At 62.4% G+C, this 57,671-nt stretch carries 47 protein-coding genes and 2 tRNA genes (1 of these 49 running past the window's edge); 25 read left to right on the forward strand and 24 right to left on the reverse strand.

What is annotated here, in order from left to right:
* Positions 1 to 345 precede the first annotated feature (345 nt).
* Together HMPREF3166_RS04605 and HMPREF3166_RS04610 are read left to right on the forward strand one after the other, a co-directional pair.
* The gene (locus tag HMPREF3166_RS04605) at positions 346 to 1,077 is read left to right on the forward strand and encodes a TetR/AcrR family transcriptional regulator (RefSeq protein WP_070487882.1); all 732 of its coding nucleotides are present in this window, start codon (positions 346 to 348) and stop codon (positions 1,075 to 1,077) included.
* Positions 1,074 to 2,663, forward strand: coding sequence for an MDR family MFS transporter (locus HMPREF3166_RS04610; RefSeq protein ID WP_035005784.1), 1,590 nt, complete (start codon positions 1,074 to 1,076; stop codon positions 2,661 to 2,663). The genes HMPREF3166_RS04605 and HMPREF3166_RS04610 overlap by 4 nt, the downstream gene beginning before the upstream one ends.
* A gap of 95 nt (positions 2,664 to 2,758) precedes the next feature.
* Here the strand turns inward: HMPREF3166_RS04610 and HMPREF3166_RS04615 are convergent, their stop codons facing one another.
* From HMPREF3166_RS04615 to HMPREF3166_RS04630, 4 genes are all read right to left on the reverse strand, one after another.
* Positions 2,759 to 3,496 (reverse strand): GNAT family N-acetyltransferase, encoded by a 738-nt coding sequence (locus HMPREF3166_RS04615; protein ID WP_070487884.1) that lies wholly within the window; start codon positions 3,494 to 3,496, stop codon positions 2,759 to 2,761.
* A 63-nt stretch (positions 3,497 to 3,559) separates the two neighbouring features.
* The gene (locus HMPREF3166_RS04620; protein WP_035005789.1) at positions 3,560 to 4,951 is read right to left on the reverse strand and encodes a PhoH family protein; all 1,392 of its coding nucleotides are present in this window, start codon (positions 4,949 to 4,951) and stop codon (positions 3,560 to 3,562) included.
* Positions 4,952 to 5,205: 254 nt separating this feature from the next.
* Entirely contained in the window at positions 5,206 to 5,856 is a 651-nt protein-coding gene (locus tag HMPREF3166_RS04625; RefSeq protein ID WP_070487885.1) for an LGFP repeat-containing protein, read from the reverse strand.
* A 132-nt stretch (positions 5,857 to 5,988) separates the two neighbouring features.
* Complete coding sequence (locus tag HMPREF3166_RS04630) at positions 5,989 to 6,696, reverse strand: LysR substrate-binding domain-containing protein (RefSeq protein ID WP_070487989.1); 708 nt, start codon at positions 6,694 to 6,696, stop codon at positions 5,989 to 5,991.
* 37 nt (positions 6,697 to 6,733) lie between these two features.
* On the opposite strand from HMPREF3166_RS04630, the gene HMPREF3166_RS04635 reads away from it, so the two are divergent.
* Both HMPREF3166_RS04635 and HMPREF3166_RS04640 read left to right on the forward strand, forming a co-directional pair.
* Positions 6,734 to 7,102 (forward strand): DUF5997 family protein, encoded by a 369-nt coding sequence (locus HMPREF3166_RS04635; protein WP_035005793.1) that lies wholly within the window; start codon positions 6,734 to 6,736, stop codon positions 7,100 to 7,102.
* 728 nt (positions 7,103 to 7,830) lie between these two features.
* Complete coding sequence (locus tag HMPREF3166_RS04640; protein WP_035004419.1) at positions 7,831 to 9,006, forward strand: acyl-CoA dehydrogenase family protein; 1,176 nt, start codon at positions 7,831 to 7,833, stop codon at positions 9,004 to 9,006.
* A 9-nt stretch (positions 9,007 to 9,015) separates the two neighbouring features.
* On the opposite strand, the gene HMPREF3166_RS04645 is transcribed toward HMPREF3166_RS04640, so the two are convergent.
* The 3 genes from HMPREF3166_RS04645 to glyA form a co-directional block, all read right to left on the reverse strand.
* Entirely contained in the window at positions 9,016 to 9,816 is an 801-nt protein-coding gene (locus HMPREF3166_RS04645) for an enoyl-CoA hydratase/isomerase family protein (protein ID WP_051901661.1), read from the reverse strand.
* A gap of 121 nt (positions 9,817 to 9,937) precedes the next feature.
* The gene (locus HMPREF3166_RS04650; RefSeq protein ID WP_035004420.1) at positions 9,938 to 10,576 is read right to left on the reverse strand and encodes an isochorismatase family protein; all 639 of its coding nucleotides are present in this window, start codon (positions 10,574 to 10,576) and stop codon (positions 9,938 to 9,940) included.
* Positions 10,577 to 10,612: 36 nt separating this feature from the next.
* Entirely contained in the window at positions 10,613 to 11,923 is a 1,311-nt protein-coding gene (gene glyA, locus HMPREF3166_RS04655; protein WP_070487887.1) for a serine hydroxymethyltransferase, read from the reverse strand.
* A 233-nt stretch (positions 11,924 to 12,156) separates the two neighbouring features.
* Between glyA and coaA the strand changes: the two genes are divergently transcribed.
* Positions 12,157 to 13,083: a type I pantothenate kinase gene (gene coaA / locus HMPREF3166_RS04660; RefSeq protein WP_035004421.1), complete on the forward strand. Its 927-nt coding sequence runs from the start codon at positions 12,157 to 12,159 to the stop codon at positions 13,081 to 13,083.
* 57 nt (positions 13,084 to 13,140) lie between these two features.
* On the opposite strand, the gene HMPREF3166_RS04665 is transcribed toward coaA, so the two are convergent.
* The 3 genes from HMPREF3166_RS04665 to mca form a co-directional block, all read right to left on the reverse strand.
* The gene (locus HMPREF3166_RS04665) at positions 13,141 to 13,911 is read right to left on the reverse strand and encodes an isoprenyl transferase (protein WP_035004422.1); all 771 of its coding nucleotides are present in this window, start codon (positions 13,909 to 13,911) and stop codon (positions 13,141 to 13,143) included.
* A 10-nt stretch (positions 13,912 to 13,921) separates the two neighbouring features.
* Positions 13,922 to 14,341 carry a hypothetical protein gene (locus HMPREF3166_RS04670; RefSeq protein ID WP_070487888.1) on the reverse strand — a complete coding sequence of 140 codons (420 nt, stop codon included), beginning with the start codon at positions 14,339 to 14,341 and terminating at the stop codon, positions 13,922 to 13,924.
* A 95-nt stretch (positions 14,342 to 14,436) separates the two neighbouring features.
* A complete protein-coding gene (gene mca, locus HMPREF3166_RS04675) occupies positions 14,437 to 15,318 on the reverse strand; it encodes a mycothiol conjugate amidase Mca (RefSeq protein ID WP_070487891.1) in 882 nt (293 codons plus the stop codon).
* A gap of 136 nt (positions 15,319 to 15,454) precedes the next feature.
* On the opposite strand from mca, the gene HMPREF3166_RS04680 reads away from it, so the two are divergent.
* Positions 15,455 to 15,889: a DUF4307 domain-containing protein gene (locus HMPREF3166_RS04680; protein WP_070487893.1), complete on the forward strand. Its 435-nt coding sequence runs from the start codon at positions 15,455 to 15,457 to the stop codon at positions 15,887 to 15,889.
* A gap of 147 nt (positions 15,890 to 16,036) precedes the next feature.
* Positions 16,037 to 16,558 carry a transcription elongation factor GreA gene (gene greA, locus HMPREF3166_RS04685; protein ID WP_035004425.1) on the forward strand — a complete coding sequence of 174 codons (522 nt, stop codon included), beginning with the start codon at positions 16,037 to 16,039 and terminating at the stop codon, positions 16,556 to 16,558.
* A gap of 967 nt (positions 16,559 to 17,525) precedes the next feature.
* Here the strand turns inward: greA and HMPREF3166_RS04690 are convergent.
* Positions 17,526 to 18,431: a Bax inhibitor-1/YccA family protein gene (locus HMPREF3166_RS04690; protein ID WP_035004427.1), complete on the reverse strand. Its 906-nt coding sequence runs from the start codon at positions 18,429 to 18,431 to the stop codon at positions 17,526 to 17,528.
* Between the two features lie 205 nt (positions 18,432 to 18,636).
* Here HMPREF3166_RS04690 and HMPREF3166_RS04695 point away from each other — a divergent pair, with 205 nt between their 5' ends.
* Entirely contained in the window at positions 18,637 to 20,238 is a 1,602-nt protein-coding gene (locus tag HMPREF3166_RS04695) for a succinic semialdehyde dehydrogenase (protein ID WP_070487895.1), read from the forward strand.
* A gap of 84 nt (positions 20,239 to 20,322) precedes the next feature.
* On the opposite strand, the gene HMPREF3166_RS04700 is transcribed toward HMPREF3166_RS04695, so the two are convergent.
* From HMPREF3166_RS04700 to HMPREF3166_RS04710, 3 genes are all read right to left on the reverse strand, one after another.
* Positions 20,323 to 21,441, reverse strand: a complete 1,119-nt coding sequence (locus HMPREF3166_RS04700; protein ID WP_070487897.1) for an NAD(P)-binding domain-containing protein — start codon at positions 21,439 to 21,441, stop codon at positions 20,323 to 20,325.
* A gap of 7 nt (positions 21,442 to 21,448) precedes the next feature.
* On the reverse strand, positions 21,449 to 22,147 hold the full coding sequence (locus tag HMPREF3166_RS04705; RefSeq protein WP_070487899.1) for an SDR family oxidoreductase: 699 nt from the start codon (positions 22,145 to 22,147) through the stop codon (positions 21,449 to 21,451).
* Between the two features lie 79 nt (positions 22,148 to 22,226).
* The gene (locus HMPREF3166_RS04710; RefSeq protein WP_070487991.1) at positions 22,227 to 23,873 is read right to left on the reverse strand and encodes a bifunctional ADP-dependent NAD(P)H-hydrate dehydratase/NAD(P)H-hydrate epimerase; all 1,647 of its coding nucleotides are present in this window, start codon (positions 23,871 to 23,873) and stop codon (positions 22,227 to 22,229) included.
* Between the two features lie 200 nt (positions 23,874 to 24,073).
* Between HMPREF3166_RS04710 and HMPREF3166_RS04715 the strand changes: the two genes are divergently transcribed.
* Both HMPREF3166_RS04715 and HMPREF3166_RS04725 read left to right on the forward strand, forming a co-directional pair.
* Positions 24,074 to 26,158 carry an acyltransferase family protein gene (locus HMPREF3166_RS04715; RefSeq protein WP_070487900.1) on the forward strand — a complete coding sequence of 695 codons (2,085 nt, stop codon included), beginning with the start codon at positions 24,074 to 24,076 and terminating at the stop codon, positions 26,156 to 26,158.
* Positions 26,159 to 26,297: 139 nt separating this feature from the next.
* The gene (locus HMPREF3166_RS04725) at positions 26,298 to 27,473 is read left to right on the forward strand and encodes a hypothetical protein (RefSeq protein WP_141741129.1); all 1,176 of its coding nucleotides are present in this window, start codon (positions 26,298 to 26,300) and stop codon (positions 27,471 to 27,473) included.
* A gap of 18 nt (positions 27,474 to 27,491) precedes the next feature.
* Here the strand turns inward: HMPREF3166_RS04725 and HMPREF3166_RS04730 are convergent, their stop codons facing one another.
* From HMPREF3166_RS04730 to HMPREF3166_RS04765, 8 genes are all read right to left on the reverse strand, one after another.
* Complete coding sequence (locus HMPREF3166_RS04730) at positions 27,492 to 28,655, reverse strand: acyl-CoA dehydrogenase family protein (RefSeq protein WP_070487993.1); 1,164 nt, start codon at positions 28,653 to 28,655, stop codon at positions 27,492 to 27,494.
* Positions 28,656 to 28,794: 139 nt separating this feature from the next.
* Positions 28,795 to 28,868: transfer RNA gene (locus tag HMPREF3166_RS04735), tRNA-Leu, on the reverse strand.
* On the reverse strand, positions 28,859 to 29,854 hold the full coding sequence (locus HMPREF3166_RS04740; protein ID WP_070487906.1) for a Ppx/GppA phosphatase family protein: 996 nt from the start codon (positions 29,852 to 29,854) through the stop codon (positions 28,859 to 28,861). Before HMPREF3166_RS04740 ends, HMPREF3166_RS04735 begins: the two co-directional genes overlap by 10 nt.
* A gap of 65 nt (positions 29,855 to 29,919) precedes the next feature.
* Positions 29,920 to 30,486 (reverse strand): DUF501 domain-containing protein, encoded by a 567-nt coding sequence (locus tag HMPREF3166_RS04745; protein WP_070487907.1) that lies wholly within the window; start codon positions 30,484 to 30,486, stop codon positions 29,920 to 29,922.
* Positions 30,487 to 30,562: 76 nt separating this feature from the next.
* On the reverse strand, positions 30,563 to 31,300 hold the full coding sequence (locus HMPREF3166_RS04750; protein ID WP_070487909.1) for an FtsB family cell division protein: 738 nt from the start codon (positions 31,298 to 31,300) through the stop codon (positions 30,563 to 30,565).
* A 119-nt stretch (positions 31,301 to 31,419) separates the two neighbouring features.
* Positions 31,420 to 32,697, reverse strand: coding sequence for a phosphopyruvate hydratase (gene eno / locus HMPREF3166_RS04755; RefSeq protein WP_034985815.1), 1,278 nt, complete (start codon positions 32,695 to 32,697; stop codon positions 31,420 to 31,422).
* A 214-nt stretch (positions 32,698 to 32,911) separates the two neighbouring features.
* Positions 32,912 to 33,781, reverse strand: a complete 870-nt coding sequence (locus HMPREF3166_RS04760; RefSeq protein WP_070487911.1) for a lytic transglycosylase domain-containing protein — start codon at positions 33,779 to 33,781, stop codon at positions 32,912 to 32,914.
* 38 nt (positions 33,782 to 33,819) lie between these two features.
* Complete coding sequence (locus HMPREF3166_RS04765; protein ID WP_070487913.1) at positions 33,820 to 34,536, reverse strand: metal-dependent transcriptional regulator; 717 nt, start codon at positions 34,534 to 34,536, stop codon at positions 33,820 to 33,822.
* Positions 34,537 to 34,659: 123 nt separating this feature from the next.
* Here HMPREF3166_RS04765 and HMPREF3166_RS04770 point away from each other — a divergent pair, with 123 nt between their 5' ends.
* Genes HMPREF3166_RS04770 through HMPREF3166_RS04780 form a run of 3 tightly spaced genes read left to right on the forward strand, consistent with a single transcriptional unit; the run spans position 34,660 to position 37,238 of the window.
* Positions 34,660 to 35,574 carry a metal ABC transporter solute-binding protein, Zn/Mn family gene (locus tag HMPREF3166_RS04770; RefSeq protein ID WP_070487914.1) on the forward strand — a complete coding sequence of 305 codons (915 nt, stop codon included), beginning with the start codon at positions 34,660 to 34,662 and terminating at the stop codon, positions 35,572 to 35,574.
* Entirely contained in the window at positions 35,575 to 36,384 is an 810-nt protein-coding gene (locus tag HMPREF3166_RS04775; RefSeq protein ID WP_005293372.1) for a metal ABC transporter ATP-binding protein, read from the forward strand. It abuts the gene before it with no gap.
* A complete protein-coding gene (locus tag HMPREF3166_RS04780; RefSeq protein ID WP_005293374.1) occupies positions 36,381 to 37,238 on the forward strand; it encodes a metal ABC transporter permease in 858 nt (285 codons plus the stop codon). Before HMPREF3166_RS04775 ends, HMPREF3166_RS04780 begins: the two co-directional genes overlap by 4 nt.
* Here the strand turns inward: HMPREF3166_RS04780 and HMPREF3166_RS04785 are convergent.
* Both HMPREF3166_RS04785 and mfd read right to left on the reverse strand, forming a co-directional pair.
* On the reverse strand, positions 37,235 to 38,560 hold the full coding sequence (locus HMPREF3166_RS04785; RefSeq protein WP_083293819.1) for a MazG nucleotide pyrophosphohydrolase domain-containing protein: 1,326 nt from the start codon (positions 38,558 to 38,560) through the stop codon (positions 37,235 to 37,237). The genes HMPREF3166_RS04780 and HMPREF3166_RS04785 overlap by 4 nt on opposite strands.
* A 25-nt stretch (positions 38,561 to 38,585) precedes the next feature.
* Entirely contained in the window at positions 38,586 to 42,341 is a 3,756-nt protein-coding gene (gene mfd / locus HMPREF3166_RS04790) for a transcription-repair coupling factor (RefSeq protein WP_070487918.1), read from the reverse strand.
* A 90-nt stretch (positions 42,342 to 42,431) separates the two neighbouring features.
* On the opposite strand from mfd, the gene HMPREF3166_RS04795 reads away from it, so the two are divergent.
* The 12 genes from HMPREF3166_RS04795 to HMPREF3166_RS04850 all read left to right on the forward strand — a co-directional run.
* Positions 42,432 to 42,503 (forward strand) — tRNA-Gln (locus HMPREF3166_RS04795).
* 29 nt (positions 42,504 to 42,532) lie between these two features.
* Positions 42,533 to 43,915: an MFS transporter gene (locus HMPREF3166_RS04800; protein WP_070487920.1), complete on the forward strand. Its 1,383-nt coding sequence runs from the start codon at positions 42,533 to 42,535 to the stop codon at positions 43,913 to 43,915.
* 88 nt (positions 43,916 to 44,003) lie between these two features.
* Positions 44,004 to 45,533, forward strand: a complete 1,530-nt coding sequence (glmU, locus tag HMPREF3166_RS04805) for a bifunctional UDP-N-acetylglucosamine diphosphorylase/glucosamine-1-phosphate N-acetyltransferase GlmU (RefSeq protein ID WP_049049157.1) — start codon at positions 44,004 to 44,006, stop codon at positions 45,531 to 45,533.
* A 110-nt stretch (positions 45,534 to 45,643) separates the two neighbouring features.
* Positions 45,644 to 46,615 carry a ribose-phosphate diphosphokinase gene (locus HMPREF3166_RS04810; RefSeq protein WP_005293382.1) on the forward strand — a complete coding sequence of 324 codons (972 nt, stop codon included), beginning with the start codon at positions 45,644 to 45,646 and terminating at the stop codon, positions 46,613 to 46,615.
* A gap of 279 nt (positions 46,616 to 46,894) precedes the next feature.
* Entirely contained in the window at positions 46,895 to 47,539 is a 645-nt protein-coding gene (locus HMPREF3166_RS04815) for a 50S ribosomal protein L25/general stress protein Ctc (RefSeq protein ID WP_035004532.1), read from the forward strand.
* 162 nt (positions 47,540 to 47,701) lie between these two features.
* Complete coding sequence (gene pth, locus HMPREF3166_RS04820; protein ID WP_049049159.1) at positions 47,702 to 48,283, forward strand: aminoacyl-tRNA hydrolase; 582 nt, start codon at positions 47,702 to 47,704, stop codon at positions 48,281 to 48,283.
* On the forward strand, positions 48,283 to 49,017 hold the full coding sequence (gene pth, locus HMPREF3166_RS04825) for an aminoacyl-tRNA hydrolase (RefSeq protein ID WP_070487921.1): 735 nt from the start codon (positions 48,283 to 48,285) through the stop codon (positions 49,015 to 49,017). The genes pth (HMPREF3166_RS04820) and pth (HMPREF3166_RS04825) overlap by 1 nt, the downstream gene beginning before the upstream one ends.
* Positions 49,018 to 49,131: 114 nt before the next feature.
* Positions 49,132 to 52,116: an acyltransferase family protein gene (locus HMPREF3166_RS04830; protein ID WP_070487923.1), complete on the forward strand. Its 2,985-nt coding sequence runs from the start codon at positions 49,132 to 49,134 to the stop codon at positions 52,114 to 52,116.
* Between the two features lie 27 nt (positions 52,117 to 52,143).
* Positions 52,144 to 53,790, forward strand: a complete 1,647-nt coding sequence (locus HMPREF3166_RS04835) for a peptide chain release factor 3 (RefSeq protein ID WP_034985922.1) — start codon at positions 52,144 to 52,146, stop codon at positions 53,788 to 53,790.
* Positions 53,791 to 53,873: 83 nt separating this feature from the next.
* Positions 53,874 to 56,300 carry an MMPL family transporter gene (locus tag HMPREF3166_RS04840; protein ID WP_070487925.1) on the forward strand — a complete coding sequence of 809 codons (2,427 nt, stop codon included), beginning with the start codon at positions 53,874 to 53,876 and terminating at the stop codon, positions 56,298 to 56,300.
* Positions 56,301 to 56,326: 26 nt separating this feature from the next.
* The gene (locus tag HMPREF3166_RS04845; protein ID WP_246816928.1) at positions 56,327 to 56,989 is read left to right on the forward strand and encodes a TetR/AcrR family transcriptional regulator; all 663 of its coding nucleotides are present in this window, start codon (positions 56,327 to 56,329) and stop codon (positions 56,987 to 56,989) included.
* Between the two features lie 126 nt (positions 56,990 to 57,115).
* Positions 57,116 to 57,671: the 5' portion of a TetR/AcrR family transcriptional regulator gene (locus HMPREF3166_RS04850; RefSeq protein WP_246816929.1), read on the forward strand. 53 nt of this gene lie beyond the right edge of the window; the window shows 556 of its 609 coding nt (coding positions 1–556); it begins with the start codon at positions 57,116 to 57,118; the stop codon falls past the right edge of the window.

The raw sequence follows: 57,671 nt of genomic DNA on the forward strand, positions 1-57,671 counted from the left end.
GCAAGCGTTACACCACACTAAGGGACGCAACCCGCTCCTAGTCGCAGCACTCCACTCGCAACACCAGTCTCAGCACCTCCACCTGCAAAGCCAGTCGCAGCGCCTCCACCCACAGCGAAGACAGTTAACCACCGCACACCAGGCGAACCCGTATGAAAAATCACACAAATATTGCACTGGATATACCTTTGCACTGGGTGTAACTTTGTTCGAGTGATGCATTCGAACCGCTCCGATCCCCCAGCTCCCCCAGAGTCCACGGAGCCCACGGAACCCACGGACCACACAACTCCCCCAGACCCCACGGAACCTCCAGCTCCCCCAGAGCCCACGGAGCCTACAACCATGGGACTGCGCGAGCGCAAACGCCTGGAGACCAGGTTAAGGATCGAGGACGAGGCCACTCGCCTCTTCCTCGATCGTTCCTTCGATGGAGTCACCCTGGAGGAAATCTGCGAAGCAGCGGACATCAGCCGCCGCACCTTCTTCAACTACTTCTCCTCAAAGGAACACGTTGCGGTCGGTAAACAACCCCCATTGCTCACCAAGGACGACTTCAACAAGCTCGAAAGCTTCTCCCCGGCACGGGGCAGCCTGCCTCAATACCTCTACGCCATGCTGACCAAGAAGCGCATCGAGGAGGCCAAGAAGTCGGACAATGCCAACCTCGATCCGGAACTGGCGGAGTCGATAAGGTGGCGTCGTTCCCAAATAATAAAGAGATTCCCCAGCCTGGCACTTGCGAAGCTCGCCAGCTACGAAAAGCTACGCAGCGACCTCGCCGAAGCGGTGTGCAAGAACCTCGAAGGCCACCCGGGCAACCGCAGCACCGACATGGAGGCGATGGAGGAAGCGCACCTCATCGTCACCGCGGCAACAACGGTGCAATGGGCCGCAGCAACCTCAGCCACACGGCGCGGCAGAACCCTGAACAGCACAAAGGACTTTGACGTTGCTTTAACCGGGCTACGGCAAGTCTTCAGTGCCATCGAACCGGCCACCCTCAAGCCGTCAACAGACTCAACCGCAGAAAACATCTCGCAGAAAGCACAAAAATCCAAGGAGAACCGCCCATGAAAGATACTCGCGAAGAAGCCGCAGCAGCCAAGGCGCGGCTCGACGCGGCGGAAAAGCAGCGCCAGGAAAACCACAACAACGTCCCCCTAGTCTTCGGCTGCCTGATGCTCGGCATGCTGATGTCTTCCCTGGGGCAGATGATCTTCTCCACCGCCCTGCCCACCCTCGTCGGCGAGCTCGGCGGCGCCAACAAGATGAGCTGGGTCATCACCAGCTTCCTGCTGACCATGACCATCGGCATGCCCGTCTACGGCAAACTGGGTGACCAGATGGGTCGTAAGCCGCTGTACCTGGTGGCGGTAACCCTGTTCCTGGTCGGCTCCGTCCTGGGCGCGCTGGCGCAGAGCATGGACATGATGATCGTCGCCCGCGGAGTGCAGGGCCTCGGCGCCGGCGGCCTGATGATCGGCGCGCAGGCCATCATCGCCGACGTGGTTCCCGCCCGCGATCGAGGCCGCTACATGGGCATCATGGGCGCCGTCTTCGGTCTGAGCTCCGTGCTGGGGCCGCTGCTGGGTGGCTTCTTCACAGACGGCCCCGGCTGGCGTTGGGCACTGTGGTTCAACGTGCCACTGGCTGTGATCACCATCCTGATGGTCTTCTTCAACCTCCAGCTGCCGAAGCGCGGCTCGGGCGCCCGCCTGGACGTCCCCGGCACGGTTCTGATGGCTGGGGCCACTAGCTCGCTGATTCTGCTACTCACCTGGGGTGGCCGCGATTATGCCTGGTCCAGCCCGGTCATCATCGGCTTGGGCATCGCAGCGGCCGTGTTGGCCACACTGTTCGTGCTGGTGGAACGCAAGGCGAAGGATCCGCTGATCCCGATGGAGCTGTTCACCGTTCGCAACTTCGTGGTCACTACTGCGGCGGGCACGATCACGGGTGTGGTTATGTTTGGCGTGCTGGCTTACATGCCGACGTACATCCAGATGGTGCACGGCATGACCCCCACCAAGGCCGGTCTGATGATGATCCCGATGATGGCCGGCATGATCGTCACCGCCACCGCCTCCGGCCAGTACGTTTCCCGGACAGGTCGCTACAAGTGGTTCCCCGTCGCGGGCCTGCTCGTTGCCGCCACTGCGGTTGGTCTTATGGGGCTTTTTGACGCCCACGATTCCCTCGTGCACCTCGGTCTTGTCTTGGCCCTGATGGGTGTTGGCCTGGGGCTTTCGATGCAGATCCTGGTGCTGATCGTGCAGAACTCTTTCCCGATTTCGATGGTGGGCACTGCGACGGCTTCGAATAACTTCTTCCGCCAGATTGGCGGTACGGCTGGCTCAGCTATCATCGGCTCGCTGTTCACCCACCGCGTGGCGGATCTCATGGGCCAGCGGGTGCCCGGCGCGCTGCAGGAGCTGGGTCCGCAGGGGGCTGAGTTCGCCAAGGACTTCCAGGGCGGCGGCAGTGCGCGACTAACCCCGGAGATCGTCGATACGCTGCCTGGCCCGTTGCATGACGCGATCACTACCTCGTATAACGACGCCCTCGTCCCAGTTCTCGGGGCTATGGCGCCGGTGGCCGTGTTGGCTGCGCTGATTCTGGTGTTGGTGCGCCAGGACAATTTGAAGGAAACTATCGAATAGTCACCGTTGGGGTTCCATACAACGCAGAAAGGCGACCGCGCTAATGCGGTCGCCTTTTGATATGCCTGAGCTCGCTCGGGAGCGAATGTGCAAAGTTACTCGGACTTCTCTGCCGATCCCTCGCCGTTGCCAGCGTTGTCGTCGTCGCTAGCGCTGCCTTCGGCGCCGCCCTCGTCGGAGCGCTCCAGGTTTTCCTGGTAGTACTTCCAGGCCGGGCCACCCTCAAGGATCTTCTCCATCACCATGTTGTGGCGCCACGTGCCCTTCTTCGGCCCGTAGTTCATGTGGGACATGCAGTGGAATACGCCCACTTCCTCGAATCCTCGGGAGACGTGCAGCCGCACGGAGCCCTCGTTCTCCGGGAAAATGCTGGAGTGCATCGCCCAGTGGCCCTGCTCGGCGGCGTCCTTAAGCAGCCTATCGAGCAGGCTGCCGGCCACACCCTTGCCTGCGGCATCCTTGTGGACGTAGATCGAGTCCTCCAGCACTCCGTCGAACACGTCACGGTGGCTGGCGGATGTGGCGGTGATCCACCCCAGGATCTTCTCCCCCTCCTCGCCCAGCCCTGCGGCTGCGGCGGCTGCGGGATCCGTGTCGATGGCAACGAAAGAGAGCTCGGGCAGGCGGTGGCGCATAAAGTCTTCCCACGCTTCGGGCGCGTTTTCCTCAAAGGTCGCCTCGCCCGTATCCATACCGGTCTGCAGGATCTTCTGGACTTGCGGATAGTCCTTCTCCTCCATCAGGCGGATGGAGATTGCCTGCTTGGCACTGTTCTGGGCGTTGTTGCCAGCACTGCTATCTGCAGCGCTCCCGGCCGTGTTCGCGGAAGTCATGGAAGAAATTGTGCCCTAAGACCCATCATTTACGCCACCTGGCTGCCGGCAGCTGTGAGCGAACTATCCTTTTTCCAGCAGGTTCGTCACCAGTTCAGCGATCGCGGAGCGCTCGGATCGGGTCAGCGTGACGTGTGCGAACAGCGGATTGTTCTTCAGCTTCTCAATTACTGCCTGAATGCCGTCGTGGCGGCCCACGCGCAGGTTATCGCGCTGCGCAACGTCGTGGGTCAGAACGACGCGGGAGTTTCGCCCCAGGCGCGAGAGCACGGTCAGCAGGACGTTGCGCTCGAGCGACTGGGCTTCGTCCACAATGACGAAGCTGTCGTTCAGACTGCGGCCGCGGATGTGCGTCAGCGGGAGTACCTCCAGCAGCCCGCGGGCGTCGATCTCCTCCAGCACATTGTCGCTGACCACCCCTTCCAGGGTGTCGTACACAGCCTGCGCCCAGGGGTTCATCTTCTCCGTCTCGCTACCGGGTAGATAGCCCAAGTCCTGGCCACCGACGGCATACAGAGGGCGGAAAACGACGATGCGCTTGTGTTCACCGCGTTCCAGCACTGCCTCCAACCCGGCGCACAGTGCCAGAGCGGACTTGCCGGTACCGGCGGAGCCGCCGAGGCTTACGATGCCAACCTCGTTATCCAGCAGCAGATCCAGCGCCACGCGCTGCTGAGCGCTGCGCCCGCGGATACCGAAGGCTTCCAGGTCGGTGGGAACCTGGCGCACCATGCCGTCGCCCATCGAGCGTGCCAGAACGGACTGGCTACCCGCGGTCAGCTGCAGACCGCAGTGGATCGGCAGCTCGTCAACCTCGTCACCGTCTACCGTCAGGGCGCCGGAGATGTCGGCCTCCCCCACGTCATACAGCTCGTCGATGATGCTGGAGGGCACCTCCGCGCGGGCCATGCCGTTGTATCCGGTGAGCACAACGTCCTGGGCGTGGTATTCGTCGGCGTCCAGACCAACGGCACCGGCCTTCACGCGCAGCGGCACGTCCTTCGTAACCAGTGTGACGTTGTGCCCCTCGGCCCGCAGGTTCAAAGCGCAAGCCAGGATGCGGTGGTCGTTTTGCTCTCCGCGCAGACCCGTAGGCAACACGGACTGGTCAACGTGGTTCAGCTCCACCTGGACGGTGCCGCCGTCTTCGTTGACGATGCTGGGCATGTCCAGCCGGCCGTGCTCCTGACGGAAGTCTTCGAGCATGCGCAGGGCCTGCCGGGCGAACCATCCGAGTTCCGGATGGTGGCGCTTGCCCTCTAGCTCACTGATGACGACAACGGGGAGGATGATGCGGTGTTCCGCAAACTTGATGAGTGCCCAGGGATCGGAAAGCAACACCGAGGTGTCAAGGACATAGGTGCGTAGGCCGAGCTCTGCGTCGGAATGCGCGTTGAGAGCCTGCTCTGCCTGAAAGTTCTGATGTGCCTGATCGGTGGGCGCGGCGGAAGTCATGGAGGTGGTGCTCCTTGTAAGGGATTATGAGTCGATCAACCCGGACGTTCCACGCCGCAAAAGCTACGCTTTACATCCGGGAAACGGATGAGGTGGGTAGTTGTTACTTGCTTCGGACACCCTCGACGCTATGCGCACCGCATGGAAATTACATTGTTGTCAGATGAACTCTGGGTAAACATAAAAAGCCCCAGGCTTCGGGGCAGTTCCTGCCCCTCACCTGGGGTTATCAAGCTCTACTTTAAGGTTAGAACTTAGCGCTTCTCGATGGTCTCGGTGTACTGACCGGACTCATCCTTTGCCCACGTGATGGTGCCGTTTTCGAAGGACTGGGTCCAGCCGTTAGCTGCGTCGCCCTTCTCCGGAGCGGTCGGCAGGCCCAGCTCATTGTCCAGACCGCCACCGTTGTTCCAGGTCTCGCCGATCTTGCCGATCAGCGGAACTGCACCGTGGTCCTTGGAGTTAGCGATCCAACCCTTCTCGAAGGTTGCCAGGGAGCCGTTCTCGCCCTCGGTGAACTCGGCCAACTTACCGAAGGAACCGGACTCGCCGCCCTCGTTATCCCAAGCGGTCTTGACGTCCTTCGGCAGCTCCACCTCTTCACCGCTAGCGGTCTGGACCTTCTCGGTCTCGCCCTCAGCATCTGCGCCCTCGGCGCCCTCTGCACCCTCAGCGTCAGCGTTCTCGGAGCGCTCAGCCTCGGACTCGCCGCCCTCGCCTTCACCGGCCTTAGCGGTAGCGGAGTCGGCAGCCTCGCCTGCCTTCTCGGTGGCGGAGTTAGCTGCGTCGCCAGCCTTGTCCTTGGCGTCCTCTGCATCGTCAGAGCACGCAGCAACGCCGAATACCAGGGATGCGCCTGCAGCCAGTGCCACTGCGGAACGACGGAAACGCTTGTTGGAGTTCATTACTAATACCTTTCTGTCAGTTCTTTTTCCGCTCTCGCTTTTCGCAAAAGCGCTACCCCTCCAGTCGTAATAGCCCTCCAGCGAAGAATGCACGCCCTGTTTAGGATTTTTAATCCAATCGAAATCAATCCTTTATTTTCGCCGCAGGCCTTGGGAGGTCTTTTTCTTCCCTCTTTTCTTTGTTTTATCTGCACTTTTATTGACGCCACCACGTCCCTGTTTAGCCACCTGTCGCGAGCTGCTCGCGGTGCGCCCTTTACATATCCCGACGAAGTCCTGGATGACGTCACTGTCGGATTCGGTGAGCCACATCAGGGCCACGCGGGTGCGGGGGCACGTGGTGGCGTCAATCCCTAAAAGATCCCGATGCACCACCCCGCGCTGGTTAATAGCCCGCAGCAAGGGGCGCGGCGCGACGGCGATACCAACGTTTGCGGCAACAACCTGCAGGGCTTCGCGCAGAGCTGCCACATCATCCCAGCCGGTAGGCGGGGTGACGTACATGAGTTTCTCGTCGGCCAGCTCCCGGAAGTTGATGGAATCCATGACCTTGACGGGATGCTCCTTGGGGGCGGCAACGCCGATCTGCTCCTCGTAGAGGGCAACCTCGTGCATGTCGGCCGGGCGTTCGAGCCCCTCCGCCGGGAGGCGAACCAATGCAACATCCGCCTGGCCTGCGCGAATATAGGGCAACGGATCGTCGGTGCCCGCGCTGGCGATCTTCCACCCGGGAACCCGCTCGTCGAAGCGCCGGAACCATTTGTCCGGCTGCACACCCGTGCTAAAGACAACTTTTAGGTGCTGGCGCGGCTTCGCGGCGCGGTTTTGCTGAGTGGGCATGGCACCAATAATAGAGCCGTTCATTAGAATGATGAACATGACTGACGCGAACCCGAGTTACAAGTCCGGCCCGCCAATGAAGCCCGCCACCGCCGCAAAGAAGCTGGCCATTTACCTTCCGGCTACGCCGCAGGAGTTTCAGGATTCCGCACTTACCCACGAGCAGTTTGTGGAGTTGCAGAAGAACCCGCCCGAGTGGCTGCAGACGCTGCGCCGGGAAGGCCCGCACCCCCGCCCCGAGGTGGCTCGCAAACTGGGCATTAGCATTACTTCACTAAAGAACAATGACATGGATAAGCCCCTCACTACTGCGGAGATTAAGGCGTTGCTTGAAAAGCAGCCGGAGTGGCTGCGGGAGGCTCGCCATAAGTTGGCTAGTGAGCGCGAGGAGACGGGGCGTCAATAAGTTCAGCTAGAGGCGGCACAAGAATAAGAAAAAGGCGAGGATAAGCCCGATATTTCGGACCTTTCCTCGCCTTTTCGCCTTTGGCCATTGACCTTCGGCCTTCGATGGTGACGAGCCATCAGAAGCTTTATCCGGTAAGCAACCTCCAGGTGACGAGACTGAAGGTTGCCGAGTAACCGGATGAACAACCACAGCACCTCGGAGGAGAAAGTGGCTACCGATGCTCATGCGCTTCGGGGAGAAGAGAGAAACCCTCATCGCATGAATACTGCGCCGGCAACTGAACTTTCGACAGGTGCTGCAACATATTCCACAACTGCAGTGCGCCTCAGGTGACTAGCCTGCGACACACCCAAGAGGTTAGCCAAGCCTCACCTGGCTTGTCAATATTTAAACAACAAAAATGTTGAATAAATCGCTGAGCTGGGCTTTTGCTTGGCGGGGGTAGCTAAATGGGCCCGCAGGGGTGAAGCAACAACCATGTGTGGCACATAACAGCGTGTTTTCGCCCAATATCGAGGGGTTTTCTTGTACTTTCGCCCCAAAGAAATGCTATTCTCATAAACAACGCAGAGATGCACGTCACAATAGCGATGTAACATCGAGCTGCAACACACAGAAATCTCTATAACCGACATTGCTGCCACTGGCGCTACGCACGCTACTGGTATTCCAGTAGTTCAAGTTCGGCAGTTCAAGCAGCCAACGTCTTGGTTTGAAAGGAACCCATGAAGAACTTCCTGCCACGCAACATTTTCGAAGAAGAGCACAACATGTTCCGCGAGGCCTGCGCGGACTTCGTGAAGGCCGAGATCGCCCCGAACGTTGACCGCTGGCACGAGCAGGGCTACTGCGACCGCGAGATGTTCCAGAAGGCCGGCCAGCAGGGCCTGCTGGGCATGATGGCTCCGGAGGAGTTCGGCGGCGGCGGTATGGAGAACGACTACCGCTTCAACGCTGTGCTGACCGAGGAGCTGGCTAAGGCTGACTCCGGTTCCGTTATCGTGGGCATCCAGACCATCAACGACCTGGTCATCCCCTACCTGCAGCGCTTCGGCAACGACGAGCAGAAGGAGCGTTTCCTGAAGCCGCTGTGTGCCGGTGAGAAGATCGCCGCACTGGCAATGACCGAGCCGGGCGCAGGTGCCGACCTGGCTGGCATCCGCACCTTCGCTAAGAAGGACGAGAACGGCGACTACATCGTCAACGGCGCGAAGACCTTCATCTCCAACGGTGTCCAGGCAGACTTCACCCTGCTGGTCGTCGTCACCAACCCGGAGAAGGGCCGCGCAGGCGTTTCCATGCTGATCGTTGAGGACGGCATGGAGGGCTACACCAAGACCGGCCCGCTGAAGAAGGTCGGCCTGAAGTCCCAGGACACCGCTGAGCTGTCCTTCGAGGACACCCGCGTTCCGAAGGAGAACCTGCTGGGCGAAGAGGGCGCCGCATTCGGCTACCTGCGCACCAACCTGGCACAGGAGCGCCTGTCCATCGCCGTCGGCTCCATCGCTACCTCCCGCCGCGCATTCGACCTGGTTTACAAGCACTCTCAGGACCGCAAGACCTTCGGTCAGCGCCTGATCGACCACCAGGCATACCGCTGGGAGCTGGCCAAGATGGCCACCAACATCCAGGGCTCCCAGTCCTTCGTTGATGCCTGCATCATGGAGAAGGTCAACGGCACCCTGGACGAGGTCACCGGTGCAATGGCTAAGTACCAGACCACCGAGCTGCAGATCGAGGTTGTCAACGAGGCTCTGCAGCTGCACGGCGGCTACGGCTTCATGCTGGAGTACCCGATCTCCACCCACTACCTGGACTCCCGCGTCCAGCCGATCTACGGCGGCCCGAACGAGATCATGATCGAGATCATCTCTCGCCGCCTGGCCAAGGGCGATAGCTAGGGTCTAGCCTTACTCCCCCTTAAACTGCGGTGGTCGCTTTCCTAGGAAGGCGGCCACCGCTTCGCTATGGTCGGCGGTGTTAAACAGGCGCAGCTGTGCCTCTGCCTCCGCTGCGGCAGCCTCGCTGATCGCCGCAGTGTTCTTCACCAGTGCCTTCATCTCCTTGTACGCCGCGGTCGGGCCGGCGGCGAAGTTGTTCGCCAGCTCCTCCACCGTTGCCTCGAGCTCCGTCGGCTCCACGAGCTGTTCTACCAGGCCCAGCTCTGCGGCTTCCTCGGCGGGCACCTTGCGGTCCAAGAGCAGCAACTGCAGGGCCTTCGCACGGCCCACGCAATCCACGAGGGTCTGTGACAGGCCCGAATCCGCCGCCAGCCCCACGCCTGTGAAAGCGCCCTTGAAAGAGGCGGCGGTGGACATCACGCGGAAGTCGCAGGCCATTGCCAGTCCCCAACCCGCGCCTGCCGCCGGCCCCTGCAGCGCGGCGATCGTCGGCACACTGATCCCGGCGAGGAGCTCAGTCATCGGGTTGTACTCCTCCACCACCTTTTCCATCCCCGTGCGGTTTTGCGTATCCCGCAGCTGTTCCTTCAGATCCTGCCCAGAGCAGAACGCCTTGCCATTGGCACGCAGAACCACTGCGCGCACTGCGGAGCCGAGTTCTTCCGAATCCTTTTGCGCATTGCGGAATGCCTCGATCAGCGCGAGACGCAGCCCTTGGTCTAGGGAGTTGTATGCTTCTGCGCGGTTGATGGTGATGTAACGTACGCCGGCTTTGTCTTCGACCAGTACAAGATTAGTGTTTTCGCTCATACTGGATACGCTACGTGGAGCGGCTGCGTAAAGCTGTGCTTTGGGCAGATGCTGTCGTGGTTTCTTGTTTAGTGACGCCCCCTCGCCATCGCCCTCTTATGTACCCGCTAGCGCGGGATGGCTAGCGTGGTTGGGCGATAACCTCGGCGCCGGCAGCCTTGAGGGCGTCCAGAGCCTGGGTAGCGCCGTCCTCGCTCACCGCGGCGCAAAGATCCTCGATGACCGTCACGCCGAAGCCCGCCCGGAGCGCATCTTCGGCTGTAGCGCGCACGCAGAAGTCGGTGGCGATACCCACGATCGTCACGTTTTCTACCTCGTGGGAGTTCAGCCACTGCTCAAGTGTCTGCTCCTCGCCCGCGAGATGACCTTCGAAGCCAGAATATGCGGCGGTGTATTCGCCCTTGTGGAACCAGGCGTCCACCAGCTCGGGGTTCAGCTCGGCACAGACCTGCGCGCCGTGCGTGTCGGCTACGCAGTGGACCGGCCAGGTGTCCTTGTAGTCCGGCTCCTCCCCCTCTGGCGCGAAGTGGCCTTCGGGCTTGATGTGCCAATCCTTTGTGCCGACGATAAGCGGGCGGGCGGCCACGGAAGAACCGTCGCCTGTTCCAGCTTCCTGCCCCTCGGTGTGCACCAGGTCGCCCAGCCAGGCGTTGATCCCCCGCGCCACCTCTAGGCCCCGGTCGGTTCCCAGGGAACCATCGACGAAGTCGTTTTGAACGTCGACGACGATGATTGCATCCTTCACCTGCGTGCTGACCATAGTGCTAAACCCCAATCCTTATAGCCGCCGGGCTTCTTAGACCAGCTTCCAGTCTTCCAGGCCCTCGTACAGCGGGAAGTCCGCGGCAATCTTATCCACGCGGGCGCGCAGCGCAGCAATGTCCGCGTTGCCGGCCAGAGCAGTACCAATGATGTCCGCAACCTCGGTGAAAGCCTCGGTATCCAGGCCACGGGAAGCCAGGGCGGAAGTACCAATGCGCAGGCCGGAGGTGACCATCGGCGGGCGCGGGTCGAAAGGCACTGCGTTGCGGTTGACGGTGATGCCGACCTCGTGCAGCAGGTCTTCGCCCTGCTGGCCGTCCAGCTGAGAGTTGCGCAGATCCACCAGCACCAGGTGCACGTCAGTGCCGCCGGTGAGCACCTGCACGCCAGCGTCCTTCGTATCCTGAGCGTTCAGTCGCTCAGCCAGGATCTTCGCACCCTCGAGGGTGCGCTGCTGACGGTCGCGGAACTCGTCGGTCTGTGCGACCTTCATGGCGACAGCCTTGGCTGCGACGGCGTGCATCAGCGGGCCACCCTGCTGTCCCGGGAATACGGAAGAATTCAGCTTCTTGGCGTACTCCTGCTTAGCCAGAATCATGCCGGAACGGGGGCCACCCAGGGTCTTGTGCACGGTGGTGGAGACCACGTCGGCGTGCGGAACCGGGGACGGGTGCAGGTCCGCGGCAACCAGGCCAGCGAAGTGAGCCATGTCCACCCACAGCTTCGCCCCGACCTCATCGGCGATGGACTTGAAAGCTGCGAAGTCCTGGTGGCGCGGGTAGGCGGACCAGCCGGCGATCAGCACCTGTGGCTTCTCTGCAATGGCCTGCTCGCGGATCTTGTCCATATCCAGGCGGAAGGTCTCCGGATCCACCTCGTAAGCGGCGACCTCGTAGAGCTTGCCGGAGAAGTTCAGGTGCATGCCGTGGGTCAGGTGGCCACCGTGTGCCAGGGACAGACCCATGATCTTGTCGCCCGGGTTAGCCAGGGACATCAGGACTGCTGCGTTGGCCTGTGCACCAGCGTGCGGCTGCACGTTGGCGAACTCTGCACCGAAGACCTGCTTGGCGCGGTCGCGGGCCAGATCCTCGACGACGTCCACGTGCTCGCAACCACCGTAGTAACGACGGCCCGGGTAGCCCTCGGCGTACTTGTTGGTGAGCACCGAACCCTGTGCCTGCAGCACGGCGCGCGGCACGAAGTTCTCCGAGGCAATCATCTCCAGGGTGGTGCGCTGGCGGCGCAGCTCACCTGCGATGGCTTCTGCGACCTGAGGATCCAGCTCCGCCAAAGGAGTGTTGTGCTGTTGCGAGTTCTGAGTGGACGAATTCTGCGGAGAAGTCACGTCTACCAAGGCCTTCCATTGTGGATGAATCTAAGAAAGATAAAACCGGTTGCTTATCTGCCTCACCATCATAGCGAGTGCCCGCAGCGCCCTATACCCAACCCATACCTCACCCCAACCCCAGCCCACACCCACCCCACTGCCAAACTATCGCGACCCCATTGCGACCCCATTGCGTTCCCATGACAAACCCAAAGCGATCCAATTTCACCTTGCCCCATTTTCGGGGCACAATGGGTGCTATGACTTCCCCCAGCCCTTACATTGAGCTGGACCGTACTCAGTGGCGCACCTTGAGAAAGTCGATGCCCCAGGTCCTCACCGAAGATGAACTGGAACAGCTCCGCGGTATCGGCGACGAAATCGACCTAGAAGAAGTCTCCGAGGTCTACCTGCCACTGTCCCGCCTCATTTTCCTGCGCGTCGAGGCGCACCGTAGGCTCAACGCCGCAACCGAAACATTCCTCGGCGAGGCAATGCCACCCATTCCTTACATCATCGGCGTCTGCGGCTCCGTAGCCGTCGGCAAGTCCACAACTGCCCGCGTGCTGCAGGTTCTGCTGCAGCGTTGGGAGACAAACCCGCGGGTAGACCTCGTAACCACCGACGGCTTCCTGCTGCCCACTGCAGAGCTCGAGCGCCGCAAGCTCATGCACCGCAAGGGCTTCCCGGAATCCTACGACCAGGCAGAACTGCTGAGCTTCATCACCAAGGTGAAGTCCGGCACGCAAAAGGTGCAGGCCCCGGTGTACTCCCACGAGGCCTACGACCGCATTCCGGACCAGACCATCACCGTCGACCGCCCGGACATCCTCATCGTCGAGGGGCTGAACGTTTTGCAGACTGGCCCCACCCTCATGGTCTCCGACCTCTTCGACTTCTCCGTTTACGTCGATGCCCGGCGCGAGGACATCGAGGATTGGTACATCGACCGCTTCCTGCGCCTGAAGAACACCGCGTTTAAGGATCCGAAGGCGCACTTCCACCACTTCGCCAACTTCAGCGATGAAGAGGCCACCGTGGTCGCTAGGGAAATCTGGCAGACCGTGAACCTGCCGAACCTCATGGAGAACATCCTGCCCACCCGCGTGCGCGCCTCTCTGGTTCTGCGGAAGGGCCCAGACCACCTGGTGCAAAAAGTGCGGATGCGGAAGATCTAGCCCCGCGCTCTATCGCGGGCAGTTATCGTCCGCGCCCTATCGCCGGCTATCCCCGGCTTAAAGCCCGAAGCGCCGGTGCCGCTGCGAGTAGTCGCGCAGCGCGCGCAGGAAATCCACGCGACGGAAAGCCGGCCAATAAGTATCGGTAAACCAGATCTCCGAGTACGCGGACTGCCACAACAGGAAACCAGATAGGCGCTGCTCCCCCGACGTGCGGATCACCAGGTCCGGATCCGGCTGCCCCGAGGTGTACATGTGATTCCCCAGCGCCTCGGCGGTGATTGCCTCCGCCATATCCTCCGGCGCGGTCCCCTTTTCCGCCAGCTCGGCCACGAGGGTCTGCACCGCATCCACGATCTCCTGGCGTCCGCCGTACCCCACGGCCACGTTCACGCGCACGCCCGTGTGGTCGTCCGTCTTGGCCTGGTTTTCCTCCAGGCGAATGCGCAGCTGTTCAGGCAGTAGCTCTAGGTGGCCGACGGTGCGCAGCTGGAACCCGGCGTCAGAATCCGCCAATTCCTCGGCAACATCACCAATGATGCTGCACAGCAACGACAGCTCCTCCGGAGAGCGCTTTAAGTTTTCGGTGCTGAGCAGGTACACCGTGACGGTTTCGATCCCCAGCTCATCGCACCAACCGCACATTTCCGCGATCTTCTTCGCCCCCACGCGGTGGCCGTGCGATACATCCGTAAACCCGTTCTCGCGCGCCCAGCGGCGGTTGCCGTCGGCCATGATGGCGACGTGCTTCGGCCGCGGCTTATCGCGCAGCGAGCGCGCCAGGCTGGCCTCGTACGCTGGGTATAGCAGCTGGGGGATGCGGTTCACGGTGTTGATCCTACTGATGCTGGTTCGGGGGTTCTTCGCCATCCTTATTGACGCCCTTAGCCCGCGCCCGTTCAGCGTCAATAGCAGCTGGGCCGGTCAGTGTGCCGGAGGAGGGCAAGAAACGCTCATCGGTCTGCGGCACCTCAGTGCGGGCGAACATGGATCGCTTGCTGGCGGTCTCGTCGAACCCCTCGGCCTTCATTGCAGCTTCCAGCTTCTCCGTGTCGAACAGGTCGATGCCACGCGCGTCGGCGAATGCTCGGCGGCGTTCCAGGCGGCGGATGCGCTTGTTCATGGCGAAGCCGATGAGCAGCACAACCAGCAGCAAGATGACGATCACGAACAGGCCGACTGGGGCGGCCTTACCGAACTCGGCGCCCTTCGGGCCGGTGCGCTCTGCCTGCGCAATGATCCAGGTGGCGGTGTTCATCGCTCGAAACTCCTTCTTGTTATCTGCCCATTAACTGTAGTTTGTCGCTCGCCTGTGGGGAAACCCTGCGCTGCGTGAATCAGCCCAGTACTGCGCTAATCCGCTGATTCCAACCCGGCGAAGAGTTCCGTCTCCGGTAGCTCGCTGTGCACACGCGACTGCGCGAGCTCGAACTCCTCGGTCGGCCACACCTGCTGCTGCAGATCCGTGTCCGCCAGAAAGAATGCACCCTTTGGGTCAATCTGGGTGCGGTGGGCACGCAGCGCATCATCGCGGCGCTCGAACCAGTCGGCCACATTCACGCGGGTGGTCACGCGGGAGAAAATATCCGGCAGCTGCCTCCACAACTCCAAGTGCCGCAGGACGTGCTCCGGCAGCTGCGCGCCACGCTCGTACATGGCGGTGGCCAAGTTCTCGAAACGCTCGCGGATGAACCCATGGGTGTAGTACAGCTTCTTCACCTCCCACGGTTCGCCCAGTTCCGGGTGGTAATTTGGGTCGCCGGCAGCCTCCCAGGCACGGACGGAAACCGCATGCACCTTGATGTGATCCGGGTGCGGGTAACCGCCGTGCTCGTCGTAGGTGATGATGACATGCGGGCGGAACTCACGCACCACCCGCACGACGTTCTGTGTGACCTCTTCCGTGTCCTGCAGGGCAAAGCAGCCCTCCGGCAACGGTGGCTTCGGGTCGCCCTCCGGCAGACCGGAATCCACATAGCCCAGCCACTCATGCTCCACGCCCAAGATGGAGGCCGCCTGAGCCATCTCCTCGTGACGCACCTCAATCATCTCTCCGATGCCCTGTTCAGCCAGCTCCTGCATCTCAGGATTCAGGATGTCCCCGCGCTCACCGCCGGTGCACGTCAGTACCTTGACCCGGTGGCCTTCATCGACATAGCGGGCCATGGTGGCCGCCCCCTTGCTGGATTCGTCGTCCGGGTGTGCGTGAATCGCCAGCAGGCGATAACGCGGCATATCTACGGAAGATGTCTTTTCACTCACGCCAATACAATCTACTACCCAGCCCTCCCCTACCCAATAGAGCCATCCGTCCAGGCAAGCCGGGGACGTGGGCGTCAATAATATAAGGGTGGGCTAGACTAGAGGCATCATGAACGCGGCGAAGAAGAGCATCCAAAAAGAGCGCTACGGCGAAACGCGCAACCAGAAATTCTCCGGGAAAATCGTTGTAGTAATCCTGGCCGTAGTGTTGGCGGCAACGCTTGCTTACGCGGTCACGCAGTTCATGCGCAATTCGGAAGCGGATGTTACGGCGCAGGAGTCCGGTGGCGAGATCGTCTCGGACGAGCGCATGACCATGAGCATCGACGTCACCCGCAAGGATCCCTCCAAGCCCGCGTACTGCATCGTCACCGCCCTGGACTACGACAAGAACGAAGTCGGCCGCCGCGAGTTCGTCGTGCCACGCGGCGGCGAAGAAGTAGAACGCTTCCTAGTGGACATCCCCACCCGCGAGCGCGGCTACGCAGCCACCGCCTACGGTTGCTCCGCCACGCTACCGCCGCACCTCGACCCGCGCGACTAAGCCGGAAGGCTAAGCAGACCCGCGCGACTAGGCCGGGCAGCCCAGGTAGCCTGGCGCCCAGGTGCTACACTTTGCACGCCTACTTAATAATCTATTGACGCCCACGTGAGAGACCGCGTCAACCTTCAACGAAGATGGGAGAACCCAATGGCCGAGAACCAGACTCGCTGGCTGACCCAGGAATCTTACGACCGACTGAATGCAGAGCTGACGGCTCTGAAGGAGAACCGTCCGGTGCTGGCAGCCGAGATTAACGAGCGCCGCGAAGAGGGCGACCTCAAGGAGAACGGCGGCTACCACGCAGCCCGCGAGCAGCAGGGCCAGGAGGAGGCTCGCATCACCTACCTGGAGGAACTGCTGGATAACGCCACCATCGGTGAGGCTCCGCAGGAGTCCGGCGTGGCACTGGTTGGTTCCGTGATCCACGTCTACTACGACGGCGACGAGGACGATAAGGAGACCTTCCTGATCGGCACCCGTGGCCTGGAGTCTTCTAACCCGGACCTGGAGACCTACTCCACCGATGCTCCGCTGGGTGCGGCCATCGTCGGCGCCAAGGTCGGCGAAACCCGCGAGTACCAGACCCCGACTGGCGATACTGTATCTGTGACGATCGTGGCAGCTGAGCCTTACGACCCAGACCTGGACGTTCCGCGCGCGGAGCAGTAGTTCCTGCCGGTTGATCTGGGCTTTAGCTGGAGTGGCTGGGCTTTAGCTGGGCTAGTTTGCGGCTGGCTGGGCTTGCCCGGGCTAGTTTGCGGCTGGGCTTTTAGCTGGGGCTGGCTGAGCCGGTTGCATTTATGAAGGGCGCCTGCGGGCGCCCTTCTTGTTTTCCTCTGCCTTGCGGGCCTCCCCCCTGCAGGGTCCAATGCCACCCCGGCTGCACTTTTCCCACCCAGGCAGCGCCCTGTGCGCCCCCTCGGAGGGTTAAATGTCGGAAAAGTTGCAATTTGTTATTGGGAGACATTCTCACTTACCTAAACTTGCAGGTCAGAGCGTTTTGGTATTCACGCATCGATAGCAGGAATTTTAGTTTTGCAACTTTTCCGACATCTAGGCCTGAGAACTGCAATTTTTCCGACATTCTCCCGTCCCGCACTCCCCTTTTCTCTACCCCGCCATTCCCCTTAGCCCCACCCTGAAAGAGGTTAAACCTCCAGATGTCGCCAGATCGAGAATACGCAGGGGGAAGTGTCGCTAGTTCGGGAATACGCAGGAGGGAACCCCGCCAAATCAGGGCAATACCGGGCTGGATGTCGCTAGAACGGGAATACATTCTTGATAACTATTCTCAACTATAAGAAAATGCAGGTCAGAGCGCTGCGCTTTTGTCAGGCTGATTGGTCGCGCCCGCGTATTCCCGATCTAGCGACATCTGTCCATGTCCACGCCCGCGTATTCCCGATCTAGCGACACTTCCCCCTGCCGGCACCCGCGTATTCCCGATCTAGCGACATTTCCCCCCCTTAGCTGCGAAACCTCCCGCATACAGACAGCAAAATTCCCCGCCCTAGCGGCAATATCCCCCGCACAAGAGCAGCCAACTCCCCCTCTCCGCACACCGGCAGCAGAAAAGGGCTCCCGGTAAACCGGAAGCCCCTCAACTAACAGCGCCCCAGCGCTAGCTCCTAAAGCGCTAGTCCCTGAAGTAGGACAGCAGGCGCAGGATCTCGGTGTACAGCCAGACCAGGGTGACGGCCAGACCCAGTGCCACGCCCCAAGCCATCTTCGACGGAGCACCCGCGCGGACCAGACGATCCGCCTGGTCGAAGTCCAGCAGGAAGCTCATTGCTGCAATGCCGATGCAGAACAGGGAGAAGATGATAGCGATCGGACCACCGTCACGCAGGATGCCTGCGGAGCCCGTAACCAGTGCAAACACCAGGTTGCCCAGCGCCAGAACCAGGATGCCGATCATGGCGCCCACCAGGAAGCGAGTGAACTTCGGAGTCACGCGGATAGCACCGGTCTTGTACACAAACAGCATGCCAATGAACACACCAATGGTTCCCAGAACCGCCTGGGCGATGAGCATGCCGGCGTCAGTATCACCAACCGCAGCACCAGACAGCAGGAACGTAAAGCCACCAACGAACAGACCCTCGAAGGCCGCGTAGGTCAGCGTGACCGGCGCGGAGTCGTACTTCTTGCCGAATGCAGAAACCAGAACGGCGATCAGGCCACCGATCATGCCGACGAAGGTCAGGATCATCGCCAGGCCGGGGTTGCTCAGGCCAATGATGAAGTTCACCACTGCCAGAGCGATGATCACGGCCAGCGTGATACCGGTCTTGGTAACAACGTCATCGACAGTCATCGGACGGTCGGCGCTGCCGGCCTGGCCGTAGTTGGCTGCGTCCTGCATGCCGTAACCCATAGCGGCGGTCTGTACACCGCCGTGAGCGGAGGTCGCGTAGGGGTTCATCCCCTGCTGGCCATAACCGCCCTGCTGGCCGTAGCCACCCTGGTTGCCCTGTTGTGCGAACGGGTGCTGGCCCTGGTTCTTGGCCAGCGACCCCATGAACGGGTTCGAGCTCTTCATTCTTTAGTACTCCAAAGTTGTGCTGGTCATTTTCGGTGCCGGAGCCTAGCAATAAGCCACCGGCGCTTTCGCGTACATCCTACCAACGGCTAAGCCTGCTTAAAGGTTCCCACAAGCAAAAGTTCGTGCTCTCGCGACTATTCATTTGCTTAGAAATGTTCTAGATCGAACACACTCCCCCGGCCTTTTAGGTAGTCTCCCAAACATGAAACGAACCAACTACAAGCGCCTATCCGTAGCCGCTCTGCCCGCCGACCTGGAAGTAGAGCTGCGCGAGCTCACCACCAACGCCCGCCTGCACAACCTCAACGACGATTACGACGGCAAGCGCCTGGAGATCGAGGCTCCCTTCCTCGGCGAGACGATCGGCTGGGTCGCCAGCGGTGACGCCGACGATGTCACCGAAGCCTTCCGCTTCGCCCGCCGCGCCCAGCAGTCCTGGGTGCATGTCCCCTTCGCCGAGCGCAAGCGCATCTTCCGCCGCTTCCACGACCTGGTTTTAAAGAACGCCGAGCTGCTCTGCGACATGGTGCAGCTGGAGACCGGCAAGAACCGCGCCAGCGCCTTTGACGAGGTCATGGACGTCGCCAACAATGCGCGCTACTACTCCAACAACGTGGAGAAGTTCATGAAGCCGCGCAAGCGCGCCTCGGCGATGTCGATCATGGCGAAGTCCATCGAGTACCGTCACCCGCTGGGCGCGGTCGGCCAGATCAGCCCGTGGAATTACCCGCTGTCCCTCGGCATTGGCGACGCGATCCCCGCGCTCCTCGCCGGAAACGCTGTGGTCGCTAAGCCCGACTCTGCTACGCCTTTTACCTCGCTTTTGGTCTTTAAGTTTCTTTTTGACGCCGGACTGCCGCGCGACCTGGTGCAGTTAGTTACCGGGTCCGGCCGCGTGGTTGGTAGTGCCATTGCGGATCAGTGCGACTTCTTGATGTTCACTGGCTCCACCGCAACGGGCAAGGTTTTGGGCGAGCAGGTTGGCCGTCGCCTGATCGGCTACTCGGCCGAGCTGGGTGGCAAGAACCCGCTGATTATCGCCAACGACGCGGACGTCAACTACGCAGCCCGCGGAGCTATCGATGCGTGCTTCTCTAACTCCGGTCAGCTGTGTGTTTCCATCGAGCGCATCTACGTCGAGCGTGCATCCTACGAGGATTTCGTGGGCGCGTTTTCCTCTCGCGTGCAGTCCATGAGCCTAGGCAGCGGCTTCGAGTGGGAGACGCAGATGGGTTCGCTGGCTTCCGCCAGCCAGCTGGAGACCGTGGAGAAGTACGTGGAGGACGCCCGCGAGAAGGGCGCGAACATCCTGTGCGGTGGCAAGAAGCGCCCAGATCTGGGGCCGTACTTCTACGAGCCGACGGTCATGGTGGACGTTCCAGAGGATGCGCTGCTACGCACCGAGGAGGTCTTCGGGCCGGTGGTGTACATCGAGCCGGTGGAGGATCTGTACGACGCGATCGAGCTGGCCAATGACACGGACTACGGCCTGAACGCTTCTGTGTTTGCCGCCGACGACACTGCCTGGAAGATCGGCCCGAAGATCGAGTCCGGTTCGGTGGCTCTGAACGATGGCTACACCTCCAGCTGGGCGGCCATCGATAACCCCATGGGCGGCATGAAGGAATCCGGTGTCTCCCACCGCCACGGCGCGGAGGGGCTGCAGAAGTACACGGCAACACAGAACGTCACCTCGCAGCGCTTCATGTACTTCCGCGGACCGGAGTCCCTCAGCCGGAAGAGCTTCTCCAAGGTCATGCTCACCCTGCTGAAGGCCGGCAAGACCTTCCGCATGCTGCCGTAACTGTGCTGAAGTAGCGCCGAAACTGCGCCGTAGTTTCACAGTAGGCCTTGCGGCAAAGCCCGCCACGCGATGCTCGCGCGACCGTCACCCTCGGGTGGCCGCCACTACCTCGGCGGCCACCCTTTTTGCATGCACTCCAACGCCAGTGATGGTGGCGGAGCCTGGACCCACCCAATCGCCATAGCCCACGAGGAAGAGGCCGGGGTGCTGGGGCGAGGGGGCGTCACCACGAAAAGAGAGCAACCCGCGAAAAGGGCCGAGGGCGGGGCGGAAGCCGGTGCACCAGATCAGGTGGTCGGTGGTGACTTCGTCGAGGGAGGAGAACATCGGGGTGGGGCGCAGGTGTCCGGAGTCCCGGGCGCGGCGGACCGCGGGAAGCATGACGATGTCCCCGAGGCTGGAATCGGCGCCGGGGTCTTCCTTACCTGCGGAAACGGCGAGGTAGCGTTCGCGGTTGCGGCGGAAGAGCTCCGCGCCATCGACGTCGTCCGGCATCCAGCGGGGCGGGTGGCGGACGAACCAGGTGACGTCGGCGACGTCGGCGCCGTCGGCCAGGTCGGCGGCGATCTGTGCTCCCGAGTTAGCCGCTCCCACGACGGCCACGGAGGAACCGGCGAACGGCTCCGGCCCCGGGTAGGTGGCGGTGTGCCACTGCTGGCCAGCAAACTTGCCGGGATAATAGGGAACGAAAGGCGCGGACCACGTGCCCGTGGCGGCGACGACGGTGCGGGCACGCCAGGTGTGGGAGCGCAGGGTGTGGGAGGAGCTAGTCGGGCGGGCAGCGCCGCTACCCGGGCGGGCGTGCAGATGAAACAGCCCGGTCGGCTCGTCGTACTCCACCCGGTCGATATGCACGGGACGGATGACGGGCAGATCGTAACGGCGCTCGTATTCGCGCAGGTAGTCGACCACATGGCCGGGCGGTGGATAGCCCTTAGACCCTTCGTAACTGGGCATCGGCATGCCCGGAAGGTTGGAGAAGTTGGCGGCGGAGAACAACGTCATCGACGGCCACATGTGCCGCCAGGCCCCACCCGGTTCCGGCTGATCGTCGAACACCGCAAAGTCGGGAGCTTTGCGGCCCCGCCTTCCCTCCCGGCGCAGGTAGAAGGCCGTGGCCAGTGCGGACTGGCCGCCGCCGACAATGGCGCAGTCCAGGATGCGGTTTGGATCGCGGTTTAGGTCTGGAGCTGAGTGTGCCATGTAATACTTAGCGCCCGTTGGCCGGGCGGATCGTCAGAGACTCGACCATGGCATCGTCCGTCGCATCAATGGCCAGGCGCACGGCCTTCGCCACCGATTCCGGGCGCAGGTACTGGGTTTCGTCGTAATCCGCTTCGGCCACACCGCGGTGGGTCTGGATCTGGCGCTGCATGTCGGAATCGACCTTGCCCGGGTGGATGGAGCTCACGCGGATCTTGTCGCGCTGCTCCTCCCGCAGAGCATCGGTGTAGGCACGCAGGGCGAACTTCGTGGTGGCGTACGGGCCAAAGCCCACGCTGGAGCGGTAGCCCGCGCCGGAGTTGATCGTCACCACGGTTCCGTGCGCCGACTGCAGTGCGCCGAGGAGCTGCCGGGTGAGCTCCGCAACCGCAAACAGGTTGATGTCGAAAGCGTGTTTCCACTGTTCAGGAGTGGTTTCGGTGACCGGGTCGTGGGCCACCACACCCGCGGAGTGCACCAGCACATCCAGACTATCGAGCCCCAGTTCTGCCACAGCTGCACCGATGCCTTCCGTATCGGCGAGATCCGCCACGAAGCCTTGCGCGCTTGGGAACTGGGAGGCAACGTCGTAGGCCTTCTCCGAGCTTCCGCCGATGATCAGGTGGTAGTCGTCCTGCAGTTCGCGGGCAATCGCCAGGCCGATGCCTCGCGTGCCGCCGGTGATCAGTGCGATCTTGCGATCCATTGTTGCTTTCCCTTCTATTGCTCTCGTGTTCTCTTGCTCTGTGCCCTTGCGCGTTCTCGCGTTATTCGTGGTCGGGCGCCTACCCCTGCACCACTGTGCCCAGCCACGCCGTCGCATGCGGGATGTGCTGCGCGATCTTCAGCGCCGAGGTCGGTGCCGGGCCGTACGGGGTAAGGGAGGATATATATGACGCCGCAGCGTGGATAGCCACACCAACCGCAGCTGAATCGACCACGTAGTCTGCCTCGTGCGCCTCCAACTCGTACTGGCCGGCTTCTGTGTATCCGGTGTCCCGAGCCCGCTTGCCGGCATCGCGCGCCACCAGCGCGCCCAGAATTCCCGCTAATACGTCGCCGGATCCGGGAGTAGCGGCCCAGGACGATGCGGTATCGACAACCACAGTGCGCTGTGGGTTGGCGATGATGGTGAAGCGGCCCTTCAGCAAAACCGTGCAGTTCAGTTCACCTGCCAGCCGTTCTGTGGAGGTGATCCGGTCCGGCGATTCCGCCGGCAGTCCGGCCGCCTTAGCCAGCCGGTCAAACTCCCCGTCGTGCGGGGTGAGCAGCGTGGGAGCGTTGCGAGCACGCAGGATCTCTAGAACGTCAGGGTTCTTCGCCAGGACGGTGATCGCGTCGGCGTCCAGAACCAAGGGCTGCACCATGTCTAGAACGGCGAGCAGTTCGTCGCGGGCATCGCGATCCGTGCCACGACCGGAGCCAACCATGCGCGCCTGCACCTGCCCCGCCCCGCGAACCACAGGGTGCACAACGACTTCCGGGGTGCTCGCCAGAACGTATTCGGGGTGCTCGCCGATGTAGCGCACCATCGAGCTGGTGGTGTTCACCGCCGCGAGCGTGGCCAGCACGCCTGCTCCCAGATAGTCCTTGCTGCCCGCGCAGATGCCCACTACCCCGCCGGAGTATTTGTCGTCCACTGCCCCCGGCTCGCCGGGCAGCTCCCCGGGCAGAGGTTCCGGACTGCCGAGCAGCTGCGCGGCCAAACCTTCCGGCGCAAGGCGCTCGACAGGCGTGTGCCACAAAGAGACGGCGCTTTGGAGCCTGGACAGCTCGGCGGAAAGCATAGAACCATCGTCCAGGTTGATGTCCTCGCACAGCACCGTCCCGCACGCCGCGCTCAGGCCGTGTGCCCGGCGCAACCCACCGAAAGTGACGGTCACGTCGGCACTAACGTGCCTGCCCGGCGCCTTGCCGGTATCAGCAACCACACCGCTGGGAAGGTCGATGGCCAACACAAGCGGCCGGCGCTTCCTTCCAGCGCGCACCCCCTGGGCCTCTCGCAGGAACTCGTCGACCTCCACCGGGATCTCACCACGCCCGCCGAGGCCGAACATCCCGTCGACGATCACGCGATAACTGTCTGCTCGCTCCAGGCCGACGAAGCTGCCACCCGCCGCAGTGAAGGCCCGCGCGGCGCGCTCGTGCACGCGGTCGGCGCCTTCGAGCGGGAAGGCCTCGACCTTCCTACCCTGCATCGCAAGAACCGCGCCAGCGTACAACGCATCGCCGCCGTTGCCACCCGGGCCGACCAGCAACAACACGGAACCTTCCGCAGCGCCCGCCGACTCCTCTGCTTTGGCCAGCATCTTTTCCGCTACGACCGCCACTGCGTGCGCGGCAGACTGCATCAGCTCGTCCTCTCGCTGCTCGCGGGGGAACAAAGCCGCCTCGGCCGTGCGGATGTCCTGGGCTGTATAAAGAGTGCGCATGTCTCCCATGATAGGTGTGCAACGCACCTACCCTGCGCTCGAACCAGACCCCAAGCCCCGCCCGCGTGAGGGCGTCCTAAAAAAATCGTTTCCCAAAGGTTCCCCAAAGGGCTAGACTGCATAGTCTGAACTGACGCGCCGGCGGCGCGCATAAAACCTCATAAGCGCCTCACTTTTGGAAAAAGGTTCATTCGCTTCACATGCCTCGCCCAATAAACAAGAATCAGCGGTACGTATCCGGACTCGACGGGCTGCGGACGATCGCAGTTGCCGTGGTTGTGCTGTACCACCTGCACGTTCCCGGCTTCGTCGGGGGACTCATGGGCGTGGGCGTGTTCTTCACGCTCTCGGGTTACCTCATCACCGCGAACCTCATGCGTTCGTGGGATAAGAAGGGCAACTTGACGCTCCGCACCTTCTGGCTGCGCAGGTTCCGGCGCCTTATGCCGGCGGTGATAGTCACGCTGCTTGCCACTCTGATTCTGACTGCGGCGCTTGCCCGCAACGAGCTCACCAATCGTTTCTGGGAAGCACTTTCCGCCCTGTTCTACGTGAACAACTGGCACACCATCTTCCAGGAAAAGTCCTACTGGGATAACTTTGGCGGGCCGAGCCCGCTGAGCCACATGTGGTCACTGTCCGTCGAAGAGCAGTTCTATCTGCTCTGGCCCCTGGTGCTGCTTGTACTGCTGGTTGTTACCCGCTCGCGGATTGGTGCACTGATTGGCTCTTTGCTGCTGACGGGCGCCTCCTTCGCCTGGATGTGGGTGCTGGCAACCCCGGGGGTGGACAACACCCGCGCATACGAAGGCACCGATACCCGTGCCGGCGGCCTGCTGCTGGGTGCGTGCCTGGCGATTTGGCTATCCTCCCGCCGCCAAGCGGGTAAGTCCGTCGAACCTGCGAAAAGCACCGCGAACCTGTTTGGCCTTATCGGCCTGGCGGGCATCGTGGCGCTTGTTGTGCTGGTGGAGCAGGAATCGATGTTCCTGTACCACGGCGGGCTAATTCTGCTTTCCGTAGCTTCCGTGCTGGCGATCTTCTCCGTTCTGCACCCGCAGAGCCTGTGGAGCCGGGTGTTGGGCTTTGGCCCGATCCGCTGGCTCGGCGAGCGTTCCTATGGCATTTACCTGTGGCACATGCCGGTAATTGCCTTCATGCCGCAGTCGTGGCTGGAGAACAACAAGCTGCTGGCCAGCATCATCACCATCGGCGTGAGCGTGGCTCTGGCCGCCATCAGCTGGACGCTGATCGAGGATCCAATCCGCAAGCACGGCGTGATCCCGCCGATCAAGGCATGGCTGCGCAGCCGCAAAGCAGACCGCGAGGTCGGCGACAACCGCGACGGCTCTGGCACGCCTGTGGGCATTTTCCGCCAGCCGTTCCCCACCTACTTCACTTCCGGTGCCGCTGTGGTGCTGGCCGCGGTGGTCGCTATTGGTGCGACGCCCATTAGCATCAACCCCACGGCATCCCAGCAGGAAGCTGGCGCGGGCAAGGGCGGTGAGCCCGCAATGGAACTGGATCCGTCGCAGCGCCCGGGTGGCGCTGGGAAGGCTGCGGGGCCGCAGAACCCCAATGCTGAGGGGCCTGCCGAAGATGTCGACCAGGAACCGGATTCCAAGCTGATGAGCTGCAAGCGCGTGGTGCATGTCGGCGATTCCACGTCCATCGGCATGTTCGCCAACGACATGGTGAATGACCCCGAGAACACGGCCTTCGAGACGTATCTGAAGTACGGCGCAGAGGAAGTCATCGACAGTGTCTTCGGCGCGCGCAACACCACCGAGGGATGGCAGTCCGAGGACGGTTCACAGAGCTACCCGCCGGCCATCGACTCCGTACAGGAGCTGCTGCCCACCGCCGCTGGCCCGGATACCTGCTGGGTTATCGCTACCGGTGTGAACGATGCGGCTAACTACGCGGCGGGCGCAAACCTGGCAGCCCCGGAGCGCATCAAGATCATGATGGACATTCTGGGCGACCAGAAGGTCATGTGGCCGACGGTCACCACCAACACCAACGAGGGCTACTACGCGAACTCCAACATGGAGGAGTTCAACCAGGCTCTGCGTGACGCGCAGAAGGATTACCCGAACCTGCGGATCTACGACTGGGCCGCCGAGGCGAAGCCCGAGTGGTTTGCCGAGGGCGATTTCGCCCACTACGGCCCCGAGGGCAACAGCCAGCGCGCCGAGCGCTTCCCCGCTGCCCTGGCCAAGGCCTACCCGAAGTCGAAGGGCGGCCAGCCCTCCGACGAGTTGGTGGTGAACTCCGGACTGTAGGAGCAAACCCCCAAGAACGTAAACTCCCAAGAACGTGCGGAAACACACTAAGCTTCTGTACGTTCTTCTTTAATGCAATGCTTATGCAACGCTCGTGAGATTAGCGCCCATAAGCAGTCCAACGTGTAGGAGCCCAGGCGTGGAATCACCGGAAAACGGCAGCCGGAACCAGCGAGACCAGCGAAGCCAAAGAAACCAGTGGAACTCGCAGAGCTCAGGGCCATCGAATAACACTCGCAGTTCGCGCGACTCGCGGAACGAGTGGAGTTCGCGGAACGAGTGGAAGACCATGGTGCGCTCGGACGAGACCCCGGCCGCCGACACCGATGCGAAAACCGGCTCCACCACGCACCCCTCCACAGAGCCTTTCGAGCCGGTATCGCCGCCCCAACAGCCAGCTTTCAATCCCATTTCAGCCCCAGGCCCCAGCCCCAGCGCAGGCCCCGCACCCGTGTTCGGCCCGGGCATGGCTCCCCCACCTGCGGCAGCCCAGGCCATGGCGCAGGTTCAGCCTCCGAAGAAAAGCTCGGCACTTCTGCCAGCAATCGTCACCTTCATCGTCTGCGTCCTGCTGCTGGCAGGTGGCCTGTTCGGATACAAGAAGCTCACCGAGACCTCCGGTAACGAAGCTGACCCCGGCAAGCCCTCCGCAGCCTCCGGCGCAGCACCTGACGCAAGGGACGACGAGGGGGCTGACGCAGATCCAGTGGCAGAAGACTCCGACGACGGGGGCGACTCCGACGGATCCAGCGAGTCCGGGGAGCAGTTCGACGCCGCCGACCTAGTCCCACGGATGGCCTCAATGACGGTGCCCGACTTCAGCGTGCTCGAAGATGCCGAACGCTCCGATGAAACGAACTTTCCGGCAGTCACTTTGAGCGATGGCGTGTACGGCGAACCCGGCTATGGTTTCAACATCAGACTCGGCAGCAACGATCCAAGCGGCGATCGCGACAAAATCTCCCCAATCTACGCTCAAGGCGACCTTAACGGTGACGGGGAGGACGAAATCGTCGTGCAAATGTACAGCAACCGGGGAGGAAACAGCTTCGTCAACCACTTCGTGGTGTACGACAAGAACCTCACCCCGATGGGCTACACCCAGGTGGATGACCTCGACGAAGATCTGCCGACGATGGGTCTGCGAGGCCAGACGGCCGACGAGGTGAAGATCGAGGATGGAAAGCTGTTCTTCGACTACCTCGGATACGGCGATTCAGACCCGATGTCCTCCCCCTCCCAGCGCACGCAGGTCTACCTGACCTGGAACGGCGGCACGGACTTCGAGCTAGCCGAGCCGCCGACCTTCCTCTGACCCCCTGGCCCAGTCTCGCTAGTCCTGCTTAAACTCGCGGGCGATCAGCAGCTTCATGATCTCGTTCGTGCCGCCGTAGATGCGCTGCACGCGAGCATCCGTGTACATGCGGGAGATCGGGTACTCGCGCATGAAGCCGTAGCCGCCGAATAGCTGCAGGCAGCGGTCTGCCACGGAGCTCTGCAGGTCGGAGGCCAGGTACTTCGCGGCCGAGGCCTGCGCGGGCGTCAGCTTGCCCTCAATGTGTAGCGCCGTGCAGTGGTCGGTCAGAGTCTTCGCCGCCAGCGTCTCACTCGCGCACTCGGCCAGAACGAACTGGGTGTTTTGGAATCCCAGGATCGGGCGGCCGAACGCCTCACGGTCGTTGACGTAGCGGATGGTTTCGCGCACGGCGCCCTCGCAAGCGGATGAACCGGCGATGGCCAGGATCAAGCGCTCCTGCGGCAGCTGCTGCATCAACTGCAGGAAGCCCATACCTTCCTTGCCTCCCAGCAGGTTATCGGCGGGCACTCGCATGTCGGTGAAGAAGAGCTCGCGGGTATCCTGACCACGCTGGCCGATCTTGTCCAGCACGCGGCCACGCTCGAAGCCCTCGAGATCCTTGGTTTCGGCGACGATCAGGGACAGTCCCCTGCCGCCCGGCTGGTCGTTGGTGCGGGCGACGATCACCACAACGTCGCAGTGCGTGCCGTTAGTGATGAAGGTCTTCGAGCCGTTGATTACCCACTCGTCGCCATCCAGCTCCGCGCGGGTCTTGATGGCCTGCAGGTCGGAACCGGTTCCGGGCTCGGTCATGGCGATCGCGCCGACCAGCTCACCGCTAGCCATTCCCGGCAGCCAGCGCTTACGCTGCTCCTCCGTGCCGAGGTGGTAGATATAGTGGGCGACGATCACCGAGTGCACACCGTTGTGCCAGGCGGAGTCGCCAGCCAGGGCAAGCTCCTGCTGGATCACTGCCTCGTGGGCAAAGGTACCGCCACCCCCGCCGTACTCCTCGGGGATGGAGGCGCACAGCAGGCCAGCATCGCCGGCCTTGTTCCAGAACTCGCGCTCGACCTGGTGGTTTTCTTCCCACTTCAGCTCGTTGGGAGTCACCTCCCTGGCGATGAACTCGCGGGCGTGCAGGCGTAGGGCGTCAGTTTCCTCGGTTTCCCAAGGTGCGCGGTAGTTATCCAGAATCATGTCGATGGCTCCCTCAAAAGTGAATCGAAACGCCAGCATGTGATTTTGCCAGCAAAATACTTTCTCGGAAACAACGCTACAACAGTGCGATCGTGAGCTAGCTCACTTTCGAAAAGAGGTTTTAAAAGAAAACAAAAAGTCCCCCCAGTCGGACTCGAACCGACACTGAACGGATTTTAAGTCCGCTGCCTCTGCCAATTGGGCTATAGGGGGCGTGCCATGACCTCAGCCAGCATCCCGTCCAATATATCCTTCTCGCTGACCGTGATCTCACTAAGCCCCCAATCAAGGAACTGGCTCGTGAAGGCGTCCACCACGATAGAACCGCCACCGATCACATCCGCGCGGCCCGGGTGCATAGGCCCGTACTCGCAGCGCTGGGGTGGCGTCAATCCCAAAAGATTGCGCGCCGTGGCGCGGAAGTCCTCCAGCGACAGGGTGGCCATGTGGATAGCCCGCGAGTCGTACTCGGAAAGCCCCAGGGTAATGGCGGCGAGGGTAGTCATCGTGCCCGCCACACCCACGACCTGATCCACGTCGCGCAGATCCACGTTAGAACGCACCTGCTCCATCAGCTCCCCAACAAAGGCGCGAGCCTCGGCGACCTGCTGCTCCGCCGGTGGCTGGTCGTGTAGGAATCGCTCTGTCAGGCGCACACAGCCCATGTCCGCCGAGAAAGCCTGCGGCTCGCGCCCCGGACCGTGTAGGACGAACTCGGTGGAGCCACCACCCAGGTCGATGACGCACACGGTGCGGTCTTGCGCATTTGGCAGATCTGTGATGGCTCCGTGGAAGCTCAGCTCCGCCTCTTGCTCGCCGGAGATCACCTGCGCCACCGCCCCCTCGCGCACTCGCCCCAGGTGTCGGCGGGTGATGTCGAAGAACTCCTCGCGGTTTGCCGCATCGCGGGTGGCGGAGGTCGCCCCCATCATTACGTCAACCACGCCGTACTCGACCATGCGGTCGGTGTAGATCTGCAGAGCCTTGTCCACGCGCTGCAGGGCCTCGTCGGCGAAGCGACCCGTGGCATCCACGCCCTGACCCAGGCGCACGATGATGTTATCCCTGTTGAGCTCGTTAATCTGCCCGTCCGGTGTCCGCTCGCTGATCAGCAGGCGGATGGAATTCGTACCGCAGTCGATGGCGGCGAAGCGGGGAGTCTGGGACTCGTTCTGGGGCTGGTTCTGGGCGGTGCTCATGGTACCCAGGCTACCCCGCGACAGCCCTGGGGTTACGCTGCGGTCACTCTGCGGCAGCCTTGCGACTACTCCGCGATGCTCGCGGCATCCATGGACGTACCCAGCGAGGCCGCCGTCGGCCAGTCCGCAGGCAACGCCGTGCCCTCAAGCTTCGGGTTGTTCTCGATGGCCAACGCAACGGCCTCGGTGCCCAGGCGCACCCGCTGTGGCCCTTCCGCCAGCGCGTAGGCAATCAGCACGTGCAGGCACTTCACCCGGTCGGGCATGCCGCCGCCGGAGAAGTCCGTGCCCAGATCCTCCATCTTGTTGCGCTCGGCCAGGTAGTGCTCGTGCGCGGCCTGGTAATCGGCAGCCAGATCTTCGTCTTCGGGCAGCCGAGCCTGCATCGTCTTCATCACACCTGCAACCTCTAGGCGGGAGGCTTCGGCGGTCAGACGCGGGTCCGTCAGGTAGTACAGCGTGGGGAACGGTGTGCCATCCGGTAGCTTCGGCTGGGTCTTCACCACTGCGGGAACACCATCCGGCGTGTAGTAGCTGACCTCGACCACACCGCGAAGCGGGCGGCCGAGCTGCTGGCGCATTACCTCCAGGTCGTCGTCGGTCGGCGGGCCGGGCTGGCGTTGGTTGGTCATGGATTCCCTCGGTTCCTTGGTTGGAATGTCTCGCTCTAGTTTTGGTGCTCTAGTTAGCTGGTCTAAGTCAGTCGCTCTAGTTACCCGGTGCGGGCGCTGGCGCCCCTTCTGGCGCTGCGGGCTGTTCCTCAGGTGCGGGCGCTGCGGGCTGTTCCTGCTCCGGCTTCTCCTCCGGCACCGTCGGCAGTTTGTGGTCTTCGGTCGCCGGATCGTCTTCCTTGAGCTCTGCCTCCGGCGTGGAGATCGCATCCCACAGCTGGGCGTACCAGTCGCGGTTGCCGTCACCCTCACCCTGGGACTCTTCGTCCGTTTCGGTACCTAGCTCGTCTGCGTGAATCTTCGGGGAGATGATGCGGAATGCCGACTCCCCCGGCTCAATCAACCCCAGTCGCGTGCGCGCCTGTTCCTTGATGAAGTCTTCGTCGCGGTAGCGGTTGAGCTCGCTGGTGAGCTCCGCTTTCTCTTTCTCCTGTGCCTCGATCTTCTGGTTCAGCTGCGCCAGCTCGGCGCGTTGCTCGAAGTAGTTACGCAGCGGGTTGGCTATGGAAACCGCCAGGAAAATCACCAACACCAGCGTCACGAGCCACGTGGTGGGGCTCATGTTCTTGGGCACTTCTACAAAGGAGCGCGCCATGCGTTTCGGCGCGGTTTGCGCGCGGGCTCGGCGCCTTTCGCGCCTCTCGATCGACCGTGCTCGGGGCAGGTGGGCGGACTCGGGGCGGCTGTTTTCTGGCCCCTCTTTTTCGGACGCCACGTCTGCGCGCGGCTGATCCTCCGGCTCCTTGTCCGGTTCGCCCTTGGTCGATTTGCTCATGGTCTACAGAGTCTAGCGAAGCGAGACTGAAATGCGAGTAGCCCACGGCCATCGGCTGGATGGCGGTGGGCTACTTGGGGCTACTTGATTGCCTTACGCGCTTGGAGAGCGCCTAGCACTTACTTGGTGAAGCGAGGGAAGGCGGAGCGGCCTGCGTAGACAGCTGCGTCGCCCAGGATCTCCTCGATGCGCAGCAACTGGTTGTACTTGGCAACGCGCTCGGAGCGAGCCGGAGCGCCGGTTTTGATCTGGCCACAGTTCAGGGCGACGGCCAGGTCGGCGATGGTGGTGTCCTCGGTCTCACCGGAGCGGTGGGACATCATGCTGCGGTAGCCGTTGCGGTGTGCCAGCTCGACAGCGTCGAAGGTCTCGGTGAGGGTACCGATCTGGTTCACCTTCACCAGCAGCGCGTTGGCTGCCTTCTCCTCGATGCCCTTGGCCAGGCGCTGCGGGTTGGTGACGAAGAAGTCATCGCCGACCAGCTGAACCTTGTCGCCGATCTTGGCGGTCAGGGCGGTGTAGCCCTCCCAGTCGTCCTCCTGCAGCGGGTCCTCGATGGAGACGATCGGGTACTCCTCGATCAGATCCTCGTAGACCTTCGCCATCTCCTCGGCGGTGTGCTCGCCGCCCTCGAAGTGGTACTTGCCGTCCTTGAAGAACTCGGAGGAGGCAACGTCCAGCGCCAGTGCGACGTCCTCGCCGACCTTGAAGCCGGCCTTTTCGATGGCCTCGACGATCAGATCCAGGGCTGCCTTGGTGGAGTCCACAGACGGGGCGAAGCCGCCCTCGTCGCCCAGGCCGGTGGATAGGCCCTTGTCCTTAATGACCTTCTTCAGGGTGTGGTAGACCTCGGCGCCAACGCGCAGTGCCTCGGAGAAGGTCTCTGCGCCGATCGGGGCGATCATGAACTCCTGGACGTCCACGCCGGAGTCGGCGTGTGCGCCACCGTTGAGGATGTTCATCATCGGTACCGGCAGCACGTGGGCGTTCGGGCCACCGACGTAGCGGAACAGCGGCAGGTCGGCGGACTCTGCAGCGGCACGGGCAACAGCCATGGAAACACCCAGGATGGCGTTGGCGCCCAGCTTGGACTTGTTCTCGGTGCCGTCCAGGTCGCGCATCAGCTGGTCGATCAGGCGCTGATCGTCTGCTTCCACGCCCATCAGTTCTTCGTCAATGTCCTCGATAACGTTCTTGACGGCTTTGAGCACGCCCTTGCCCTGGTAGCGCTCGCCACCATCACGCAGCTCGTGTGCCTCGTGCACACCGGTGGAAGCGCCGGAGGGAACGGCTGCGCGGCCGAAAGAGCCGTCGTCCAGAAGTACGTCTACCTCGACGGTCGGGTTACCGCGGGAATCGATGATTTCACGGGCGTCAATGTTGAGGATCAGGGCCATGTGTCTGCCTCCTTGGCATGTGGCATTGAGGTGCCAAACTGTTGATTATCTGTTCTTGGGTTAACAGCTAACAAAGGTCTCCACCGCAGCGCTGGGCAGCCCACGGGTGGCACCGAGCACAGCGGTCTACTTCCATTGTGGCACCGCCAGAAATTTTTCGCCGTCACGGGCGCAAAACCTGGCCAAAACCACCCCTCCCTAAAGGGGGATTGGCTTACTGCGGCGACTGGCCGATCGCGTAGTTCGCCGCTGCGTCGCGTACCTGCATGACGTATTCGTTGGAGAGGTTGTAGCCCTTGATCGCGCTCTTCCAGCCGCTTTCGGTGCCGAGGTCGCGTCCCTCGTTGCACAGCAGCTTTGCCGCGGTGGCGGCAGCATCATAGACGCTTTGCGGATTCTTCTTGCCATCGCCGTCCGCGTCCACCCCGTAGATCTTCCAGGATTCGGGGATGAACTGCATCGGCCCCAGCGCTCGGTCGTACTCGCGGTCGCCGTCCAGGCGCCCGTCGTCGGTGTCCTCCACCTTGGCGAACTCGCGGCCGTTGAGCTGCGGGCCGATGATGTCAGGTTCGGCGATGCCGTCGTCGTTGAGTTTGGACGCCCCGAAGCGCTGGCCGTCATAAGTCCCGTGGCGGGTCTCTACGTAACCGAGCCCGGCCAGCGTATTCCAGGACAGATTGCAGTCGGGGGTTTCCTTCCGGGCGAAGCCTTCGGCCTTTCCGTAGGCCATGAGAGCCTGCAGAGGGATATGCAGTTCCTCGGACTTCGGTTTAGCCCAGTCCAGCGCCTGCTGGTATGCGCGGTCGCTGTCGTTCGGGTCGAAGTCCGGCGCCGGACTCGCAGCCTTCGGCGGGATATCCGTGGGCACCGGCAGGCGGTCGGATTCGGAGCCGCGGTCACTGGTGACGAACCCTGCCACCAGGTAACCGACCAGGGCGATGATACCCAGCAGTGCGATGACCACGACGAAGAATCCGCAACCACCCAGCAGCCCCCGGTTCGGGCGGCTTCCGACTGCGTCGTCATCCCACACAGAATCGTTTGGTTCGATCCTCTGCGGGCGGCGATAGTGGTTCGACGCCATGAATATCCTTCCTACTTCCTAAGCCTTCTTATGCCTTCTCATGCCTTCTTGGGCTTCTCAGTGCGACCGCTCTGCGAGTTCTTATCGGCTGCGCTTACCAACACTGCGCTTAGGCTACTAGCTGGAAGTTGAACCCGCGTTTCCGACTCGGTGATGTGCAACTCCGCCATATCTGCAAATACGCGTTCGCCGACAGTGATGTGCACCCCGGGGAGCACGCCATGCTCGGTGAGATAACGCACCAGGGCAGCATCCCTGTCGCTGATGCGATCCACGATAAGCTGCTCGCCCGTGTGGGCGTCCGAAAGAAGGAAAGCCGAGCTCGCAGGAATGTGTCCACCCTCGTCGGGAATAGGGTCACCGTGCGGGTCACGGGTGGGGTTATTTAGCAGGCTGGCGATGCGATCGACGAAGGTGTCGGAGACCGCATGCTCTAAAACCTCGGCCTCGTCGTGCACCTCATCCAGGCCGTAGCCCAAGTGGTTGCACAGAAAAGTCTCGATCAGGCGGTGGCGGCGAACCATGGTAAGGGCGATTCTGCGACCCGCTTCACTGAGCTCGATGTCCCCATAAGGGGCGTGGTCGACGAGCCCTTGGGTGGCGAGGCGCTTGATCGCCTCCGAGGCAGTAGAAGGTCGCTGGTCCATGTGGCTGGCTAAGACGGAGAGGGAAACCCCACCTCCGGACCACTCCTGCAGATCGAAGATCTTCTTCAGGTAATCCTGGGACCTCTCGGGAAGGTCTGTGACATGCATGTCGACCAGTGTACGGGGGTAATCGGGGTTTTAAGAACTCAAGGGTGTGGATTAAGCTGCACTATATTGTTCAATACATTGAACATTATGCCCCTCACTATCGGAAGGTTTATTACCTTGCAAATGAAGCCCAGTAAGAAGCTAGTGGCAACTCTGTGCACCACAATCCTCGCAGTTGCAGGCACCACCGCCTGCAATAGCGAGAACACACCCGATGAAAAAGCCGAGGTTCTAACGACTTTCACCATCTTGGAAGACATCACCTCCAACATCGCCGGCGATACCCTCACCGTGCGCTCACTGACCCAACCCGGCGCGGAGGTTCACGGCTACGACCCCACCCCCAGCGACATCGCCGCCGCGTCCGAAGCGGAGCTCATCATCAACAACGGACTGGGACTGGAACACTGGCTGGACAAGCTGACCGCAGACAGCTCCGCCCAGCGCACCACTGCCAGCGACGGCGTGAAGCCCATCAACATCAAGGGCACCGATCAGCCCAACCCACACGCCTGGATGAGCCCCCCCCTCGCCAAAACCTATGTGGACAACATCGTCCAGGCCTTGAGCGACCTGCGTCCGGAAAACGCAAAGACCTACGAGGACAACGGCAAGAAGTACAAAGACAAGCTCGACGACGTGCAGACCGAGCTCCAGGACGGCCTGAAATCCCTGCCTCGCCACCAGCGGACACTGATGAGCTGTGAGGGTGCCTTCAGCTACCTCACCCACGATGCCGGCATGAAGGAGGGCTACATCTGGCCTGTCAACACCGAGGGCGAGATCACTCCCCAGCAAATCACCCAGGCAGCCGATTTCGTCAAGGACAATGACGTCCCCGCTGTTTTCTGCGAATCTACAGTGGAGCCCGGGCCGAAGGAACAGCTCATGCGAGATACCGGTGCCCGCGACGGCGGTACACTGTACGTCGACTCGCTCTCCGAAGCCGACGGTCCTGTACCGACCTACCTCGACCTTCTTTCTTACGACGCTCAAACCATCGTCAGCGGACTCACGGGCAAGAATCCGAAGGAATAGATGAACTCGCCACACTCTTCCCCCTCCCCCGCGCTGGTCGTCGACAATGTGCACGTGAGTTACGGCCACGTCGATGCTCTCACCGGCGTAAACCTGCAGCTCGGCTTCGGCCAGATCACCGCCTTGATCGGCATGAACGGCGCGGGCAAGTCCACCCTGTTCAAAGCCATCATGGGGCTGGTGCGCCCCACTTCCGGGAGCATAACGGTCAACGCCACCGGCTCACGCGGCACGGTGGCCTACGTCCCTCAACACGACCACGTGGACTGGAACTTCCCCATCAGCGTGCGCGACATTGTTGCCAGCGGACGGCGCCGCGCACGCTCCAAGGTAGGCCTGCTACCGCAGGGTTCGGCGCTATGGGGGCTGAAGAGTTGGCGTCAAGAGAAAAGAGAAAACAACCGCATCATCGACGCGGCATTGCGGCAGACCGGACTGACCGACCTGCAGAACCGCCCCGTCGGCGCGCTATCAGGTGGCCAGCGCAAGCGCGTTTTCGTAGCACGCGGCATCGCGCAGGAGGCGAAAATCATGCTGCTGGACGAACCCTTCGCAGGGGTGGATACGCAGTCACAATCGCAGATCACCGCACTGCTACACGAGCTCGCCGAGGCCGGGACAGCGCTACTGATCTCCACACACGATTTGGACCGGCTGCCGGAACTGTGCGACAACGTGGCTATGCTCAACCGGCGGATCGTGGCCGAAGGGGCGCTGGAAGAGGTTCTGACAGCAGAGAACCTCGCGCGCACCTTCAGCACCAACACGGCGGACGCACAGCTGGTCGCTAGTGAGGAGGCGCAGCGATGAGCACACTTTCGACTCTTTTCGACCCAATCCTGGTGCCCCTGAGCTACAGCTTCGTACAGCGGGCGGTGCTCGCCGCCAGCGTGATGGCCGTGGTCGCGGGACTACTGAGCTGCTGGCTGATCTTGGTGGGCTGGTCACTGCTAGGCGATGCGGTCTCCCACGCCGTGCTGCCCGGTGTGGTGCTGGCCTACATCACCGGAGCGCCCTTCGCCGTCGGTGCGATGCTGGCCGCACTCATCGCCGTCGGCCTGGTCGGCTCGGTAAAGGAAAGAACCACCCTGCGGGAGGACACCTCCATCGGCATTGTCTTCACCACCTTCTTCGCCCTCGGACTAGTGCTTCTTTCTGTGACGCCTAGCGGCACGCACTTACAGGAGATCCTGTTCGGCAACCTGCTGGGCATAACGCAGTCCGCACTGTGGCAGATCCTGGCCATTGGAGGCATCGCGTTTGTGGTGTTGCTGGCGAATGCACGCACGTTTACTCTGTGGGCTTTTGACGCCGAACACTCCAGAACCATGGGCTTCAATACGAAGGCCATACGGTGGGCACTGTTGGCGTGCCTGGCGTGCGTGGTGGTGGCCAGCGCCCAGGCCGTTGGCGTGATCTTGGTGGTAGCAATGCTGATTACCCCCGGCGCAACCGCTTACCTGTGGACGCGCCGCTTCCGCCACATGCTGCTTATTGCCCCGTTGGTGGCGTGGGTCAGCTGCATCACGGGCATCCTGCTGAGCTTCAACGTAGACGTATCCACTGGCGGCACCATCGTGCTGGTACAGTCGGCCATCTTCGGGCTGACGTACCTCTTCGCCCCACGTGAAGGCCTGGTACGCAGTTTTCTAACGCGGCGCTAGTTGCCCTGCTGCTGGCTCCCTGGCTGCTGGGGGTTGGGATGCTGAGGCTTGTGCTGTTGGGACTGCAGCTTCTCGCGGAACGCCGCAACAGCTTCGTGTAGGCGGCGCTCTGCCTCACCGGGGCTATCTAGCTCCAGGCCAACCATCGGGTAGCGGATGTCGGTCGGGATGTCCTTATCCGGGATTCCCTGCTCCCGCGCCTCAGCGATGACGGCCTCCGCTGCGGTCAGGGCGCTGGTGCCAGTCGAGCCGACAGCTGTGCCAACAGAGCCGGCGGGGACTGCCGGACCTGCCGTTTCAGCGAGCGCTTGGACGGCCGGGAACTGTTCCGCGTGCGGCTCCTGGCGGGGCTGTGCAGACTGAGCAGGCTGTGCAGGCTCAGCCTGCTTCTCGGCCGCCTTCCGCTCAGCTTCCTTCTTGGCCTCGCTGTAGCGCAGGTAATCCTCGCCGAAACTACGGATTCGCTGGGCTTCCTCTTCCTTCTTGCCCTCCTCCCACAGGCGGTCCTGCTCCTGGCGCGGAACCTGGCGCTCGACCTCCTCAAACAGGTAGGGGGCGCGGGCGCGCAGCTTCGCCGAAAACGCCCCGGCCACGTGGCCAATGTCGAAGGCGCCACGGCGGTTGGCGATCTCCGCGTGGAAGAGCACCTGCAGAAACACGTCCGACAGTTCGGAGCACAGATCCTGCTCTATCCACTCCGGGCGCGCAGCAGCCTCACCCTCGCCCTCGCGCTTCCAGCTCTCCATCAGTTCGATGGTGCGAGCCAGCTCCTCTGTTTCCTCCCGCAGGAACTTCACCAGGCTGGTGTGGGTCATGGACTGCTCCCACTCCCCCTGGCGCAGAGCACGTGCCATCAGCGCCACCGCGTCCTCGATTTCATCCATCACGGAAGCCGGCACCTCGGTGCGCGTCGTGCGGCGCAGGCCGGCCACGGCCGCAGTGTGCTCGTCGGTCCCGACGATCTCGCCGTCCACCACGCCATCGCCCGAGTGGGTGATCTCGGCTGCGTTTTCCCCGTCGGTGGCGTCACTAACAGAAGAGCTACCGGCCTCCAGCTCGCGGGCGGGCTCCATGTGCACCTTGAGGCTCGGTGCGGTAATGAGTTCCTCACCAGCCTCGATGCGGGTAACGACAGCTTCGTTTTCCAGATCCGTCGTGACGATAATGTCGGACTCATCGACCGTGTGGCCGCCCAGATCCGCGATAACCCAGCGGACGCGGATGGGCACCTCCTCCGTGTAGCACACATCTCCACGGAGCAGATCGACGGCCTCCACGGGAATCATCGCGGGGAAACGGGGATCTAGTAATACGACTGACATGGCGGTTATTCTAGCGCGTCGGTGTTTAGGACGTGCCCTTATCCTTGCCTGCCCCCTTACTTGAGCCCTTGCCAGCCCCCTTGCCGGCGCCACCCGTCATGCTGCGAATCGGGATGCCGGCCAGCTGCGTCAACGCATCGGCGCACCACTGCACCAGCTCCGTATCGCGCAGCGGAACCGCGCGCATGCCCTGGCCGCGCTTCGGAGCCGGGATCAGCACAATCTTGGTGGTCGCGCGGTAGTTCGCCGCGGGGAACAGGCGCTTCAGGCGCACCTGGGTGGAATCCTGCAGCTCGATGGGGCTGAAACTGATCTTCGAGCCCGTGGCCACCACCTCCGTGACCTGCAGATCGCGGCACAGCAGGCGCAGGCGCGAGAGCACCGCGAGCATCTGGATCTGCTCCGGCGGCTCGCCGTAGCGGTCACGCAACTCCTCGAGGACCTTCTCGATCTGCTCCTCGTCCTGTATCTCGGCGAACTTGCGGTAGGCCTCCAGGCGCAGGCGCTCCGAAGCGATGTATTCGGCCGGGATGTGCGCATCCACCGGCAGGTCGATGCGGATCTCCTTCTTTTCCTCCTCCCGGCCGTCGACGGGCTTGCCGTCGGCCATCGCGCGGAACGCTTCCACGGCCTCGCCGACCAGGCGCACGTAGAGGTCGAAGCCCACGCCCGCGATGTGTCCGGATTGCTCGGCGCCCAGAACGTTGCCGGCACCGCGCATCTCCAGGTCCTTCATGGCCACCGCCATGCCCGCGCCCAGGTCGTTGTTCTGGGCGATGGTGGTCAGGCGGTCGTAGGAGGTCTCGGTCAGCACCTCCCCCTTCGGGTAGAGGAAGTAGGCGTAGCCGCGCTCACGGGAACGCCCCACGCGCCCGCGCAGCTGGTGCAGCTGGGAAAGGCCCATGTGGTGGGCATTTTCCACGATCAAGGTGTTGGCGTTGGCGATGTCCAGGCCAGTCTCCACGATGGTGGTACACACCAGCACGTCGAACTCGCGATCCCAGAAGCCCTTCACCGTGGTCTCCAGCTGTTCCTCGCTCATCTGGCCGTGTGCGACCACTACCCGGGCCTCCGGTACCAGGCGGCGAATGTCCGCAGCGGTCTGCTCGATGCTGCGAACCTTGTTGTGGACGTAGAACACCTGCCCGTCGCGCAACAGCTCGCGGCGGATGGCCGCGGCCACGTGCTTATCCTCCTGCGCACCCACATACGTCAGCACCGGGTGGCGATCCTCCGGCGGGGTGAGGATCGTCGACATCTCGCGGATGCCCGCCATCGACATCTCCAGCGTGCGGGGAATCGGGGTTGCGGACATCGTCAGCACGTCCACGTGGGTGCGCAGCGACTTGATGTGCTCCTTGTGCTCCACGCCGAAGCGCTGCTCCTCGTCCACGATGATCAGCCCCAGGTTCTTCCAGTGCACGCCCGTCTGCAGCAGGCGGTGGGTACCGATCACGATGTCCACCGTGCCGTCGGCCATGCCATTGATAACCTTCTTGGACTCCGCCGGGGTGGTAAAGCGGGACAGCTCCTTGATGGTGGTGGGAAAGTCCTGCATGCGCTCGCTGAACGTGTTGAAGTGCTGCTGCGCCAGCAGGGTGGTAGGCACCAGCACGGCCACCTGCTTGCCCGACTGCACGGCCTTGAATGCGGCGCGCACCGCCACCTCGGTCTTGCCATAGCCCACGTCGCCGACGATCACGCGGTCCATCGGCACCGGCTTTTCCATGTCGGCCTTCACGGCCTCGATGGCGTTGTACTGGTCCTCGGTCTCTGTGAACGGGAAGGCATCTTCCATCTCCCGCTGCCAGGGCGTATCCGGGGCAAAGGCATAGCCCGGCGCGGCCTGGCGGCTGGCGTAGAGCTGCACCAATTCGCCCGCGATCTCGCGCACAGCACCGCGGGCCTTACGCTTGGTGTTCTTCCAATCCGCGCCGCCCATCTTCGACAGCGCGGGCTTCTCCCCGCCGACGTAGCGCGACAGCATATCCAGCTGATCCATCGGCACATAGAGTTGATCGCCCGGCCCACCCCGCTTGCTGGGAGCGTATTCCAGCACCAGGTATTCACGGCGGGAGGCGTCCGGCCCCTTGCCCACCGTGCGTTCCGTCATCTTCACGAACTTTCCGATGCCGTGGGAATCGTGCACCACCAGATCACCCGGCTCCAGCGCCAGCGGATCCACGCGGTTGCGCTTCTTCGCGGGCTTGCGCTTACCCGTGGCCTTCGCGTCCACGCGGTTGCCGGTCAGATCCGTTTCCGTGAAGAACAGCAGGCTAGGGCGCTTGTCGTCCCCGGCGAAGGGGAACACCAGCCCCTCGTAGGCCACCGCGTGGTAGATGCTCACCTGGTGCGGCGCGGGCTCGTCGGCGGTGGTGTGCTTGGACTTCTTGATCCGCCCCAGGCCCCGGCTGCCGCTGAGGTCCACGCCGATCGCCTCGGCCGCAATGCCGGCTTCTTGGAAGCGCCGCAGCATGCGGGCCGCCACGGCCGGGGTTGGGGCCGCGAAGGCCACCCTTCCGCCGGATTCGACGCGCTTGCGGATGTCGCTCATCAGCGCACCGATGGCCTCCATCTCGCCGTGCGGTCGGGGCGCCGAGTCGTAGTTGAGTTCCAGAACATCGGAAGTGTCGGCGTCAAAATCGGCCATCCCGAGCGTAGACAACGTCCACCAGGGCCGCCCCAGCTTCTGCTGTACCTTCTGCACCGCGTCGATCGATAGGTAAGCCACGCCCTCCATCGGCGCCGAACCTCCCATCGCCGCAACATCCCAGCCGGCCTCGAGGAACTGCTGGCCGGTTTCGCGCAGGTCGTGAGCACGGCGTTCGACGGCTGCGGGCGCCATCACCAGCGTGTGCGTACCTTCCGGCATAAGCTCCGGCAGCGCCACTAGCTCGGCCGTGTGCAGCGCCGGGATCAGCGATTCCATCCCCTGCACCTGGATCTTCTGGCTGATCTTGTCGAGGATCTCGGCCAATTCCGCGTTGCCGGCGTGCTCTTGGGCAAGGTTTTTTGCTTTGGACGCCACCTCGTCCGTGACAACCAATTCCCGGCACGCATAGACCATCACCTGGTCCGGCTCCACCCCGGGGATGGTCCGCTGGTCGCCGACGCTAAAGGCGCGCACCTCCGTGATCTCGTCGCCCCAGAAGTCCACGCGGACGGGCATTTCCTCGGTCGCGGGGAAGATGTCCACAATGCCGCCGCGAATGGCGAAGTGGCCGCGCTTGCCGACCACGTCGACGTGCGTGTAGCCGAGCTCTTGCAGGCGGTGGGTCAGGGAGTCGAAGTCGATCTCCTCGCCCACCTTCAACCGCGCCGGGGTGACCTCGCCCAGGTTCGACTGCACGGGTTGCACAGCTGCGCGGGTCGGAGCCACCACCACCTGCAGGTCCTCGTCTCCCTCGTGCAGGCGGCGCAGTACGCGCATGCGGGTGGAGACTGTCTCCACGGCCGGGGAAAGCTTCTCGTGCGGCAGGGTCTCCCACGACGGGAATAGTTCCACCCGGTCACCCAGCATGTAGCGCAGCACCGTGGTGAGGTCCTGAGCCTGGCGCCCCGTGGCAGTCACCACCAGCAGCGGGGTGCGCTGCGCCAGCGTGCCGACCGCGAAAGGCCACGCGCCCTCGGGGGCCTGCATGTGAAGGGAACGCTCCCCCAGGTGCGTCATCATCCCACGCAGTTTCCCGTCCTGCGCAGCGGCTTTCAGCAGCCCCGCCAGGCTAGGCGCCGGGTTCGAAGAGCGGTTGGCGTTGGCTTTGGGCGTGGCTGTCTGACTCATGGCCAACAGTTTATCCTCCACGCCACACTGCGGTTTATGCGCCCGGTTGGGCGTGCTGTAAAGTGTTCGCTGCACATTAATATGTGCGCTTCTCCCATGGTGTAATTGGCAACACTACGGTTTTTGGTACCGTCATTCTAGGTTCGAGTCCTGGTGGGAGAGCTTTTTCATTTGGAAGGGTGGGGCGATACATGTCCGGCAAATCCAGCACAGAATCCAGCAGGTTCTGGCACACATTCACCACGAAATTCATCGGCACGCCACCCGAGAGCGACCTGAAGCACGTCGAGGAAAACGCAGGCCGCTATTCCCTGGGCTTCGGCACACAGAACATCGGCGATCAGATCGTTTCCGCTAAGACGGTTCTGCCGTGGTTCCTGTCTGTCGTCGCCGCCCCGGCGTGGATCATCCCGCTGCTGGTGCCTATCCGTGAGTCCGGTTCGATGCTGCCGCAGGCCCTGTTCCGCCCGTGGCTGCAGACAAAGACCTCGCGGCTGGGTTTCATGCTTGTCGGCACGCTCGGCCAGGCGCTGGCGTGCGCGATCATGGTCGCCGCCGCGCTTCTGACCGACGGGCTGCTGGCCGGGTTGATCATTCTGTTCGCCCTCGCCCTGCTGTCCACCTGCCGCTCTTTGGTTTCGCTGACCAGCAAGGACATTGCCGGGCGCACGGTTCCCAAGGGGTTCCGCGGGCGGCTGACCGGCTTTGCCACCACCTTGTCCGGCGCGGTGGCGATCCTGGTGGGTGTGGCCATTCAGGCCGCCCGCGGCGAGCTGACCCCTACCCTCTTCGCAGTGCTCTTCGCCATCGCCACCGCAGCCTGGCTGGCCAGCGCATGGCTGTTTAAGGGGATCCGTGAGGGCGTCACTAAACAAGAACAAAAAGAGCTACCACAGGGCACGAACTACCTACGCGATGTGTTCGACGACATCGTGGACCTCGTGCGTTCTGACCGTGACTTTAGGCGCTTCGTGCTGGTCCGATCACTGCTGCTGGCCTCTGCACTGTCGCCGACGTTCCTGGTGACGATGGCGAACCAGCAGAGCGTGACGGAGGAATCCTCGCTGGCCAGCGCCATCTTCACGGGCCTGGGAACGTTCGTGATCGCCTCCGGCGTGGCCTCGCTGCTCGCGGGCAGGATCTCCGGCTTACTGTCCGATGTGAGCTCCCGCAACACCCTGTCCGGCGCCGCACTACTGGCGACGATCGTGCTCATCATCACCGTGGCACTGGGTTACGCTTCTTCGCTTAGTGACGCCCATGCGTGGACCACCGCCCTGGTGTGGTGGCTGCCCATCGCGTTCTTCATCATCTCGCTTGCCCACGCCGCGATTAGGGTCGCCCGCTCTACCTACATCGTGGACATGGCAGAGGGCACGCAACGCACCCGCTATGTCTCGGTGGCGAACACCCTGATGGGCGTGTTGCTTCTGATTGTGGGTGCGCTGACCAGTGTGTTGGCACTGGTTTCCCCCGAGGTCGCACTGGCTGCGCTGGCGCTTTTCGGGCTACTCGGCGCCGCGCTGTCGAAGACCCTGCCGGAAGTCTCGGTGGGCAAAAACAAGATTTCCTAAACGCCCGCGGGCGCCCCTCCCCGATGCGGTAGCTAAGCGGCGCTATGCTGGTATTCGCTTTTAACCGAAAGTAAGGAATGCCAACAACGTGACTGATGCTGCTCAGAACCCCGAAGCTCAACCAAAGGCCCAAGACAAGCCTGTGGCAGTGATCGTACTGGCCGCAGGGGCGGGCACGCGGATGAAGTCCGCAACCCAAAAGACCCTGCACTCCATCGGCGGGCGCACCCTGCTTTCCCACAGCCTGCACGCTGCCGCTGGCATCGACCCCGCCCGCATCGTGGCTGTTATCGGCCACGGGCGCGAGCAGGTCGGCCCGGCGGTGGAAGAGGTAGCCGAGCAGCTGGGGCGCAGCATCGACACTGCGATCCAGGAGCAGCAGAACGGCACCGGCCACGCCGTGCAGTGCGCAATGGAGGAGCTGGAGGGCTTCGAGGGCACCGTAGTGGTCACCAACGCGGACGTGCCACTGCTGTCTCCGGAGACCCTGCAGGAACTTACTGCCACCCACGACGGCGCCAGCGTGACCGTGCTCTCCGTCAACCAGGACAACCCCACCGGCTACGGTCGAATCCTGCGCACCAACGACGGCATGGTTACCGCCATCGTGGAGGAAAAGGACGCGACGGAAAAGCAGAAGGCAATCACCGAGGTTAACTCCGGCGTGTTCGCCTTCGACGCGGCCATCCTGCGCGATGGCCTGGCGCAGTTGAACACGGATAACGCCCAGGGCGAGCTGTACTTGACGGACGTGCTGAGCATCGCCCGCCGGGCGGGTCACCCCGTTCGGGCCCACATTGCCGCCGACGCGGCGGAACTCGCGGGCGTCAACGACCGAGTACAGCTTGCCGCCGCCGGCGCTGAACTCAACCGCCGCACCGTGACCGCCGCGATGCGGGGCGGGGCCACCGTCGTGGACCCGGCGACGACCTGGATCGACGTGGACGTACAGGTCGGCCAGGACGTCACCATCCTGCCGGGAACGCAGCTGCTGGGCACCACCACCATCGGCGATAACGCGCAGATCGGGCCGGATACCACTCTGGAAAACGTCACGGTCGGCGAAGGCGCGCAGGTGGTGCGCACCCACGGGTTCGATTCCACCATCGGCCCGCGCGCCGAGGTAGGCCCCTTCACCTACATCCGCCCCGGCACGGTGCTGGGCGAAGATGGCAAGCTCGGCGGCTTCGTCGAGGCGAAGAAGGCGAACATCGGTCGCGGCTCGAAGGTCCCGCACCTGACCTACGTCGGCGATGCGACGATCGGCGAGTACTCCAACATCGGCGCCTCTAGCGTGTTCGTGAACTACGACGGTGTGAACAAGCACCACACCACCGTAGGTTCCCACGTGCGCACCGGTTCCGATTCGATGTTCATCGCCCCGGTCGTCGTGGGCGATGGTGCCTACTCTGGCGCCGGCACCGTCATCAAGGAAGACGTGCCACCGGGCGCGCTGGTGGTATCCGGCGGCAAGCAGCGCAACGTCGAGGGCTGGGTGGCTAAGAAGCGCCCCGGAACCCCGGCGGCGGAGGCCGGCGAGGCCGCAGCCAAGCGTGTGGCGGAAGGTGGTTCCCCGGCTTCCACACCGCAGGCAGACCAGCAGGCAGACCAGAAGTAGCGCACGCAAGCTACGCTGGTTTTTGTTGATATGTCTGGGCGCGCCCTAAAATAGGGAGCGCCTAGTAAAAGTGAATAGTCCAGCTCTTCGACCGGAAGGTTAAAGCACAAGTGTCCACCACCCACTGGATCGACAATCAAAAGAACCTGATGCTGTTTAGCGGCCGGGCTCATCCGGAATTGGGGGAGGCTGTTGCCCGCGAATTGGGCATCGAGGTCACTCCGACCACCGCCCGCGACTTCGCTAACGGCGAGATCTTCGTCCGCTTCGAAGAGTCCGTCCGCGGTTCCGATGCCTTCGTGCTGCAGTCCCACCCGCAGCCGCTGAATAACTGGCTGATGGAGCAGCTGATCATGATCGATGCACTAAAGCGTGGCTCCGCCAAGCGCATCACCGCGATCCTGCCCTTCTACCCCTACGCCCGCCAGGACAAGAAGCACCGCGGCCGCGAGCCGATCTCCGCCCGCCTGGTTGCCGACCTGCTGAAGACCGCCGGTGCGGACCGCATCGTCTCCGTGGATCTGCACACCGACCAGATCCAGGGCTTCTTCGACGGTCCGGTGGATCACATGCACGCCATGCCGATCCTGACCGACTACGTGAAGGCCAACTACAACCTGGACAACATCTGCGTGGTCTCCCCCGACGCTGGTCGCGTGAAGGTGGCCGAGAAGTGGGCCAACGTGCTGGGCGATGCCCCGCTGGCGTTCATCCACAAGACCCGCGACGTGGACGTGGCCAACAAGGTCACCGCCAACCGCGTGGTCGGTGACGTGAAGGGGCGCACCTGTGTACTGTTGGACGACATGATCGATACCGGTGGAACCATCGCCGGCGCCGTCGGCGTGCTGCGCGAGGCTGGTGCAGGCGACGTGATCATCGCCACCACCCACGGCGTATTCAGCGGTCCGGCGCGCGAGCGTCTGAGCAGCTGTGGCGCCCGCGAGATCATCACCACCGATACTCTGCCGCAGTCCACCGAGGGCTGGGACAACCTGACGGTTCTGCCGATCGCCCCACTGGTGGCCAAGACCATTCACGAGATCTTCGAGAATGGCTCCGTGACCACGCTGTTTGAGTAGTTTTAATCCCCGGTTGGGGGTGTGCTAACATACTTTCGAATCTCGGCGAGGGCTGAATTCCTACATAGAATTTGGCCGTTATCGGCGCGAAAAGCACACTCCCCCTTCTTTTTGTGTGACGTAACCTTTCAAAGCGAGTCCGCTCGTGTGCGGGTGCGTGACCAATGAAACTGTGGGATGCATACACGCCGCGAGATATCGCGGCATTTTTTATGTCCGCGGTAGAAACGCAAGAGCGATTCAGAGCAATCTGAAACACAAAATTTGAAGGAGAAAATCATGGCTGACATTACCCGCCTGAAGGGCGAGCTGCGCACCGAGTTCGGCAAGGGCGCTTCCCGCCGCCTGCGTCGTGACTTCCGCGTTCCAGCTGTTGTCTACGGCAACAAGCTGGACCCGATGCACGTTCACGTGGACATCCTGGAGTTCCAGGCAATCCTGCGTAACGAGGGCGTGAACGCCGTTCTGGAGCTGGAGATCGAGGGCCAGGACCACCTGGTCATGATCAAGGCTGTGGACCAGAACGTGCTGACCCTGGACGTGGACCACGCTGACCTGCTGAACGTTAAGCGCGGCGAGAAGGTTGAGGTTGACGTTCCGGTTATCTTCACTGGTCAGCCTGCTCCGGGCGCCCTGGTCACCCAGGAGGCAGACGTCATCACCATCCTGGCCGACGTTCTGAACATTCCGGAAGAGATCACCGTCGACATCGAGGGCAAGGAAATCGGCGACCAGGTTCTGGCCGGCGACCTGCAGATGCCGGGCAACGCAACCCTGGTATCCGAGGAAGACACCCTGATCATCAACGTTGTGGAGCCGGAGGAAGAGGAACTGCCGGAGCCTGACGAGGAGGGCGAAGGCGCCGAGGGCGAGGCTGCCGAGGCAGCCGAGGACGAGTCTGCAGAGGGCGAGTCCGAGGAGTAATTCACTCCCCCTTCACACACTGGGCCACTCCGCGTGCACTTTTCACACCGGGTGGCCCTTTTTGTTGCTCTTTTTTATTGACGCCCACCCCACGGCCGCGGGGGCTGTCCGGGGTGGACAGTACAATAACCGTCAGTGAGCTAGAGAGAGGGCTGGGAGACGGTGGCGTCACCAAACAAGAAACAACACACCAACAGCGACACGTGGCTGATCGTCGGCCTGGGCAACCCCGGCGATAAATACGCCAATACCAGGCACAACGTTGGACGAATGGTGATCGGCGAACTGCTGGATCGACAGGTACCGGCAGCCAGCCTGAATGCCCACAAGAAGACGAACACGGACATCGCCGAGGTGACTATCGCGGGGCGCAAGGTGGTGCTGGCGCAGCCGCGGACCTACATGAATGTGTCGGGCGGGCCGGTGCAGCAGCTGGCGGCGTTTTTCAAGATCCCGGCGGGTAACATCATCGTCGCCTACGACGACCTCGAGGGCGATCCGGGGGCGGTGAAGCTGCGGCAGTCCGGTGGCGACAAGGGGCATAACGGGTTGAAGTCCATTACGAAGTCCCTGGGCACGAAGGACTACTGGCGCCTTTCGTGCGGCATTGGACGGCCGCCCGGGCGCATGGATCCGGCGGCCTATGTGTTGAAGCCCTTCCCCAAGTCGGAGGCGGCGGATGTGGCGATCATGTGCGCTGACGCAGCCGACGAGGTTGAACGCACCCTCGGTGTGGGAAACTAGTGACTGTGTCTTTCCTCCAATCTCTATTTTCCGTTTTCCGAAAGAACCCCGCACCGCAGGCGCATGTAGATAAAAGTGCTGGTGCTAGGCCAGCTAAGCCTGTTAAGCGTGCCAAGCTCACCGTCGAGCAGCTGCGAGAGTTCGCCCCTGAATGGATTGTGATCGGCCTGGGCAATCCCGGTGCCAAGTACGCGGAAACCCGGCACAATATCGGCTATTGGCCGATTGATCGTCTGGTTGAGCGGTATGAGGCGCAGTGGCTGCCGGTGGAGGGGCAGAAGGCTCATGCAGCGTTGATCACGGTGGAGGAAACCCCCGTGGTGCTGCTCCGCTCCACGACGTACATGAACAATTCCGGTGAGGCGGTGGGGCCGCTGGCTTCTGCTTTGAGCCTGCCGGCGGGGCGGGTCATTGTCTGCCACGACGAGCTGGACATCGCCACTGGCCAGGTGCGCATCAAGGATAAAGGTGGCGAGGGTGGCCACAATGGGCTGCGTTCAATGACTGCTGAGTTGGGCACCCAGCACTACGTGCGCGTCCGCATGGGCATCGGCCGCCCGCCTAAGGGCACATCTGTGATTGATTTCGTTTTGAGCCCGTTCGAGGATGCAGACATCGACCTGGAGAGCGGGTGGATGGAGAACACGCTTCAAGATTCGGTGGACTCAGTGACGCTCATCGTGAACAATGGCACAGACATTGCGCGAAACGATATCCACACACGCAAGCACTAATAAATGCTGCGGTGCAGGTAGCGCGCAGTAACGAGAATACTCGCGGGTTTTCGAGCCTCCTAGCGTTAGTATTGATGAATCAATGCACTCGATATTGCCTTTGGGAGATGCAAAGTGAAGCAGGTTTTTGGACTACTGCGCGCTGTTCGTAACGCACGAACGGGTTCAGCGAAGTCGTCTCCCGACCAGCAGAAACGCCAGAAATCTGGTGCGCCTTCCGGGCCTTCTGTGCCTTCTAAGCCGTCTGCGAATTCCGAACCGTCAGCGGCCTCCAAACCGTCTGCGGCTTCCAAACCTTCCGAGGCGAAAAAGGCGGCTCCTGCGAAGGCGGAACCAAAGGAGGTAGCTCCGGCGAAGCCCGCGCAGCCGCCGATCAAGCTCTCCGCAGTCGGCGCCCCCAAGGCTCCCTCCGCTCCGAAGCCACCAAAGGCTTCCGCTTCTCAGAGGCAGGAGCCGCCGAAGGCAACCGCAGCCTCGCAGGATCCCAAGAAATCCACTACGACTGCGAAGGCCCCTAAAACAGACAAAAACAAGAAGCAGACAAGCACTAGCCCCAAGCAGGCTGCTACTGCCCGGCCAGCTGCGGCTGCTCCGGCCATCAAACTCGGTAGCGTAGGTGCGCCGCCTGCCCCGGGGGCTGCCCCTGGCACGACGCGAAAGACCCCGGCTGCCAAGGAGGCGGCCGCCGCGAAGCCTGCTCCCAAACAGGAGCCCAAACAGGAGCCCAAGCAAGCGGCGAAGTCACCCGCAGCGAAGCCTGCACCCAAGGAGGCCGCGAAGACGGCGCCCAAGCAGGTCGCCAAGCCCGCTCCCAAGCAGGCGCCTGCAGCAAAGGCCACGCCGACTACAAAGCCGAAGGCTGAACAGAAACCGGCTGCCAAGCAGGCTCCCAAGAAGGCGCCTGCAGCAAAGGCCACGCCACCCGCGAAGCCGAAAGCGGAGCAAAAGCCGGTACCCAAACCGGAGCCCACACAGGCGCCCGCAGCGAAGCAAGCGCCCAAGCCAGCCGCGAAGACGGAGCCGAAGCCGGTACCGCCAGCGGCGGAAAAGTCGGCGTCACAACCAAAGAATCTGCCCGAACCAAAGCAGGTGGCAACGGCACAACCTGCACCACAGCAGCACCCCGCACCACAGCAGCACCCTGCGCCACAGCAGAACAACGTTCCGGAAGCGCTGGCGATCCCGCCCGAGAACAAGACGGTTAAGAAGGATCGCCGTGCGCGCCTGCGCCAGGTGAAGGGACTAGATGGCCTGCGTGGCCTCGCCGTGCTCGCCGTGGTGATCTACCACTTCTTCGGCGATATTCTGCCCGGTGGCTACCTGGGCGTGGACCTGTTTTTCGTCCTATCGGGCTTCCTGATCACCTCGCTGCTGGTGCGCGAGTACCGGGTAAACAACACGATCAGCCTGAAAGACTTCTGGATCAGGCGTTTCCGCCGTATCCTCCCCGCCGCGCTGGTCACGCTGTTTATCGTCACCGCAATCGTCACCGCCATAGGTGGGGACATCGCCGTGGGCATCCGCGAGCAATTCCTGGGCACGCTGTTCTTCGTCAACAACTGGACGCAGATCGCCACCTCCCAGTCGTACTTTGCGGAAAACGAGGTCCAGGTTTTCGCCCACTACTGGTCGCTGGCGGTCGAAGAGCAGTTCTACATCATCTGGCCGCTGGTGACACTCGGAATCTTCGTATTCACCCAGCGCCGGCTCCGCCGTAGTCCACGCCGCGTCCCGATGCTGGTCACGGCGGTGCTGGCCGTGCTTTCCGCTGCGGCCATGGCGCTGCTTTTCACCCCCGGCGAGGATCCGACGCGCGTCTACTACGGTACGGATACGCACGCTTTCGGCCTGCTCATCGGCGCTTTCCTCTCGCTGGCTGTAACCTCCACGCGCAACGATCCACGAGTGGATTCCTGGCCGTCGGCAGGAAAGTTTGAGGCTCGCGTTGCCGGAGCCATCGGTGCCCTGGCGCTTGTCGGCTACATCATCCAGCTGCTGTTTATGGGCGACGACCTGGCGGTGACCTACCAGGGTGGCCTGCTGCTGACCAGTGTGCTGGGCGTGCTGATGATCTGGGGCGTGATCCGCGAGACCGGCCCGCTGACGTGGATCTTCCGCACCAATGTCATGCGCTGGCTCGGCCAACGCTCGTTCTCGTTGTACCTGTGGCACTGGCCGGTCATCATGATTCTGCGTGCTCTTTTTGACGCCGACGGTCACATGGACCACAAGTGGATTCTCGGGCTGGCAGCGGTGCCGATCGCTCTGCTGATCTCCGAGATTTCCTACCAGCACGTGGAAAACCCCTTCCGCCGCCGCGGCTACAAACAGACGTGGAAGGACTACTGGGCTTCCCGCCCGAGCTTCCACGAGATCAACGAGGGGTTCAAGAAGGTCGCGTGGCCTGTTGTGCCACTGCTCGTCGTAGCTTGCGTGGGCGGTGTGGTCTACGGCGTGGTGAACTCCAACGACAAGACCGAGCTGGAGCAGGAACTGGACCAACTGCAGCGCATGAACCAGGAGGCCAACAAGGGCAATGCCCCCGCCCCCGCTACTCCACCGCCGCCGAAGGAAGAGAAGGCCGCGGCCGTGCAGGGCAAGGACATCACCGCCGTGGGTGACTCCGTGATGCTGGCAGCCAGCGAAGCGCTGAACACCAACTACCCGGGCATCTACATCGATGCGGACGTTTCCCGCCACTACACCGCCGGTATGGACGTGCTGCGGCAGCTGAACGATTCCGGCAAGTTGCGCAAGAACATATTCCTCGGCTTCGGCACCAACGGCCCGGCCTTCCCGAACCAGTTGGAGGAGATGATCAACCTCATCGGCCCCGACCGCCAGATCTTCATGGCCATGCCTTACGGCGATCGTGAGTGGATGGCGCAGTCCCGCCAGGAAGTGCTGGACGCAGCCAAGGCGCACGACAACGTCTACATCGCGGACTGGTGCGGCCATGCTCAGTCCCACCAGGATCTGTTGTTCGAGGATGGTGTGCACCCGATGCCCGAGGGCGCGCAGGAATACGCGAAATCCTTCGACGAGGCGCTGGCCCAGGCCGCGAACCACGAGAAGAAGACCACGACTACCTGCGCCTAATGCCCACCCGCTAGACTTGTGGGCATTATGAGTTCAACCGCATCCGAAGCCTCGCGCCGCCGCACATTCGCCGTCATCGCCCACCCGGATGCCGGTAAATCCACCCTCACCGAGGCGCTCGCGCTGCACGCCCACATGATCAAGGAGGCCGGCGCCGTACACGGCAAGGCCGGCCGCAAGTCCACCGTCTCCGACTGGATGGACATGGAAAAAGACCGTGGCATTTCCATCGCCTCCTCCGCGCTGCAGTTTGAGTACGCCCCGGAGGGTCACGACGGCGAGCCCTTCATGATCAACCTTGTCGATACGCCTGGCCACGCGGACTTTTCGGAGGATACCTACCGAGTTCTGTCCGCCGTGGATGCCGCAGTGATGCTCATTGATGGCGCGAAGGGCCTGGAGCCGCAGACGCTGAAGCTGTTCCGCGTGTGCAAGGCCCGCGGTCTGCCGATCGTGACCGTCGTGAACAAGTGGGACCGCCCCGGCCGCAGCCCGCTGGAGCTGGTGGACGAGATCGTCAACGAGATCCAGCTGCAGCCCACTCCCCTGTTCTGGCCGGTTGGCGAGGCCGGCGACTTCCGCGGGTTGGCGCGCATCAACGACGACGGCGAGGCCGAGGAGTACATCCATTTCCTCCGCACCGCCGGTGGTTCGACCATCGCCCCGGAGGAGCACTACACCCCGGAGCAGGCCGCAGAGCGGGAAGAGGACGTGTGGGAAACCGCCGCCGAAGAGGTCGAGCTGCTGGCCGCCGACGGCGCGCTACACGACCAGGAGCTGTTCCTGGAGTGCACCACTTCCCCGCTGATCTTCGCCTCTGCGATGCTCAACTTCGGCGTGCACCAGATTCTGGATACCCTCTGCGCGTTGGCGCCCGCCCCAGCGGGCCGCGATTCCGACCCGAAGGTGCTCGAGGCCGCCGCTGGCGGAAACTCCGTCGCGGTGGACGAGCACCGCGACCCCACCGATGATTTTTCGGGCGTGGTGTTCAAGGTACAGGCCGGCATGGATCGCAACCACCGCGACTCCCTGGCTTTCATGCGCGTAGTCTCCGGCGTGTTCGAGCGTGGCATGCAGGTCACACACGCGCAGTCGGGCCGGTCTTTCTCCACGAAGTATGCGCTGACTGTCTTCGGTCGCACCCGCGCCACCGTGGAGGCCGCCTACCCTGGCGACATTGTGGGCCTGGTCAACGCTGGTTCGCTCGCCCCGGGAGACACGATCTACGCCGGCAAGAAGGTGCAGTTCCCGCCCATGCCGCAGTTCGCTCCGGAGCACTTCCGCACGCTGCGAGCCAAGTCCCTGGGCAAGTACAAGCAGTTCCGCAAGGCCCTCGAGCAGCTGGATTCCGAAGGTGTTGTGCAGATTCTGCGCAACGACGCTCGCGGTGACGCTAACCCGGTCATGGCCGCCGTCGGCCCCATGCAGTTCGAGGTTATGCAGGCCCGGATGGACGTTGAGTACAACGTGGAGACCGTGGCCGACCCCGTCCCTTACTCTGTCGCCCGTCGTACTGACGCCGAGTCCGCGCCGGTGCTGGCCAAGCAGCGAGGTGTGGAGATCTTCACCCGCACGGACGGGGAGCTGATTGCCCTGTTCGGCGACAAGTGGAAGTTAGCCTTCGTGGAGAAGGAACACCCGGAGCTGACGATGGAGACTCTGGTCGCCGACTAGGCGGAGTAGCGATTCGTCGCGACCCTATCGAAATATTTGCACAAGCCTTGTAATATTTCGCATTCTGTGCAAATATTTTGCGCATGGCTAAATTCCTGTATCGAGTAGGCCGCTCCGCCTACCTCCACAAGTGGCGCTTCCTCGCCGTCTGGCTGATCGTGCTGATCGGCGTGGGCACCGCCTCCGCACTGTTAACCAAACCAACCTCGCAGTCCTTCACCATCCCTGGTCTGGAATCCATTGAGACTCAGGAGAGGATCAAAGAGGAGTTCCCCAATGGCGAAGATTCTGACCAGTTAGAGGCAGCCACGGGCAAGCTCGTGCTACAGGCTCCTGAAGGCCAAACCCTTGCCGAGGGCGAGGCTGCACAATCGACCGAAGACATCCTTCAGGCGCTGCAAGAGCTCGATTTCCTGAAGGACAAGGAAAAGCTCGTCTCCCCCGTGCTGGCCAGCGAAGGCATGCACCAGCAAATGGCTCCCATGAAGCAGAAGCAGGGAATGCCGAAGGAGCAGATTGCATCCGACATCGCTGCTCTAAGCCCGCTGAGCCCCGACAAGCGCACTGGCACCATCGAGGTTTCCTTCGATGCGGAAACTGCAGCAGACGTGCCCGCAGAGGATGTGCAGAAGTTCGAGGATGCAGTAAAGAATAACGAGGGCAACCTCAAGGTTGGATGGAGCGGTAACGCATTCCAGCAGCCGGAGATGAGCATGGCCTCCGAAGCCATCGGCCTGGCGGTCGCTGCCATCGTTCTGATCGTCACCTTTGGCAGCCTCGTGGCTGCAGGCCTGCCGCTGCTCTCCGCAGTGATTGGTGTGGGCACCGGCATCGGCATCGTCATGGCAGCCACCTCCGTCACGGACAGCATCAACTCCATGACCCCCACCCTGGCCTCCATGATCGGCCTGGCCGTGGGCATCGACTATGCGCTGTTTATCCTCTCCCGCTTCCGCAACGAGCTGGTCGCCCATGTGGATGGCCAGGATCTGGAACCGAAGGAACTACACCAGAAACTCAAGACGATTCCCGTCAAGGAACGCGCCCACCTGGCCGGCCTCGCAGTCGGCAAGGCCGGTTCCGCAGTTGTCTTCGCTGGCCTTACGGTCCTGATTGCACTGGCAGCACTGTCCATCATCAACATTCCGTTCCTCACCGCGATGGCCTTGGCCGCCGCCGGTACCGTTGCCATTGCCGTGATCGTCGCGATCACGCTTCTGCCCGCCATCATGGGCCTCATTGGCACGAAGGTCTTCGCAGGACGCGCGCCTTTCGTCAAGGCTCCGGACCCAGAGAACGAGAAGCCGACCATGGGGCTGAAGTGGGTGCGCATCATCCGCAAGAAGCCCGCCCTGTGGTTGGTAGGCTCTGCAGTGTTGTTGATTCTGCTGGCCATCCCCGCAATGAACCTGCGTCTGGCCATGCCCTCCGATGGTTCTATGGCCAAGGGCACCCCCAACCGTGTCGCCTACGAAATGACGGAGGAGGGCTTCGGAGCTGGCCGCAATGCCCCGATGGTCGCCCTCGTTGAATACCCCGACCTCAACGACAAGGAGAAGGCTGCCGCCACCCAGGAGGCCGTCGCGACCCTCCAGGGCACCGAAGGCGTGGAGAACGCCCAGGTAGTGCAGACCAACGGCGATCCGCGCAACCCAGCCGACCTGGGTACTGCGGCTCAGGTGATGATCACCCCGTCCTACGGCGCGACGGACGCCCGTGCCGCCGATGTCCTTGAGCAGATGCGCGCCGAGGAAGCCGGCTATACCGAAAAGACCGGCGCATCCTACGCCATCACCGGCGTCACCCCGATGTACGAGGACATTTCACAGCGCCTGTCGGACGTCCTCATCCCCTACATCGCCATCGTCCTCGTGTTGGCTTTCATCCTGCTGATGGTCGTCTTCCGTTCCATCTGGGTGCCACTGATCGCGGCACTGGGCTTCGGCCTGTCGGTGGCCGCCACGTTCGGCGTCACCGTCGCACTGTGGCAGGAGGGCTTCGGCGGCATCATCGACGACCCGCAGCCCATCATCTCCTTCCTGCCCATCATGCTGATCGGCATCGTCTTTGGCCTGGCCATGGACTACCAGGTCTTCCTGGTTACCCGCATGCGCGAGGGCTGGGCGCACGGCAAGACCGCCGGCAACGCCACCGCCAACGGTTTCAAGCACGGCGCGCGCGTGGTCACTGCAGCCGCGCTCATCATGATTTCGGTCTTCGCCGCCTTCATGATGGCCGATGAGCCGTTTATTAAGGTGATGGGCTTTGCCCTGGCTGCCGCCGTATTTTTTGACGCCTTCATCGTCCGCATGACGTTTATTCCAGCAACGATGTTCCTTCTCGGTGAGCGCGCGTGGAAGTTCCCCAAGTGGCTAGCGAAGATCATTCCCGCTGTCGACGTCGAGGGCGAGAGCCTGGTGGGATTGAACGCTGACGGTAGCCGCACTTCGGATACACTTACCGAATCAAGTGAAGCAGGTCCGCGAGACGCACAGGCAGCCGTAAAGTAAGTCGTCACTCGAGAAAAGTTGTGAAAGTGAGCTTCGAAGGCGGAAAAAGCGTAGAGGCAGCAACACCGGGCCTACGGGATCGCAAGAAAGCCGAAACCCGTGAGCGCATCGCCTACGCCGCCGTTGACTTACTAGTCAACGAGGGAGTTGAGAATGCTACCATCGCGAAGATCGCAGAAAGAGCTGATATTTCTCCGCGCACTTTTCACAACTATTTCCCTCATCGAGAGGCTGCTTTACTGTTCACGCTTAATCAATTCGTTGAGGAAATGGTTGGAATGGTGGATACCGCACAACCTGGGCAACAATTGATATCGATCGGCGAGAATATCGCGGTGGACTTCTTTAATCGAACGACGGGCAGCCCGAACAGCATTCAAACCCTCTCCCGTCTTGCGGACCACTTACTCTCTATCCCCGCCCAAGCTCGTACAGAGCTTTTCACAGAGAACGATGGCCTTCCCCGCAACGCCGTGGAGTTCTTCTCTCCGCTCGTACAGGCTTTTCAGCGGTACAGCGAGCGCGAAGGTCGGACGCTCAACACCGCCCACGCGCTGTTGCTCATCAATTCGATCATGGTTGTGCCCAAAGTTTACGTGGAACTCAACGAGGGTGGAGAGCGTGCGGCGGAAGAAGAAATTCGAGGCGCTTTCCAACTACTAGCGGGCGGGCTTTCCCAGCTCGGCTAGCTGAGATGAGAAACAATTAAGCACCTGACCTCCGTTTTGTGAATATCAGATTTGCTACGCTAGTCTGCATCGAGCGATATCCATCAAATCGGATCATCTGGGCGTAATGAAAGGTTTCTCACTCACATGTCATCGAGTTCGACGATCCCCGAGCCCTCCGCTTCCCGGCGCGAACAGAAGAAGGCCGAAACGAAGCAGAATCTCATCGATGCAGCTATTGAGCTGTTCATGGGCTACGGCCCGGAGGAAGCGACGGTCCAGGCCATCACTAAGCGGGCGGGCGTATCCACGCGCACATTCCACAACTACTTCGAGCGCCGCGACGATGTCTTCGCCTACTACCTGCACGAGGTCTTCGAGCACTTCGCTTGCCGCATCCGGGAGATTGCGGTGGACCACCCCACCGGCCGCATCGTGGACATCATGCGCGACGCAATGTGGATCTACTGCTTCCCGCCGCACGTTGATCAGGGCGAATCGGTTAGCCAGACGGGCTCGGCCGAATTTTCTGAGCTGGTGGATCCCACCACCCCGGATATCCGCAAGTTCAAGCCTCTGCTCATCATGCTGGAGAACCCGCAGGATAAGGGCAGCAGCGAACACCTGGATGTGGACCTACCTACCCTCACAGAACCTGGAACCAAGGCGCTGTGCGATGTCGCCCCCGACCTCTCCCCCCCTT

The sequence above is a fragment of the Corynebacterium sp. HMSC08A12 genome, from assembly GCF_001807485.1.
In the GTDB taxonomy this organism is placed as follows: domain Bacteria; phylum Actinomycetota; class Actinomycetes; order Mycobacteriales; family Mycobacteriaceae; genus Corynebacterium; species Corynebacterium evansiae.

Coding starts and splice junctions, on each gene's coding strand:
- HMPREF3166_RS04605 (WP_070487882.1), top strand. CDS start 346: ATGGGACTGCGCGAGCGCAAACGCCTGGAGACCAGGTTAAGGATCGAG.
- HMPREF3166_RS04610 (WP_035005784.1), top strand. CDS start 1,074: ATGAAAGATACTCGCGAAGAAGCCGCAGCAGCCAAGGCGCGGCTCGAC.
- HMPREF3166_RS04615 (WP_070487884.1), bottom strand. CDS start 3,496: ATGACTTCCGCGAACACGGCCGGGAGCGCTGCAGATAGCAGTGCTGGC.
- HMPREF3166_RS04620 (WP_035005789.1), bottom strand. CDS start 4,951: ATGACTTCCGCCGCGCCCACCGATCAGGCACATCAGAACTTTCAGGCA.
- HMPREF3166_RS04625 (WP_070487885.1), bottom strand. CDS start 5,856: ATGAACTCCAACAAGCGTTTCCGTCGTTCCGCAGTGGCACTGGCTGCA.
- HMPREF3166_RS04630 (WP_070487989.1), bottom strand. CDS start 6,696: ATGCCCACTCAGCAAAACCGCGCCGCGAAGCCGCGCCAGCACCTAAAA.
- HMPREF3166_RS04635 (WP_035005793.1), top strand. CDS start 6,734: ATGACTGACGCGAACCCGAGTTACAAGTCCGGCCCGCCAATGAAGCCC.
- HMPREF3166_RS04640 (WP_035004419.1), top strand. CDS start 7,831: ATGAAGAACTTCCTGCCACGCAACATTTTCGAAGAAGAGCACAACATG.
- HMPREF3166_RS04645 (WP_051901661.1), bottom strand. CDS start 9,816: ATGAGCGAAAACACTAATCTTGTACTGGTCGAAGACAAAGCCGGCGTA.
- HMPREF3166_RS04650 (WP_035004420.1), bottom strand. CDS start 10,576: ATGGTCAGCACGCAGGTGAAGGATGCAATCATCGTCGTCGACGTTCAA.
- coaA (WP_035004421.1), top strand. CDS start 12,157: ATGGGTGCTATGACTTCCCCCAGCCCTTACATTGAGCTGGACCGTACT.
- HMPREF3166_RS04670 (WP_070487888.1), bottom strand. CDS start 14,341: ATGAACACCGCCACCTGGATCATTGCGCAGGCAGAGCGCACCGGCCCG.
- mca (WP_070487891.1), bottom strand. CDS start 15,318: ATGCCGCGTTATCGCCTGCTGGCGATTCACGCACACCCGGACGACGAA.
- HMPREF3166_RS04680 (WP_070487893.1), top strand. CDS start 15,455: ATGAACGCGGCGAAGAAGAGCATCCAAAAAGAGCGCTACGGCGAAACG.
- greA (WP_035004425.1), top strand. CDS start 16,037: ATGGCCGAGAACCAGACTCGCTGGCTGACCCAGGAATCTTACGACCGA.
- HMPREF3166_RS04690 (WP_035004427.1), bottom strand. CDS start 18,431: ATGAAGAGCTCGAACCCGTTCATGGGGTCGCTGGCCAAGAACCAGGGC.
- HMPREF3166_RS04695 (WP_070487895.1), top strand. CDS start 18,637: ATGAAACGAACCAACTACAAGCGCCTATCCGTAGCCGCTCTGCCCGCC.
- HMPREF3166_RS04700 (WP_070487897.1), bottom strand. CDS start 21,441: ATGGCACACTCAGCTCCAGACCTAAACCGCGATCCAAACCGCATCCTG.
- HMPREF3166_RS04705 (WP_070487899.1), bottom strand. CDS start 22,147: ATGGATCGCAAGATCGCACTGATCACCGGCGGCACGCGAGGCATCGGC.
- HMPREF3166_RS04710 (WP_070487991.1), bottom strand. CDS start 23,873: ATGCGCACTCTTTATACAGCCCAGGACATCCGCACGGCCGAGGCGGCT.
- HMPREF3166_RS04715 (WP_070487900.1), top strand. CDS start 24,074: ATGCCTCGCCCAATAAACAAGAATCAGCGGTACGTATCCGGACTCGAC.
- HMPREF3166_RS04730 (WP_070487993.1), bottom strand. CDS start 28,655: ATGATTCTGGATAACTACCGCGCACCTTGGGAAACCGAGGAAACTGAC.
- HMPREF3166_RS04740 (WP_070487906.1), bottom strand. CDS start 29,854: ATGAGCACCGCCCAGAACCAGCCCCAGAACGAGTCCCAGACTCCCCGC.
- HMPREF3166_RS04745 (WP_070487907.1), bottom strand. CDS start 30,486: ATGACCAACCAACGCCAGCCCGGCCCGCCGACCGACGACGACCTGGAG.
- HMPREF3166_RS04750 (WP_070487909.1), bottom strand. CDS start 31,300: ATGAGCAAATCGACCAAGGGCGAACCGGACAAGGAGCCGGAGGATCAG.
- eno (WP_034985815.1), bottom strand. CDS start 32,697: ATGGCCCTGATCCTCAACATTGACGCCCGTGAAATCATCGATTCCCGC.
- HMPREF3166_RS04760 (WP_070487911.1), bottom strand. CDS start 33,781: ATGGCGTCGAACCACTATCGCCGCCCGCAGAGGATCGAACCAAACGAT.
- HMPREF3166_RS04765 (WP_070487913.1), bottom strand. CDS start 34,536: ATGCATGTCACAGACCTTCCCGAGAGGTCCCAGGATTACCTGAAGAAG.
- HMPREF3166_RS04770 (WP_070487914.1), top strand. CDS start 34,660: ATGAAGCCCAGTAAGAAGCTAGTGGCAACTCTGTGCACCACAATCCTC.
- HMPREF3166_RS04775 (WP_005293372.1), top strand. CDS start 35,575: ATGAACTCGCCACACTCTTCCCCCTCCCCCGCGCTGGTCGTCGACAAT.
- HMPREF3166_RS04780 (WP_005293374.1), top strand. CDS start 36,381: ATGAGCACACTTTCGACTCTTTTCGACCCAATCCTGGTGCCCCTGAGC.
- HMPREF3166_RS04785 (WP_083293819.1), bottom strand. CDS start 38,560: ATGTCAGTCGTATTACTAGATCCCCGTTTCCCCGCGATGATTCCCGTG.
- mfd (WP_070487918.1), bottom strand. CDS start 42,341: ATGAGTCAGACAGCCACGCCCAAAGCCAACGCCAACCGCTCTTCGAAC.
- HMPREF3166_RS04800 (WP_070487920.1), top strand. CDS start 42,533: ATGTCCGGCAAATCCAGCACAGAATCCAGCAGGTTCTGGCACACATTC.
- HMPREF3166_RS04815 (WP_035004532.1), top strand. CDS start 46,895: ATGGCTGACATTACCCGCCTGAAGGGCGAGCTGCGCACCGAGTTCGGC.
- HMPREF3166_RS04835 (WP_034985922.1), top strand. CDS start 52,144: ATGAGTTCAACCGCATCCGAAGCCTCGCGCCGCCGCACATTCGCCGTC.
- HMPREF3166_RS04840 (WP_070487925.1), top strand. CDS start 53,874: ATGGCTAAATTCCTGTATCGAGTAGGCCGCTCCGCCTACCTCCACAAG.